General features: G+C 58.1%; 50 protein-coding genes, 1 tRNA gene and 2 pseudogenes (1 of these 53 running past the window's edge). 31 read left to right on the forward strand and 22 right to left on the reverse strand.

Annotation, left to right across the window (positions count from 1 at the left end; genetic code table 11):
* Positions 1–122: 122 nt before the first annotated feature.
* Positions 123–1,223 carry a sugar diacid recognition domain-containing protein gene (locus tag TX23_RS18005; RefSeq protein WP_057703355.1) on the reverse strand — a complete coding sequence of 367 codons (1,101 nt, stop codon included), beginning with the start codon at positions 1,221–1,223 and terminating at the stop codon, positions 123–125.
* Positions 1,224–1,384: 161 nt separating this feature from the next.
* Here TX23_RS18005 and TX23_RS18010 point away from each other — a divergent pair, with 161 nt between their 5' ends.
* The 4 genes from TX23_RS18010 to rarD all read left to right on the forward strand — a co-directional run bounded on the left by TX23_RS18010 (position 1,385) and on the right by rarD (position 6,588).
* A complete protein-coding gene (locus TX23_RS18010) occupies positions 1,385–2,695 on the forward strand; it encodes an MFS transporter (protein ID WP_057703356.1) in 1,311 nt (436 codons plus the stop codon).
* Positions 2,696–2,873: 178 nt separating this feature from the next.
* A complete protein-coding gene (locus tag TX23_RS18015; RefSeq protein WP_057703357.1) occupies positions 2,874–3,734 on the forward strand; it encodes a hypothetical protein in 861 nt (286 codons plus the stop codon).
* Positions 3,735–4,513: 779 nt separating this feature from the next.
* Complete coding sequence (locus TX23_RS18020; RefSeq protein ID WP_057703358.1) at positions 4,514–5,530, forward strand: aldo/keto reductase; 1,017 nt, start codon at positions 4,514–4,516, stop codon at positions 5,528–5,530.
* Between the two features lie 176 nt (positions 5,531–5,706).
* Positions 5,707–6,588 (forward strand): EamA family transporter RarD, encoded by an 882-nt coding sequence (gene rarD / locus TX23_RS18025; protein ID WP_057703359.1) that lies wholly within the window; start codon positions 5,707–5,709, stop codon positions 6,586–6,588.
* Positions 6,589–6,639: 51 nt separating this feature from the next.
* Here the strand turns inward: rarD and TX23_RS18030 are convergent, their stop codons facing one another.
* From TX23_RS18030 to TX23_RS27370, 3 genes and pseudogenes are all read right to left on the reverse strand, one after another.
* Positions 6,640–7,842, reverse strand: coding sequence for a dermonecrotic toxin domain-containing protein (locus tag TX23_RS18030; protein WP_198843992.1), 1,203 nt, complete (start codon positions 7,840–7,842; stop codon positions 6,640–6,642).
* A gap of 166 nt (positions 7,843–8,008) precedes the next feature.
* Positions 8,009–9,085 (reverse strand): 4-hydroxyphenylpyruvate dioxygenase, encoded by a 1,077-nt coding sequence (hppD, locus tag TX23_RS18035; protein ID WP_057703361.1) that lies wholly within the window; start codon positions 9,083–9,085, stop codon positions 8,009–8,011.
* 245 nt (positions 9,086–9,330) lie between these two features.
* Positions 9,331–9,507 (reverse strand): annotated as a pseudogene (locus tag TX23_RS27370) (EamA family transporter); the annotation flags it as partial.
* A 71-nt stretch (positions 9,508–9,578) separates the two neighbouring features.
* On the opposite strand from TX23_RS27370, the gene TX23_RS18040 reads away from it, so the two are divergent.
* Both TX23_RS18040 and TX23_RS18045 read left to right on the forward strand, forming a co-directional pair.
* On the forward strand, positions 9,579–11,120 hold the full coding sequence (locus TX23_RS18040) for an EAL domain-containing protein (RefSeq protein WP_057703362.1): 1,542 nt from the start codon (positions 9,579–9,581) through the stop codon (positions 11,118–11,120).
* Between the two features lie 174 nt (positions 11,121–11,294).
* Positions 11,295–11,660, forward strand: a complete 366-nt coding sequence (locus TX23_RS18045) for a histone-like nucleoid-structuring protein, MvaT/MvaU family (protein ID WP_032875443.1) — start codon at positions 11,295–11,297, stop codon at positions 11,658–11,660.
* A 113-nt stretch (positions 11,661–11,773) separates the two neighbouring features.
* On the opposite strand, the gene TX23_RS18050 is transcribed toward TX23_RS18045, so the two are convergent.
* Complete coding sequence (locus tag TX23_RS18050) at positions 11,774–12,310, reverse strand: DUF4946 domain-containing protein (RefSeq protein ID WP_057703621.1); 537 nt, start codon at positions 12,308–12,310, stop codon at positions 11,774–11,776.
* 178 nt (positions 12,311–12,488) lie between these two features.
* On the opposite strand from TX23_RS18050, the gene gloA reads away from it, so the two are divergent.
* A complete protein-coding gene (gloA, locus tag TX23_RS18055; protein ID WP_057703363.1) occupies positions 12,489–13,010 on the forward strand; it encodes a lactoylglutathione lyase in 522 nt (173 codons plus the stop codon).
* Positions 13,011–13,092: 82 nt separating this feature from the next.
* On the opposite strand, the gene ahpF is transcribed toward gloA, so the two are convergent.
* The 3 genes from ahpF to TX23_RS18070 all read right to left on the reverse strand — a co-directional run bounded on the left by ahpF (position 13,093) and on the right by TX23_RS18070 (position 16,418).
* Entirely contained in the window at positions 13,093–14,658 is a 1,566-nt protein-coding gene (gene ahpF, locus TX23_RS18060; protein WP_057703364.1) for an alkyl hydroperoxide reductase subunit F, read from the reverse strand.
* A gap of 130 nt (positions 14,659–14,788) precedes the next feature.
* Positions 14,789–15,352 carry an alkyl hydroperoxide reductase subunit C gene (gene ahpC, locus TX23_RS18065; protein WP_003191303.1) on the reverse strand — a complete coding sequence of 188 codons (564 nt, stop codon included), beginning with the start codon at positions 15,350–15,352 and terminating at the stop codon, positions 14,789–14,791.
* Between the two features lie 133 nt (positions 15,353–15,485).
* Positions 15,486–16,418, reverse strand: coding sequence for a site-specific integrase (locus TX23_RS18070; protein WP_057703365.1), 933 nt, complete (start codon positions 16,416–16,418; stop codon positions 15,486–15,488).
* Between the two features lie 169 nt (positions 16,419–16,587).
* Here TX23_RS18070 and TX23_RS18075 point away from each other — a divergent pair, with 169 nt between their 5' ends.
* The gene (locus TX23_RS18075; RefSeq protein ID WP_057703366.1) at positions 16,588–17,595 is read left to right on the forward strand and encodes a DNA-binding protein; all 1,008 of its coding nucleotides are present in this window, start codon (positions 16,588–16,590) and stop codon (positions 17,593–17,595) included.
* Here TX23_RS18075 and gorA read toward each other — a convergent pair whose 3' ends face one another.
* Positions 17,596–18,954, reverse strand: coding sequence for a glutathione-disulfide reductase (gene gorA, locus TX23_RS18080; protein ID WP_057703367.1), 1,359 nt, complete (start codon positions 18,952–18,954; stop codon positions 17,596–17,598). It abuts the gene before it with no gap.
* Between the two features lie 105 nt (positions 18,955–19,059).
* Positions 19,060–19,899 carry a UTP--glucose-1-phosphate uridylyltransferase GalU gene (gene galU / locus TX23_RS18085; protein ID WP_003173830.1) on the reverse strand — a complete coding sequence of 280 codons (840 nt, stop codon included), beginning with the start codon at positions 19,897–19,899 and terminating at the stop codon, positions 19,060–19,062.
* A 309-nt stretch (positions 19,900–20,208) separates the two neighbouring features.
* Between galU and TX23_RS18090 the strand changes: the two genes are divergently transcribed.
* The 3 genes and pseudogenes from TX23_RS18090 (at position 20,209) to TX23_RS18095 (ending at position 21,094) form a co-directional block, all read left to right on the forward strand.
* The gene (locus tag TX23_RS18090) at positions 20,209–20,394 is read left to right on the forward strand and encodes a hypothetical protein (RefSeq protein WP_057703368.1); all 186 of its coding nucleotides are present in this window, start codon (positions 20,209–20,211) and stop codon (positions 20,392–20,394) included.
* 161 nt (positions 20,395–20,555) lie between these two features.
* Positions 20,556–20,660 (forward strand): annotated as a pseudogene (locus tag TX23_RS28925) (fimbrial protein); the annotation flags it as partial.
* A 152-nt stretch (positions 20,661–20,812) separates the two neighbouring features.
* Positions 20,813–21,094 carry a hypothetical protein gene (locus TX23_RS18095; RefSeq protein WP_057703369.1) on the forward strand — a complete coding sequence of 94 codons (282 nt, stop codon included), beginning with the start codon at positions 20,813–20,815 and terminating at the stop codon, positions 21,092–21,094.
* Between the two features lie 8 nt (positions 21,095–21,102).
* Here the strand turns inward: TX23_RS18095 and TX23_RS18100 are convergent, their stop codons facing one another.
* Positions 21,103–21,333: a hypothetical protein gene (locus TX23_RS18100; RefSeq protein WP_057703370.1), complete on the reverse strand. Its 231-nt coding sequence runs from the start codon at positions 21,331–21,333 to the stop codon at positions 21,103–21,105.
* Between the two features lie 200 nt (positions 21,334–21,533).
* Positions 21,534–21,884 (reverse strand): hypothetical protein, encoded by a 351-nt coding sequence (locus tag TX23_RS18105; RefSeq protein WP_005788197.1) that lies wholly within the window; start codon positions 21,882–21,884, stop codon positions 21,534–21,536.
* 212 nt (positions 21,885–22,096) lie between these two features.
* On the opposite strand from TX23_RS18105, the gene TX23_RS18110 reads away from it, so the two are divergent.
* From TX23_RS18110 to TX23_RS18155, 11 genes are all read left to right on the forward strand, one after another.
* Positions 22,097–22,399 (forward strand): DUF1883 domain-containing protein, encoded by a 303-nt coding sequence (locus TX23_RS18110; protein WP_003173824.1) that lies wholly within the window; start codon positions 22,097–22,099, stop codon positions 22,397–22,399.
* Positions 22,400–22,424: 25 nt separating this feature from the next.
* Positions 22,425–22,592 carry a hypothetical protein gene (locus TX23_RS28195; protein WP_087149506.1) on the forward strand — a complete coding sequence of 56 codons (168 nt, stop codon included), beginning with the start codon at positions 22,425–22,427 and terminating at the stop codon, positions 22,590–22,592.
* A gap of 3 nt (positions 22,593–22,595) precedes the next feature.
* Positions 22,596–23,261: a DNA oxidative demethylase AlkB gene (gene alkB, locus TX23_RS18115; protein ID WP_057703371.1), complete on the forward strand. Its 666-nt coding sequence runs from the start codon at positions 22,596–22,598 to the stop codon at positions 23,259–23,261.
* Positions 23,262–23,336: 75 nt separating this feature from the next.
* Positions 23,337–24,386: a bifunctional DNA-binding transcriptional regulator/O6-methylguanine-DNA methyltransferase Ada gene (gene ada, locus TX23_RS18120; RefSeq protein ID WP_057703372.1), complete on the forward strand. Its 1,050-nt coding sequence runs from the start codon at positions 23,337–23,339 to the stop codon at positions 24,384–24,386.
* A gap of 96 nt (positions 24,387–24,482) precedes the next feature.
* Positions 24,483–25,547, forward strand: coding sequence for an NAD(P)H-dependent flavin oxidoreductase (locus TX23_RS18125; protein WP_057703373.1), 1,065 nt, complete (start codon positions 24,483–24,485; stop codon positions 25,545–25,547).
* Between the two features lie 113 nt (positions 25,548–25,660).
* Complete coding sequence (modA, locus tag TX23_RS18130; protein WP_057703374.1) at positions 25,661–26,410, forward strand: molybdate ABC transporter substrate-binding protein; 750 nt, start codon at positions 25,661–25,663, stop codon at positions 26,408–26,410.
* Positions 26,411–27,091 carry a molybdate ABC transporter permease subunit gene (gene modB / locus TX23_RS18135; RefSeq protein ID WP_057703375.1) on the forward strand — a complete coding sequence of 227 codons (681 nt, stop codon included), beginning with the start codon at positions 26,411–26,413 and terminating at the stop codon, positions 27,089–27,091.
* A 5-nt stretch (positions 27,092–27,096) separates the two neighbouring features.
* Positions 27,097–28,176, forward strand: coding sequence for a molybdenum ABC transporter ATP-binding protein (gene modC, locus TX23_RS18140; RefSeq protein ID WP_057703376.1), 1,080 nt, complete (start codon positions 27,097–27,099; stop codon positions 28,174–28,176).
* A gap of 74 nt (positions 28,177–28,250) precedes the next feature.
* A complete protein-coding gene (locus TX23_RS18145; protein WP_057703377.1) occupies positions 28,251–29,300 on the forward strand; it encodes a DNA topoisomerase IB in 1,050 nt (349 codons plus the stop codon).
* Positions 29,301–29,424: 124 nt separating this feature from the next.
* On the forward strand, positions 29,425–31,059 hold the full coding sequence (locus TX23_RS18150; RefSeq protein ID WP_057703378.1) for an ABC-F family ATP-binding cassette domain-containing protein: 1,635 nt from the start codon (positions 29,425–29,427) through the stop codon (positions 31,057–31,059).
* Positions 31,060–31,128: 69 nt separating this feature from the next.
* Positions 31,129–31,833: a YoaK family protein gene (locus TX23_RS18155; RefSeq protein ID WP_057703379.1), complete on the forward strand. Its 705-nt coding sequence runs from the start codon at positions 31,129–31,131 to the stop codon at positions 31,831–31,833.
* A gap of 148 nt (positions 31,834–31,981) precedes the next feature.
* On the opposite strand, the gene TX23_RS18160 is transcribed toward TX23_RS18155, so the two are convergent.
* The 4 genes from TX23_RS18160 to TX23_RS18175 form a co-directional block, all read right to left on the reverse strand.
* Complete coding sequence (locus TX23_RS18160; protein WP_057703380.1) at positions 31,982–32,335, reverse strand: hypothetical protein; 354 nt, start codon at positions 32,333–32,335, stop codon at positions 31,982–31,984.
* A 172-nt stretch (positions 32,336–32,507) separates the two neighbouring features.
* On the reverse strand, positions 32,508–32,819 hold the full coding sequence (locus tag TX23_RS18165) for an AzlD domain-containing protein (RefSeq protein WP_057703381.1): 312 nt from the start codon (positions 32,817–32,819) through the stop codon (positions 32,508–32,510).
* Entirely contained in the window at positions 32,816–33,511 is a 696-nt protein-coding gene (locus TX23_RS18170) for an AzlC family ABC transporter permease (protein WP_057703382.1), read from the reverse strand. The genes TX23_RS18165 and TX23_RS18170 overlap by 4 nt, the downstream gene beginning before the upstream one ends.
* 71 nt (positions 33,512–33,582) lie before the next feature.
* Positions 33,583–33,798 (reverse strand): hypothetical protein, encoded by a 216-nt coding sequence (locus TX23_RS18175; protein WP_057703383.1) that lies wholly within the window; start codon positions 33,796–33,798, stop codon positions 33,583–33,585.
* 222 nt (positions 33,799–34,020) lie between these two features.
* On the opposite strand from TX23_RS18175, the gene TX23_RS18180 reads away from it, so the two are divergent.
* From TX23_RS18180 to TX23_RS18200, 6 genes are all read left to right on the forward strand, one after another.
* Positions 34,021–35,304 carry an arsenic transporter gene (locus TX23_RS18180; RefSeq protein ID WP_057703384.1) on the forward strand — a complete coding sequence of 428 codons (1,284 nt, stop codon included), beginning with the start codon at positions 34,021–34,023 and terminating at the stop codon, positions 35,302–35,304.
* Positions 35,305–35,508: 204 nt separating this feature from the next.
* Positions 35,509–36,120 carry a LysE family transporter gene (locus TX23_RS18185; RefSeq protein WP_057703385.1) on the forward strand — a complete coding sequence of 204 codons (612 nt, stop codon included), beginning with the start codon at positions 35,509–35,511 and terminating at the stop codon, positions 36,118–36,120.
* Positions 36,121–36,439: 319 nt separating this feature from the next.
* Positions 36,440–36,733: a hypothetical protein gene (locus tag TX23_RS27375; RefSeq protein WP_082629651.1), complete on the forward strand. Its 294-nt coding sequence runs from the start codon at positions 36,440–36,442 to the stop codon at positions 36,731–36,733.
* Positions 36,734–36,967: 234 nt separating this feature from the next.
* Positions 36,968–39,682 carry a magnesium-translocating P-type ATPase gene (gene mgtA, locus TX23_RS18190; protein ID WP_057703386.1) on the forward strand — a complete coding sequence of 905 codons (2,715 nt, stop codon included), beginning with the start codon at positions 36,968–36,970 and terminating at the stop codon, positions 39,680–39,682.
* A gap of 64 nt (positions 39,683–39,746) precedes the next feature.
* Complete coding sequence (locus TX23_RS18195; protein WP_005788155.1) at positions 39,747–40,094, forward strand: DUF2493 domain-containing protein; 348 nt, start codon at positions 39,747–39,749, stop codon at positions 40,092–40,094.
* 18 nt (positions 40,095–40,112) lie between these two features.
* Complete coding sequence (locus tag TX23_RS18200) at positions 40,113–40,934, forward strand: hypothetical protein (protein ID WP_057703387.1); 822 nt, start codon at positions 40,113–40,115, stop codon at positions 40,932–40,934.
* On the opposite strand, the gene TX23_RS18205 is transcribed toward TX23_RS18200, so the two are convergent.
* Positions 40,931–41,623 (reverse strand): tellurite resistance TerB family protein, encoded by a 693-nt coding sequence (locus TX23_RS18205; RefSeq protein ID WP_057703622.1) that lies wholly within the window; start codon positions 41,621–41,623, stop codon positions 40,931–40,933. The genes TX23_RS18200 and TX23_RS18205 overlap by 4 nt on opposite strands.
* 125 nt (positions 41,624–41,748) lie before the next feature.
* On the opposite strand from TX23_RS18205, the gene TX23_RS18210 reads away from it, so the two are divergent.
* Both TX23_RS18210 and TX23_RS18220 read left to right on the forward strand, forming a co-directional pair.
* The gene (locus tag TX23_RS18210; protein ID WP_057703388.1) at positions 41,749–42,276 is read left to right on the forward strand and encodes a DinB family protein; all 528 of its coding nucleotides are present in this window, start codon (positions 41,749–41,751) and stop codon (positions 42,274–42,276) included.
* Between the two features lie 532 nt (positions 42,277–42,808).
* A tRNA-Leu gene (locus tag TX23_RS18220) sits at positions 42,809–42,895 on the forward strand.
* A gap of 131 nt (positions 42,896–43,026) precedes the next feature.
* On the opposite strand, the gene TX23_RS18225 is transcribed toward TX23_RS18220, so the two are convergent.
* Together TX23_RS18225 and TX23_RS18230 are read right to left on the reverse strand one after the other, a co-directional pair.
* The gene (locus TX23_RS18225) at positions 43,027–43,542 is read right to left on the reverse strand and encodes a DUF6622 family protein (protein WP_057703389.1); all 516 of its coding nucleotides are present in this window, start codon (positions 43,540–43,542) and stop codon (positions 43,027–43,029) included.
* 181 nt (positions 43,543–43,723) lie between these two features.
* On the reverse strand, positions 43,724–45,583 hold the full coding sequence (locus TX23_RS18230) for a calcium-binding protein (protein WP_057703390.1): 1,860 nt from the start codon (positions 45,581–45,583) through the stop codon (positions 43,724–43,726).
* Between the two features lie 653 nt (positions 45,584–46,236).
* Here TX23_RS18230 and TX23_RS18235 point away from each other — a divergent pair.
* Positions 46,237–47,622: an IS4 family transposase gene (locus TX23_RS18235; RefSeq protein WP_057703391.1), complete on the forward strand. Its 1,386-nt coding sequence runs from the start codon at positions 46,237–46,239 to the stop codon at positions 47,620–47,622.
* A 940-nt stretch (positions 47,623–48,562) separates the two neighbouring features.
* Here the strand turns inward: TX23_RS18235 and TX23_RS28040 are convergent.
* The 3 genes from TX23_RS28040 to TX23_RS18255 all read right to left on the reverse strand — a co-directional run.
* Positions 48,563–49,024 carry a hypothetical protein gene (locus TX23_RS28040; protein ID WP_157243927.1) on the reverse strand — a complete coding sequence of 154 codons (462 nt, stop codon included), beginning with the start codon at positions 49,022–49,024 and terminating at the stop codon, positions 48,563–48,565.
* A gap of 98 nt (positions 49,025–49,122) precedes the next feature.
* On the reverse strand, positions 49,123–49,506 hold the full coding sequence (locus TX23_RS18250) for a hypothetical protein (RefSeq protein WP_057703394.1): 384 nt from the start codon (positions 49,504–49,506) through the stop codon (positions 49,123–49,125).
* 8 nt (positions 49,507–49,514) lie between these two features.
* Positions 49,515–57,671 carry the end of a hemagglutinin repeat-containing protein gene (locus TX23_RS18255; protein ID WP_244885966.1) on the reverse strand. The gene runs 8,709 nt beyond the window's last position, so only the last 8,157 of its 16,866 coding nucleotides appear in the window; its start codon lies beyond the right edge, outside the window; its stop codon occupies positions 49,515–49,517.

A 57,671-nucleotide genomic window follows, 5' to 3' on the forward strand; every position in this document is an offset into this window, starting at 1 on the left:
TCGGCTGACAAAGACTGATTGATCGTCGTATGCTTTTTCATGGGCTCGCCCTCGCTGTCGTTGGCTTCTATAAGAATGCCACCGTGGCGCATAGACGCCTCGGCTTGGGCGAGTCCATCTAATTACAGGGGTTCAGGCAACAACTGCACTCCCAGGTACAAGGCAAGCATACCGTCGAGGGTCAGCGGATCGATGCCGCTGAGTTCGGCTATGCGCTCCATGCGGTAACGCAGGCTGTTACGGTGGATGCCCAAGGCATCGGCACACGCCTGGCTTTGCCCGTCGTGCTCGCACCAACTGCGCAGGGTGGCCAGCAGTTGCCCGTTGCCGTCCTTGGCCAGCACTTTGCGCAAAGGATTGAGCAGTTCGTCCAGGGCGTCGTCGTTACGATGGCGCCAGAGCATGACCGGCAGACGATAACGATTGAGGGTTAACAGGCGGGTGTGCGGCAGCAGATCGCGGCCATAGGCAAGCAGATCCCCCACCCGCCGGTAACAGCGGCGCAGCCCAGCCAGGCCATCCGCTTGCCCGCCGACGGCAACGCGCAGGATATTCCAGCCCAGGCCGTCGAGTTTTTCCAGCAAGCGCGGATTATCGACCTGCACAGCGGCAGGCCGGCACCACAGCAGGGAGAACTGCGCAGGGCTGACGCACCAACTGTCGGGATAGCGGCTGGTGAGCCAGGCGCTCAAAGCTTCTGCCGATTGGCCCGGGCCCATTTCGAACAGGTATGGCGTGCGCGCAAGGTTTGGCTTGAGGCCCAGCTGCCGGGCTTCATCCACCAGGCGGGGTGAGTCGCCATTGTCGGCCAGCAGCAAGGCCAGCAGATCATCGCAACGCTGGCGGCGCCATTGTTGTTCGGTTTGCTGGTGGCGATGGCTGACCAACATTTCAGCCGTCATGCGCACCAGTTCGGCATAGGTGCGCAGCCCATCCGGTTCGCCGGTAATGCCCAGCACGCCGATCAAACGCTGATCATGCATGAGCGGCAGGTTGATGCCAGGTTGCACACCCTTGAGATGCTTGGCGGTCTGCCCGTCGATTTCTACCACCCTGCCATTGGCCAGGACCAGTTGCGCGCCTTCGTGACGAGTATTGATACGTTCCGGCTCGCCGCTGCCGAGGATCAGGCCCTGGCTGTCCATGACGTTGACGTTATACGGCAGGATGGCCATGGTGCGATCGACAATCTCCTGCGCCAAGTCATGATCCAGCTCGAACATGGGGCTAATTTCCTAAAAAGACAGGTTGTTCACCGGCACAGCGCAAACGCGGCTTAGCTGTGCGTCGGCACAAAGACAGTCGCCCATGACGTCGCCGAGACTGTGGGGGCGGTCAACGTTACCCTCGCGCCGCGAAAAATCATAATAAAGAGAGAATCCCCATGCCACAGAGCGCCACTGCCGCACTGGCCAGCGATGACGATAAAAACGCCATCTACAAGCGCATCACCCTGCGCCTGATCCCCTTCATCTTCATCTGCTATCTGTTCAACTACCTCGACCGGGTCAACGTTGGCTTTGCCAAGTTGCAGATGCTCGATGCATTGAAGTTCAGCGAAACCGTGTACGGCCTGGGCGCCGGGATTTTCTTTATCGGCTATGTGCTGTGCGGCGTGCCGAGCAACCTGGCACTGACCCGGTTTGGACCACGGCGCTGGATTGCGCTGATGATGATCGTGTGGGGCACGCTGTCTACGTGTCTGCTGTTCGTGACCACCCCTACGCACTTTTACACCTTGCGCCTGTTTACCGGCGCCGCTGAGGCTGGTTTCTTCCCCGGTGTGGTGCTGTACCTCTCCCAGTGGTTCCCGACCTTCCGCCGTGGGCGGATCATGGCGCTGTTCATGTCGGCGATCCCGGTATCGGGCTTGCTCGGCAGCCCGTTTTCCGGCTGGATTCTCAACCACTTCGCCGCCGGCCAAGGGGGCTTGGCCGGCTGGCAGTGGATGTTCCTGCTGCAAGGCATCCCCACCGTAATCCTCGGCGCCCTCGCCTACTTCCTGCTCAGTGACAGTTTCGCCAACGCCAAGTGGCTCAAACCCCATGAGCGCGCCGTGTTGGAAGCCGACCAGGCCACGGACCTGGCGAACAAGCCCGTAACCACCAGCGACTCGCTGGCCGAAGTGTTCAAGAACCCGGCGATCTGGGCGTTCGGCCTGATCTACTTCTGCATCCAGAGCGGCGTGTACGCCATCAACTTCTGGTTGCCGTCAATTATCAAGAGCCTGGGTTTCAGCGATAACCTGGTGATTGGCTGGCTCAGTGCGATCCCCTATCTGCTCGCGGCGGTGTTCATGTTGCTGGTGGGCCGCTCCGCTGATTTGCGCAAGGAACGCCGCTGGCATTTGGTGGTGCCCATGCTGATGGGCGCAATCGGCCTGGTGATTGCGGTGAACTTCGCCACTACGCCTGCCATCGCCATTCTTGGCCTGACCATCGCCACCATGGGTGCTCTCACCGGACTGCCAATGTTCTGGCCGGTGCCCACCGCCATGCTCAGCGCGGGCGCGGCGGCGGGTGGTCTGGCGCTGATAAACTCCATGGGGCAGATGGCGGGCTTTCTCAGCCCCTATATCGTGGGGTTTGTGAAAGACGCTACCGGATCCACTGATGTGGCGCTGTACTTGCTGGCGGCGGTGATTGTGGGGGGGAGCGTGTTGGCGTTGCGCATGACCCGTACGCTCAAGGCATAACAGTAAGCGGCGTCAGGCTTCAAGGGCGCTTGCGCCTGCTTGGCGCGTTAACCTAAAGCACGACCTGGAATTAAAAAGCCGTCACTTAAACCTGTCATACCTGACAGTATCCAGCACTTTCGAGGTTTCTTACGCTGTCGGTGTGGCGATTGCCCACCGACCGCAGAGGAGCGTTGACATGACTGGCAAAACAGCAAAAAACACTGAAGGGACGTTTGAAGTCACCGTCCGGGGTGACCTGCACATCGATTTCACCGGCGACGCCGGCGAGATGCGGCTGCACCGAGATCCCAGCGAAGAATGGCATTTGGCAGGGCTCCACCGTTTATCCGAGGCGCCCGAAGACTACCTGGCCTGTGATGTGTACCTGCCCGCCGATCTACCGCTGGACGCAACTCCACATACTTACAATTTTGCAGATGGCAAAGCCAGGCTTCACTTTTGGACCCGCGAACACCAGGGCAACCAAACTTATGTCGCATTTGAAGGAACGGTGGTAGTGGCTTTCGACGGCACGCATATAACCGCGTCGTTCAAATGTACCGCAGCCTTTGGAAGCAGCCGGTTAACGCTCGACGGTAAGGCGGAACTGACCGGCCTTTCAACTGGCCTTACCGCACAGTACCCCGCAAAGGGCCACCTGAGCGCTACCTTCGTGGGGGGACCGCATCCAGGGCCCCATTTCGTCGCCAATGAACTGAGAATTGACAGCTCAAACTTTGATGGACATAGACCGGACCGTTGGATCTTTATAGGCGAGCACAAGGATGACGGGCTGCCGCAGGTTCGTAATATTATCGGGATCGTCATCGACAAAGCCGCGAGCGGTCTGAAGCACGACTTGGCGGGAAACAATCAGGTTCGGATTCAGTATCAACGGGTGCCCGGCTTGGCCTTTACTGCATACGCGGGCGAGCTGTTGCTGGATGAACTGGCTTCCGATGATAAAGCCTCAGGCACTTTTACCTGCTCGTTCCGGACATACGACGGGCAAGAGTTCACGCTGGTCGATGGTAACTTTGCGCTGAACAGGGCTTGAGTTGGCTTTGCTTCCTGTCAAGGTTGGCTTGTCACCCACTGCACGGGTATCTACACAACTTTGGTGCGAAGCCGGACCTGTGGGAGGGGGCCTGCCCCCGATGGCGGCCTCAGGGCCGACCAGGGTGCTGGGCTTTGATCGAGTACATATCCGTTATTTGGGTAATGGCTGCTATGGGTTCCGCTTTTACAGCGGGTCACTTTCGAAAAGCGCGAAAGTAACCAAAGCGCTCTTGCCCCACCACTCGGCACCTCGCTTAGGCTCGGTGTGCCCGTAATCCGCCAGGGATTTGGGGGGCCGCCGCCACGCGCCATCCATGGCGCGGGGCGGCTAAACCGGCATCCCTGCCGGTTTACCCCCCAAATCCCTGTCGAATTCCGGCCAGCGTGGTTTGACGGGGCGCCTGAGATCAAGATCAAAAGCAGATCAAGAGCAAGAGCAAGAGCAAGAGCGGCTCGCTTCGCATCGTGGTTACTGTTGGCGACTGCAAAGTTGTGTAGATACTTATGCACCCCACCGGCAAGCCAAGGCCTGTTTTACAACCGCCCACTGCCACTTCTTCCGTCCGCCCCCTGCGCCCAACAGACAATGCCCCGTTACATCAACTGATGTGCCCTCACCGCCTGCACGTGTCGGAGCGGGTGTAAGTGCTGCGTCGCTTTTTACAGGCACGCTGCCAGACATTGCTGCGCACATGAAGAAATACGCCCAGGGCTTGTTCCAGAGCCGTCGGGTCTGGTATTGCATGACTCACATTTGCCTGCCACAAGGAGCTTTGCATGATTTACCGCACATTGGGCCAGTCCGGGTTGAAGGTCAGCGCACTGACGCTCGGCACCATGATGTTTGGCGAACAGACCAGCACCGAAGACTCTCTGCGTATCATCGACAAGGCCTGGGACCAGGGCATCAATTTTATCGACACCGCCGATGTCTACACCGGCGGGCGCTCCGAAGAGATCGTCGGCGAAGCCATTGCGCGCAATCGCCAGGATTGGGTGCTGGCCACCAAAGTCGGTTTCGGCCCCGCCGATGGTTTGCCCAATCGCAGCGGGTTGAACCGCAAGCGCATCTTCAATGCGTTGGAAGCCAGCCTGACGCGCCTGGATACCGATTATCTGGACATTTACTACCTGCACCGTGAAGACCACGGCACGCCTCTGGAGGTGACTGTGTCGGCCATCGGAGACCTGATCCGCCAAGGCAAGATCCGCTACTGGGGCCTGTCCAATTACCGCGGGTGGCGCATCGCTGAAGTGATTCGCGTGGCCGAACGTCTGGGGGTGGATAAACCCATCATCAGTCAGCCGCTGTATAACATCGTCAACCGCCAGGCCGAGGTCGAGCAAATCACCGCGGCGGCAGCCTATGGTTTGGGTGTGGTGCCTTACAGCCCGCTGGCACGAGGAGTGCTCAGTGGCAAGTACGCGCCTGACGTTACACCCGAGCCAGGCAGCCGTGCCGCGCGCCAGGACAAGCGCATCCTGGAAACCGAATGGCGGGTTGAGTCGCTGCGCATCGCCCAGCTGATCCAGCAATACACCCAGGGACGTGGCGTGGGGATTGTAGAGTTCGCCATTGCCTGGGTGCTGAACAACGCGGCAGTGAGTTCGGCAATTGTCGGGCCGCGTACCGAGGCGCAGTGGGATGCCTACACTCGCGCGCTGGAGGTCAACATCACAGCTGAGGATGAGGCATTCATTGATTCGCTGGTCACGCCAGGGCATTCCTCCACACCGGGGTTCAATGATGTGGGCCATTTCGTTTCCGGCCGAGTGGCGTTGCCAGCGGGCTGACATCTGCCTGATGCCTTGAGAAGAACCGGTAAAACTGAGGCGAGGGAGCAAGCTCGCTCGCCTCAGGTGATTGGATGTCTGCTCTAGTGCTTAACCGGCAGGCACATTCTATTTCTCGCAAAAACCGCCATACTCCGCCCTTGAACTGGATATGAATCGGCTTTCGCGAGGACAGCGTGTCTAAAGGTGTAGTGTTATCGGTCTTGGCCTCGGTGTTGTTTGCCGTGATGTATTACTTCACGTCACTGCTCACACCGTTGAGTGGCCTGGAGATTTTTGGCTGGCGCATGTTGCTCACCGTCCCATGCATGACGGTGTTCATGATCGTCAGCGGCGAATGGCGTCGGGTGTGGGAATTGCTGCGCATGCTGGCGGCCAGGCCGCGTCTGATCGGCGGCGTACTGGTGTCCTCTGCCTTGCTCGGTGTGCAATTGTGGCTGTTTATGTGGGCGCCGCTGAATGGGCGCAGCCTGGATGTGTCGGTGGGGTACTTTCTGCTGCCGCTGACCATGGTGCTCACCGGGCGCCTGGTCTACGGCGAGCGGTTGTCACGGTTGCAGCAGATCGCCGTGGTGTTTGCGGTGCTGGGCGTACTGAACGAGTTGTATCAGGCCGGTGGTTTTTCCTGGGCAACCCTGGTGGTGATCATCGGCTACCCGGTGTATTTCGTGGTGCGCAAATACCTGACCACCGACCATTTGGGTGGGCTGTGGCTGGATATGGCGCTCATGCTGCCGGTAGCCTGGTGGTTTGTGCAGAGCGGCGAACAGGGCTTTGCGGTGCTCGATGCACATCCCAAACTCTACGCGCTGATTCCGATGCTGGGTTTGATCAGCGCTTCGGCACTGGTGAGCTACATCATTGCCAGTCGCTTGCTGGCGTTCAGCCTGTTCGGGCTACTCAGCTATGTGGAGCCAGTGCTGCTGCTGGCTGTGGCGTTGCTGTTGGGCGAAGGGATCGAGGGCGGACAGTGGCTGACCTATATTCCGATCTGGCTGGCGGTGATGGTGCTGGTGTATGAAGGGTTCAAGCATTTGGTGCGTCAGCGCCGGGCCTGAATAGAGGGTGTGGGGGTATCCGTACCCCTCGTTATTACGGCGAGGATGGAATCAGGTCCTCACCTCTGGGGACGGTTCTTCGTACGTGCCGGCCTTTTCTTCGATGGTATCGGCCAGCTCATTTAACCTTTTTCTCCAGGTGCCATAACGGGGAATATTGCTCTGTATGGTGTGACCCACACTTTCCAAGCGGGCATCCATCGTTTCTTTATCGACACCAAACACCTTGCCGATCCGATTGTCATGGTTCAATTCAAGCAGCGTTCCCGCCACAGGGTTTTTCAGTATTTCCTCAATAGAGGTGGCAACGTCGTCAGGAACGCCTAGCTCTTTGAGTGCCGTCCCAATACTGTGCCCTGGGTTTCTGAGCTGCTTCACAAGTTCATCCAAAAGCCCGCGCAAGTCATTAGCCCCAGAGTTGTCCAGCGCGCTGCTGACGACTTTGTGCAGGAACTTTTTTTGCGTCATCGGTATGAGCGCTTTGTGTTCGTTCAGCCCGTTTTGAACAAAGAAATATTCGTTCTTCCCTCTGGCCCCTTGTAGGTTTCCGTAAGCGTCGAAAGAATAAAGCACCACCTGTCCATCCGGCTGACGCCCTTGATAAATGGGCGTGCCCTTGGGCCCGACACCCACGTATTTCCATTCGCAGAGCCCTTCAAACGGAACGACGTCCATGTTCAGGCGCTCAAAGACGTCGCCCTTCACGATCGCAAAACGCCCCACCACTACGTTGGTGTCGCCGGCTTCGAACTGAACCAGGCTCTGCTCCACCCGTCCCTGCTGCCCTGGTGATCTCGAATTGGCAAAGTGCCGTACAAATTGGGCCCGCGCAATCGGGTCTGTGGCTACAGCCTTAACCCAGTCAGTCATCTGTTCGACGGTATCGAACTCGTGAAACGACATGAATTCATCTTCCGGCATATACACAACAAAATTGGGGCCTTCGGTCGAGGGGGGGACCCGCTGGATCATTACCATATCCTGGGATTGAAACCCGTTGACGGCAAATGTCGAGACCTGCACACCAGGGGCTCCGGCTTTATCTGGGTACACAACCGCCTTCACCAACGCGTGCCCTCTGGCAGTTAAGTCACCACTGCGAAACTGTTCTTCACCCTCATCGCAAAAGCGCTTGCGCGCCATGTTGATGGGATCGACGTTATGGGTCGAGCGCACATTGCGGACGGGGTCTGCGTGCTGCGGTGAGATCGGAGCACCTGACGGCGGTTTTAGAGTAGGAGAATTCACATTCATAAGCGCACCTCTTCGGAATTGAAGCGCAGGTTTTTCTGCGCTCCTCGCCTCTATGTGATTTTTTAAGAAACATCTGTTCCTGTTTCACCGCCCACCAATTGCAACTCGGTATAACAGACACAAAAAAGCCCGGTAAAAACCGGGCCGTTTTGCTTTAACGAAGTACTCAGTCGGTAGTCAGCACACCACGCCGCACCTGGTCGCGCTCAATCGACTCGAACAGCGCCTTGAAATTGCCTTCGCCAAATCCATCGTCGCCCTTGCGCTGGATGAATTCGAAGAACACCGGCCCCATCAGGGTTTCCGAGAAGATCTGCAACAGCAGACGCTTATCGCCAGCAACCGACGAACCGTCCAGCAGGATGCCACGCGATTGCAACTGGTCCACCGGCTCACCATGGTTCGGCAGGCGGCCTTCAAGCATTTCGTAGTAGGTGTCTGGCGGTGCGGTCATAAAGCGCATGCCGATCTTCTTCAGCGCGTCCCAGGTTTTGACCAGGTCGTCGGTGAGGAATGCCACGTGTTGAATGCCTTCGCCATTGAACTGCATCAGGAACTCTTCGATCTGGCCGGCGCCCTTGGACGATTCTTCGTTCAGCGGGATGCGGATCTTGCCGTCCGGCGCGCTCATGGCCTTGGAGGTCAGGCCGGTGTACTCGCCCTTGATGTCGAAATAGCGCGCTTCGCGGAAGTTGAACAGTTTTTCGTAGAAGTTGGCCCAATAGATCATGCGCCCGCGATAGACGTTGTGGGTCAGGTGGTCGATAACCTTGAGGCCAGCGCCTACCGGGTTGCGGTCAACGCCTTCGAGATAGACGAAATCAATGTCATAGATCGAGTTGCCTTCGCCGAAGCGGTCGATCAGGTACAACGGTGAACCGCCGATGCCTTTGATCGCCGGCAGGTTCAGCTCCATCGGCCCGGTTTCAATATGGATCGGCTGAGCGCCCAGTTCCAGGGCCCGGTTGTAGGCTTTTTGCGAGTCCTTGACGCGGAACGCCATGCCGCACACCGAGGGGCCGTGTTCGGCCGCGAAATAAGCGGCAAGACTGCCCGGCTCGTTGTTGAGGATCAGGTTGATCTCGCCCTGGCGATACAGGTGAACATCTTTGGAACGGTGGGTCGCCACCTTGGTGAAGCCCATGATCTCGAAGATCGGCTCCAGCGTGCCGGGCGTCGGCGATGCGAATTCGATAAATTCAAAGCCCGTCAGGCCCATTGGGTTTTCATATTGGTCGGTCATTTCGATGCCTCATCATTCTTGTAGGTAGCAATTGTTCAGTTGCGAGCAAGGATGAGGTTCGAGGGTGGCGCACAGGAAAGACCCCGCACGCTGCGGGCGAGGAAGTCACCAAAGATGAGGGGGGAGCCGAGTAGCTTCATGGTGTCATCAGTCTCTGACGGCCGAGGCTTGCGTGAGCGCAAGTCCATATTCTTGTATGCGTAAACCGATTCTACACAGCGTAACCAGGTTTGTCCGTACTCTTATCAAATCCCCATTGCCCTGCTTCGTGCAAGGGGTTTGTTGCACAGATAGATACCCAGCAGAATCACCATGCCGCCCACCAGCATGGGCACGCTCAAGGCTTCGTCCAACAACAGTGCGCCGCAGATCACCGCCGTTAATGGGTTAAGGGCAATAAACACCCCCGAGCGCGTTGCGCTAGCAAGCGCACCTTCGTAATGCCATCTATCATCGGCACATCCCTTTCTTTTTGCGTAGATTGACTGCCCCTATGCCCCTGACCGCCAAAGGCCCGCGAGGGCGAGCCACACGTTATGTGATCAGCGCAACCTGTGGCCTGCTCCCGATTTTGCTGGGGGTGGTGATTCTTTATTGGCAAGCGGAACGCACGCTTGAACAAAGCACCACGCAAACGGCTCAGGAAGCGGTACGCCAATTCGACTTGATGCTCGACAATACTGCCCTCGCCGCTCGAGATTTGCTGCCATTGGCGGGTAAGCCCTGCGATAACGCGGCGAAACTGGCGCTGCGCGAACAGGTCACCCGCAGGCCGTTCGTACGCGCCACGACGTTGTCCTGGCAGGAAAACATTTACTGCACGTCACTGTTTGGCGGCGACAAACAATCGCAGGTCAACCCGGATGACTATGTGGGCGGCCGGTTGTGGCTAATGAATGGCAACCCTGTCACGCCGGATACGGCGTTGCTGGTTTATCGCCTGGTGGAGGGTGATCAAGGCGCGTTTGCCTCGATTGACAGCTACCACCTTACCAATGCCTTGCGCCTGATCAGCCGTTACGCCCACCTGGTGCTGCAAGTGGGGCCCAACTGGCTGGATGCCGATGGCAAAGTGCACAACGATGCCGTGCCGGTATTTGCCGTGGCCCATCAGCATCTGGCGTCCGCGCGCTATCACTACAGCGTCGAGGCCGGTATGCCGGAAGGAGAAACCTGGCGTTATATGCAAGCCCGTTATCCCGCGTTATTCAGCCTGATGGTGTTCTTCGGTGTGCTGGCCGGCGTCCTCGCCCATTGGCTGCAAAAACGCTCGTCGGCACCCACCCAGGAACTGCAACGGGCATTAAGCGCCAACGAATTTATCCCGTATTTCCAACCCGTGGTGCGCGGTGATACACGTCAGTGGGCCGGTTGCGAAGTGCTGATGCGCTGGAAACATCCAAAAGAGGGTCTGGTGCGACCAGACCTGTTTATTCCCCTGGCCGAAGACTCCGGCCTCATCGTGCCGATGACTCGCGCCCTGCTGCGCCAGACCGCCGCGCAACTGGCGCCCCATGCCGAACGCTTCCACCCCGGCTTCCATATTGGCGTGAACATTACCGCGCGGCATTGCCAGGACCTTGAGCTGGTGACCGATTGCCAGGAATTTCTCGCCGCCTTCCCACCTGGCCGGGTCACCCTGGTACTGGAACTGACTGAACGCGAGCTGATCGAGCCCACCGAGACCACCCGCAGTCTGTTTGACGCCTTGCATCAGTTGGGGGTGATGATTGCGATCGATGACTTCGGCACCGGCCATTCCAGCCTCGGTTACTTGCGCAACTTCAATGTCGACTACTTGAAGATTGACCAGAGCTTCGTTGCCATGATCGGTGCGGATGCGCTGTCGCGGCATATACTGGACAGCATCATAGAACTGTCGGTCAAGCTTGACCTTGGCATTGTTGCCGAAGGTGTGGAAACAGCAGAACAGTGTGAATACCTCGTCGCCCAGGGTGTGGATTTCTTACAAGGCTACCTGTTCGGCAAGCCGTTACCCTGCGATGACTTCATTAAATCGTTAGGCCACCGATGAAAGAGTGTTATTTGGACAGAAGACATGATTTACTCCAGAGAGATTAACTACTACAATTTTTCTGCCTGTGCAGAACTCGCAGAAGGGTCTTTTTCGTTGACGTCGTGTTAACGTTCCTGGCTTATAGCTTTGTCTGCAGTTGATATCAGCCACTACACTATTGGAGTACAGATTTTGTCCAGACTCGCCGAATTTCGCGCAGCAGAAAAAGCCCTTCAAGAGCAGCTGGCACAGCTGGAATCCTTGAAGAACGACGCAGGCTTGAAGAAAGAAATCGAATTCGAGGAAAAGCTCAAAAAGCTGATGGACAGCTACGGCAAAAGTCTGCGCGATGTCATCGCCATTCTTGATCCAGCCCCGCGCAAAGCGGGTGCAACCATCGCCGCAGCGCCCAAGCAGCGCCGTGCACGGGTCGTCAAGGTCTACCACAACCCGCATACCGGCGAGCTGATCGAGACCAAGGGCGGCAACCACCGCGGCCTGAAAGCGTGGAAAGAAGAGTACGGCGCCGCCACGGTAGATTCCTGGCTGCGCGGCTAATCACCCCGCACTAAAAAGAGCCCCGCACATGCGGGGCTTTTTTTGCGGTTGACTGTTCGAAAACGAACTTAACCAGCCGTTGATTTTGTTCAAAATCACTAAAATCGTTCGACTCAAAGTTTCAGGCTGTTACGTACCGAACTGACTTCGTCCTTGCTCGCCTCGTAGGCTTGCGCCTGGCCCGCGTAAGAAAATACATAGGCCTTATCTGTATCCACTGCGCCGACTAATGTTTGTGACAACACATGCCGCCCGTTTTCGGTTATCACGCAAGTAGTTTCCAACGCTTCAAGGCGACTCAATGTCGTAGGGTGCATCTTGCTGCACACGCTTTGATAGCCGCCCTGGGCGAAATCCTTCTGAATCGATTTGCGCATTTCCAGTAACACGCCTGGAAGATTAACTTTATGTCCGGTTTCAATTGGCGTGCCGGTCAACTCCATGACCATCAGGGTTGCGCCGTTTTCATCATTCTTGATCGCGCGCTGGCGAGACACCTTCTGAGCCGTCACGGGGGCTTCGCCGTCGGGCAGGATTTCTTCGACCTGCCAGCCGCCGGGCCAATGAATTTCCGGGTCGGCCGCCAATACGAGCGGGCTCCCCAGCATCAGGCACAACGTACTCAACAGCGATTTACGAAACTCGATCATTGTGAAAAGCACCCAGGGTTCAAGCCGCAAAGTTTGCGGCCCCAGACCTGCCGCTCGCAAGGGCCGCGTGCGTTTTTTCATTTGGCGCGGCAGGCGGGCCTTGCGTATCATGAGCCGGCAGCACGGACGCTTGCCGCATGCCAAGGGACCGCTTTGCCCCATTTTTTCTGGAGGGCCCATGAGCCTGCACGAACTGAACACCTTCCCGGGCGTCACTGCCCAACCTGACACCGCCACTGCAAACTTCGTGTTCAACCACACCATGTTGCGGGTCAAAGACATCACCCAATCGCTGGACTTCTACACGCGCGTGCTGGGTTTCTCCCTGGTGGAAAAACGCGACTTCCCGGAAGCCGAATTCAGCCTGTATTTCCTGGCCCTGGTGGACAAGGCCCAGATCCCGGCCGACGCCGCCGAGCGCACCCAGTGGATGAAATCGATTCCGGGCATCCTTGAGCTGACCCATAACCACGGCACCGAAAACGACGCCGACTTTGCCTATCACAACGGCAATACCGACCCACGCGGCTTCGGCCACATCTGCATTTCGGTGCCGGATATCGTCGCTGCGTGCGAGCGCTTCGAAGCGCTGGGTTGCGATTTCCAGAAGCGTCTGACGGATGGCCGCATGAAGAGCCTGGCCTTCATCAAGGACCCGGATGGTTACTGGGTCGAGATCATCCAGCCGGCGCCGATGTAACCCACGGCGCATCTGGCGCAGCACGCAGGAACCAAAAAGCCCCATGATCGCTCATGGGGCTTTTTGGTTTTACGCATGTCGCTTATGCCGGCGCTGATGTTCGAATCAGGTGGTCGAATGCACTCAGCGAAGCCTTGGCGCCCTCGCCTACCGCAATCACGATCTGCTTGTAGGGCACGGTAGTGACGTCACCGGCCGCAAACACACCAGGTAGCGAGGTCTCGCCACGGGCATCAACGATGATCTCGCCGCGAGGCGTCAGCTCCACAGTGCCTTTGAGCCAGTCGGTGTTGGGCAGCAAACCGATCTGTACGAAGATGCCTTCCAGGTCGATTGTCTTGAACTCACCACTGTCGCGGTCCTTGTAGGCAAGGCCGGTGACTTTCTGACCATCGCCTTTGACTTCGCTGGTGAGCGCACTGGTAATCACATCCACATTCGGCAAGCTGTAAAGCTTGCGTTGCAGCACGGCATCGGCGCGCAACTTGCTGTCAAACTCAAGCAGCGTGACGTGGCTGACGATCCCGGCCAGGTCAATAGCCGCTTCCACACCGGAGTTACCGCCGCCGATCACCGCAACACGCTTGCCCTTGAACAGCGGGCCATCGCAGTGCGGGCAAAAGCACACGCCCTTGGCTTTATATTCCTGCTCACCTGGCACACCCATCTCTCTCCAGCGGGCGCCAGTGGCCAGGATAACGGTCTTGGACTTGAGGGTCGCACCGCTTTCGAAGCGAATTTCGTGCAGCTCACCGGCGTTTTTCGCCGGCACCAGGCTGCTGGCGCGCTGCAGGTTCATGATGTCCACGTCGTACTGACGCACATGCGCTTCCAACGCACTGGCCAGTTTCGGCCCTTCGGTTTCCTGTACCGAGATAAAGTTCTCGATGGACATGGTGTCCAGCACCTGGCCACCAAAACGTTCAGCCGCCACGCCGGTACGGATACCTTTGCGAGCTGCGTAGATGGCCGCCGAGGAACCGGCAGGGCCGCCGCCGACCACCAATACATCGAACGCCTCTTTGGCACTGATTTTCTCGGCGGCTTTTTCGAGGCCGCTGGTATCGAGCTTGGCGAGAATTTCTTCCAGGCCCATGCGACCCTGGCCGAAGTTCACCCCGTTCAAGTAGACACTGGGCACCGCCATGATCTGGCGCTCGTCGACTTCGGCCTGGAACAGCGCGCCGTCGATCGCTACGTGACGGATATTCGGATTCAGCACCGCCATCAGGTTCAGCGCCTGGACCACGTCCGGGCAGTTCTGGCACGACAGCGAAAAGTAAGTCTCGAAGCTGAACTCGCCTTTAAGCGCGCGGATCTGTTCAATCACTTCGACACTGGCCTTCGACGGGTGGCCACCGACTTGCAGCAGGGCCAGCACCAGCGAAGTAAATTCATGGCCCATGGGGATGCCGGCGAAACGCAGGCTGATATCGGCACCTGGGCGGTTGATGGAGAACGATGGCCTGCGCGCATCATCACCATCGGTTTTCAAGGTAATCAGTGTCGTCAGGCTGACGACGTCCTGCAAAAGAGCAAGCATTTCCTGGGATTTCGCGCCGTCGTCGAGGGAGGCGACGATCTCGATCGGCTGGGTGACCCGTTCCAGGTATGACTTCAACTGAGCTTTAAGATTGGCGTCCAACATACGGGCGATTTCCTGTTCATTCGGTTTATTGCAGACAAAAAAACGCCCGAGCGAATCTCGCCCGGGCGTTTTGAGGGCGGATGCAGCTTACTTAGGTGCGGATTCCCGCCCTTGATACGTCTTCACAGACTTAGATCTTGCCGACCAGGTCCAGGGACGGAGCCAAAGTGGCTTCGCCTTCTTTCCACTTGGCTGGGCACACTTCGCCTGGGTGAGCAGCAACGTATTGAGCAGCTTTGATTTTGCGCAGCAGCTCGGAAGCGTCACGGCCAACACCACCGTCATTCAGCTCAACGATCTTGATCTGACCTTCCGGGTTGATCACGAAAGTACCGCGGTCTGCCAGGCCAGCTTCTTCGATCAGCACGTCGAAGTTGCGGGAGATAGTCAGGGTCGGGTCGCCGATCATGGTGTACTGAATTTTGCCGATGGCTGGCGAAGTGTTGTGCCAGGCAGCGTGGGCAAAGTGGGTGTCGGTGGAAACGCTGTAGATTTCGACGCCCAGCTTCTGGAATTCGGCGTAGTTGTCAGCCAGGTCTTCCAGTTCGGTTGGGCAAACGAAGGTGAAGTCGGCTGGGTAGAAGAACACTACCGACCACTTGCCTTTCAGGTCAGCGTCGGTCACATCCACGAAGCTGCCGTTTTTGAAAGCGGTGGCTTTAAACGGTTTTACTTGGCTGTTGATGATAGGCATCGTTGACTCTCCGTCAGGGGTTAAGAAGTTGATGAGATGAATCCTACCGGCTCTGTCGGTCGATGGCTCATTGGCAAACCTGATGCTGACGATTGGCTTTCTCTATCGGATGACCGTATTAATAGAAGAAATTCTAAATCAGCGCTGGGTTCGCCAGGGTCATGCCCAGAAACGGCGTCGCTTCAACATAGCGCATGGCGGATTTCATGTCGTTCCACCCGACGTAATTCATCAGCGACTTCAAGTCCCAGCCACTGCGATGGGCCCAGGTAGCAAAGCCACGTCGCAAGGAGTGGCTGGTGTACTGCTCGGCGGGAATGCCTGCGCGCTCAAGCGCCTGACGCAATAACGGGATGACGCTATTGGGGTGCAGCCCCTCCTCGCCCAGGTTGCCCCAACGGTCGATGCCGCGAAACACCGGCCCGCGCACCAGTGCCGAGGCGCTGAGCCAGTCGCTGTAAGCCTGCACTGGGCACAAGCGCAGCAGCGCCGGTGTCTGGTAAGTCTTGCCGAGGTTGTCTCGATCACTTTTGCTGCGCGGCAGGTACAGGCTGATCCCGGCGCCGGGCACAGCCTGGACATGTTCAATACTCAATCGGCACAGCTCATCACTGCGAAACCCTCGCCAGAAGCCCAGCAAAATCAGCGCAGTGTCACGCTTGGCACGCAACAACCGAGGCTGATCCTGATTTTCGCCGGCCTGGGTTGCCTCAAGCGCCAGCGAAGTCACCACCTGCTCCAGGTGCTGTAACTGCAAAGGCTCAGCCTGCCGCTCGCGCGCCGGGTGCACGGCACGAATCCCCTTGAGCACCTTGCGCACCACCGGCGCTTTCGTCGGATCAGCAAAGCCCTGGCTGGTATGCCACTGCGCCAGTGCCGAGAGCCGCAGTTTCAAAGTGTTCACTGCCAGCACTCCGGCGTGCGCCACCAGATAACGCGCCACGCTGTCGCTGGTGGCAGGCAGGAACCCGCCCCAACTCACTTCAAAGTGCTCGATCGCCGCACGGTAGCTGCGGCGCGTGTTGTCGCGGGTCGCAGCGTTGAGATATCGATCCAGGTCGCTCATGAGTGTCGTTTCGTACTGCCGTCAGCGGGAATGGCGGTTAAAACCGTTATGACACGGGATAATACGCCAATATCCCATCTGTTAAATCATGAATTTCAACAAGTTTTTATTCGTGTTACAGTACGTATATACATACCATGTACCACAGTACTAAATCGACGGAGACCCCATGGCTCGCGGCGGCATAAACAAAGCAGTAGTTCAGACGGCACGCCTGGCAATCCTTGCCCGCGGTGAAAACCCCAGCATCGACGCAGTACGGATCGAGATGGGCAATACCGGCTCGAAAACCACCATTCATCGCTATTTAAAGGAGCTGGACGAAAGCGAAACCCGGCAGACCATCACCGAGGCGCCGATTGACGAGGAGCTTGGTGAGCTGGTTGCGCGCCTGGCCCAGCGCTTGAAAGACAAGGCTCAGGAGCCGATTGACCTGGCGCTGGCGCAGTTCGAACAGCAGAAAACCGCCCTGCTCGCCCAGGCTGAAGCGCTTGAAGAGGCGCACACTCAGCTCAAGCAGCAATTTGATATCCAGGCTGCTGCCCTGGCGGAAGAAAGCGCTGCACTGCAAACCGCCACCACCAGCCTGCAAACCGAGCAAACCCGTAACGCCGGGTTGAGCCAGGCGTGCAGCGATTACGAGTTAAGGCTCAATGACAAGGACGAGCAGATTCGCTCACTGGAAGAAAAACACCTGCACGCGCGCGATGCGCTTGAGCATTACCGCACTGCCATCAAGGAGCAGCGTGAGCAGGAACAGCGTCGCCATGAGGGCCAGTTGCAACAGGTACAGGCCGAACTGCGTCAGGCACAGCAAAGCGCACTGGTGCGCCAGGATGAAATCACCCAACTGCATCGCGATAACGAGCGCCTGCTGAGTGAGCAGCGAGTGACCGCCAAGGAATTGAATGCGCTGCAGGAGCAAGCACGCCAGGACCAGGCGCTGCAGCTGAAACTCAAGGAGCAGCTCAGCCAGATCGACAGCGAACGCACCCTGCTCCAGGAACGCCTACGGGTTGCCGTGCTGGACAGTCAATCGCGCCAAGCGGCCCTGCTTGAACACCAGCAGCACAACAAGGCGCTTGAGCTGGACCTGATCAAGGCCCAGGCAAGCATCGAAGCCCTGCGCCTGGCGACCGTCGTTGCAACGGCGCCAGAGACAGCAGAGCCAACCTGATCAGTCCGCCACAGGCGTGCGCATGGTGACGAACTCTTCCGCCGCCGTAGGATGCACGCCGATGGTTTCATCGAAATGCTGCTTGGTCGCGCCCGCCTTGAGCGCGATCGCCAGGCCTTGCACGATTTCACCCGCATCCGGGCCGACCATGTGGCAACCCAACACTTTGTCGGTGTCGGCGTCGACCACCAGCTTCATCAAGGTCTTTTCCTGGCAATCGGTCAGGGTCAGCTTCATCGGCCGGAACCGGCTTTCAAAGATCTGCACGTTGTGGCCATTTTTGCGCGCATCTTCTTCTGTCAGGCCGACTGTGCCGATATTCGGCAGGCTGAACACCGCCGTCGCGATGTTGGCGTAATCCACCGCGCGGTATTGCTCGGGCTTGAACAACCGCCGCGCCACGGCCATGCCTTCAGCCAGGGCCACCGGCGTCAGCTGCACACGACCAATCACATCGCCAATCGCCAGGATCGACGGCTCGGCGGTCTGGTAGAGATCATCCACCGCGACGAAACCGCGTTCGTCCAGTTTGACCCCGGTATTTTCCAGGCCCAGGTTATCCAGCATCGGACGGCGGCCAGTGGCATAGAACACGCAATCAGCTTCCAGCACGCGGCCATCCTTCAAAGTGGCTTTGAGGCTGCCGTCGGCCTGCTTGTCGATACGCTCGATATCGGCATTGAACTGCAAGTCCAGGCCGCGCCTGGTCAGTTCTTCTTGCAGGTGTTTGCGCACCGAACCATCAAAGCCGCGCAAGAACAAGTCACCGCGATACAGCAATGAGGTTTGCGCGCCCAAGCCGTGGAAGATGCCGGCGAACTCAACGGCGATATAACCACCGCCCACCACCAGCACGCGCTTGGGCAGCTCTTTAAGGAAGAATGCCTCATTGGAGCCAATGGCGTGCTCGCGCCCTGGAATCTCAGGGATCTGCGGCCAGCCGCCGGTAGCAATCAGGATGTGCTTGGCAGTGAAGCGCTCACCGTTGATCTCTACCTGATGAGCATCGACCAGGCGTGCATGCCCTTCATGCAGGGTCACGCCACTGTTGACCAACAGGTTGCGATAGATACCGTTGAGGCGGTTGATCTCGCGATCCTTGTTGGCGATCAGGGTCGCCCAATCAAAGTTCGCCTCGCCCAGGGACCAGCCAAAGCCGCTGGCCTGTTCAAAATCTTCGGCAAAATGCGCGCCGTATACCAACAGCTTCTTTGGCACGCAGCCGACGTTCACACAGGTGCCGCCCAGATAGCGGCTTTCCGCCACGGCCACCTTGGCACCGAAGCCTGCGGCAAAGCGCGCCGCACGAACACCGCCGGAACCGGCGCCAATTACATACAAGTCAAAATCGTAGGCCATTTCACTCTCCTCGGCAGTACACCAGCATACCGACTTACATGGGGCTGAAAAACGAAAAAGCCACCCGAAGGTGGCTTTCTCTTAAAACAGTGCGGCAAGCGCGAATCAGTAAGCCTTGCCCGTCTTGTAGAAGTGCTCGTAGCAGAAGTTGGTTGCTTCGATGTAGCCTTCGGCGCCACCGCAGTCAAAACGCTGCCCTTTGAACTTGTAGGCGATCACGCAACCGTCTTTGGCTTGCTTCAACAGCGCATCGGTGATCTGGATTTCGCCGCCCTTGCCCGGCTCGGTTTCTTCGATCAGCTTGAAGATGTCCGGGGTAAGGATGTAACGACCGATGATCGCCAGGTTCGACGGAGCATCTTCCGGCGCCGGCTTTTCGACCATGTCACGCACACGGATCAAACCATCGCCAATATCGTCGCCGGCGATAACGCCGTACTTGTTGGTTTCGGTCGGGTTGACTTCCATGACCGCAACGATGGTGCAGCGGTATTTCTGGTAGAGCTTGACCATCTGGGTCAGCACACCATCACCTTCCAGGTTCACACACAGGTCATCCGCCAGCACCACGGCGAACGGTTCGTCGCCGATCAGCGGACGGCCGGTAAGGATGGCGTGGCCGAGGCCTTTCATCTGAGTCTGACGGGTGTAAGAGAACGAACACTCGTCGAGCAGTTTACGGATACCGACCAGGTATTTTTCCTTGTCGGTGCCTTTGATCTGGTTTTCCAGCTCATAGCTGATGTCGAAGTGGTCTTCCAGGGCGCGCTTACCGCGGCCGGTAACGATGGAGATTTCGTTCAGGCCGGCATCCAGGGCTTCTTCCACGCCGTACTGAATCAGTGGCTTGTTCACCACCGGCAGCATCTCTTTGGGCATGGCTTTGGTCGCTGGCAAGAAGCGAGTGCCGTAACCGGCTGCTGGGAACAAGCATTTCTTGATCATATGAGTCCTTACAAAGGGCTGTGCGTACGGAATTCGGCGCAGTCTAATCAGGCCGCAGTCACCTTACAATGGGTCCTGCTGGCGTTGCGATGTCATCATAGAGAAAAAATGTCGGCGTAAGTTCCGCTGATCCTGCAAAGGGCCTCACCAACGGTCAGTCAAAATACGCCCTGCCCCCCTTATTTAAAGGGCTGTAATGGTTTTAGCACGCTTTTGGCCGCCTGGCACTGACCTGCAACAACTTGCGCCCTCCTTCGGCATTTGGCGGTATCATGCAGGCCTTGAACCAGACCACGAGATTGCCAATAGATGTCAGAACCCAAAGGTGTAAACGGCTACCTGATCACCCAGCGCACAGACGGCTGGCACTTGATCAATTTTCACGGCGACAGCGTTGCCGGGACATTCTCGACCGAGAGCCAGGCGGTCACTGTAGCTGAAGTGTTTGTAGATGAAGCAGGCCACGCATCGAGCAAGCGCCCGAAAACAAAGTAAGCCGCTCACGCCCACAAAGAAGCCCCGTTAATTGGGGCTTTTTTGTGGGCGCCTGTTTCTGCTCACCTGCATACAATCGGCGCCGAACGCTTACTTAGTTGTTTCGCCTCATTAAACGCTAAGCGCGGACCGCACGAGGGTCATGATGGAAGGAGCAAGGCGTGGGCGGCGATGACGTGACCTTCACGCTGGTGCGGCGTGCCGGGTCACTGCCTACCGCAGGGGCCATCAGCGGAAGCGGTGTGCTGGTGATGGGGGTGCCATAAGTCAGTAAGGCTAAGCGCCAAGTCAGCCCGGGAGGTGTGCCGTTGCAGATCTTGTTTTCTGAGACTGCACGCCAGGTGGCAGTTCGCTATAATCCGCGCCAACGCCCCACGACAGTGTCAGCGCCCCCCACCTCTTCTCGACGATGACTTCTATGAAAAAAATCCTGGCACTGACCGCAGTACTGGCACTCGCCGGTTGCACCACCACGTCCGACACGCTGCTGAAAAATGGCGAGCAAGGCTTGACCATCGACTGCTCGGGCGAGGCCAACTCATGGGCCAGTTGCTACGAGAAAGCCGACGCCTCCTGTGCCGGCACCGGTTACCGCATTGTCGGCACCGACGGCACTCCAGCCCTCAAGGAAAGTGAAAAGACCCTGGGCCAGGACGTGGGCAACTTCAAGGGCCGCAGTGTGGTGGTGGTGTGCAAGTAAGCCGCCGGCTACAGATGCACCTCGGCGAACTTGATGCCCAGGCCGCGCAGGATTTCGATCAGGTCATCCAGGCGCGCAAATGATTCGACCTCGTCCTGATCGTCCACCAGGAAGTAACTGCGGCCGCCGCTTTTCTTGAAAAATACGATCCACTCGCCCAGGTCGGCGGGGTTCTGGATGACATGGGTCGCCGAAATCTGACCTTCGGCATGACGGGCTTTGACGTGTTCTCGTTTCATAACGGGCTTTCCAGAAAGAACAAATGCCGCTCGAACCCAGGGTTTGAGCGGCATCTTTGAAGTGAATGCGCCACAGTTTAACGGATGCCCTGCCCAATCAGCACGAACACACAGGCAAAAAAAAGCCCCAATCCTGCAGGATCGGGGCTTTTTATCGGGTTCAGTGCGTAGGGTGAGACGCCTTGACAATCAAACCAGACTCAGCCGGAAATGCACTCTTCCCCGGCTTTCTTCACGTCGCCTGGCCGGATCGGCACATTGGACATGCTTTCATAAAGCTTGATGCTGCTACCGCTGGAGCGGTCTTCGATTTCGAAGATCGCGGAAGGGTCCGCCGAAAACTTCTGAGGCACGATGACCTGAATACCGTCTTTATGGGGTTCGATCTGTGGCGGGCGACGAGTCGCCTCCAGTTTGCGCACAACACACGCCGCATATTCCTGCGGTTTCTTCCCTGAGATGACCACCAACGTTGGCGGGGTCTGCTTGATATCTGCAACCGAAGCACACCCAGCAATTGCCAAGGCCAGCACCAACACACTCCACTTCATACTAAAACCTCCGATAAAGATCCTACGACAGCGGGGATGGTAAATTTCTCCCATCAACGTAGGATTTATCTCTCATTACACGGTAAATAACTGTTTTAAATTGTCGAAGTCGTCGACGACGGCCCGATAATAAACGCGCTGGGGCTGATAAACTCCATCTTAACCTACGTATCGTTCTGATTTTTCAGAAAAAGCCCTTCTGGAGACACCCCATGAAATTCATCCACCAGCGTGAGCATCTCAACGAGGGAGACATTGTCGTTATCGAATGCTCGCAGACCTGCAACATCCGCCTGATGAGCGACGCGAACTTTCGCAGCTTTAAAAATGGCGGCCGCCATACCTACCACGGCGGTGCATTTGATAAATTCCCGGCCAAGATCACCGCGCCCAGCACCGGGTTCTGGAACATCACCCTTGATGTGGTGACCCGTCGCGCCATTAGCGTGACCCGCAAGCCGGCGCTGTCCCACAAGATCCGCATCGTTCGTCGCACCAGCACCAAGCTGAGCTGAACCAGCAACCGACAGGAAACAAGCTGTGACCCCTACGACCAAATACGTCATCAAGTACAAGCTCAACGGCGAGCGCCGCTTCGAATTTGCCCAGCTGACCACCAACAGCCTCGAAGAAGCCAAGCAAGCCCTCGCAGACATTCACGATGCCAGTGACGAAATTACTGACATTACTGTGAGCAAGGCGCTGTAAGTCATGTCAGGCCCTACTGCCGATTTGTTCGCCGATGATGCCCTGCAGCAACCAGCCGGGCGCGAGCAGATTGGCGAAGAGTCTTACGTTCTGAGGGGCTATGCCCTGCCCTGGATTGAGCGGTTGCTACCTGAGTTGCGGCGCGTGCTGGCTCAGTCTCCCTTTCGGCAAATGGTCACGCCCGGTGGCTTCACCATGTCGGCGGCGCTGAGCAGTTGCGGCGAACTGGGCTGGACCACAGATCCCCGTGGCTATCGCTACAGCCCACTCGACCCGCGCAGCCAGCAACCCTGGCCCGTCATGCCCGACGCGTTGCGCCAACTGGCCGAGGCGGCGGCAACCGAGGCCGGCTTCAGTGATTTTTTGCCCGACGCCTGCCTGATCAACCGTTACGTGCCGGGGGCGAAGATGTCCCTGCACCAGGACAAGAACGAGCGCAGCTACAGCGCGCCGGTGGTCTCGGTGTCCCTGGGCCTGCCGGCGATTTTTCTGTTCGGTGGCCATGAGCGCAGTGACAAAACGCAAAAAGTCTCGCTGTTTCATGGCGATGTGGTGGTGTGGGGCGGGGTCGATCGCCTGCGCTTTCATGGGGTGATGCCGATCAAGGCCGGCGAGCATCCGGTCATGGGCGCGCAACGCATCAACCTGACCTTTCGCACCGCCGGCTGATTTGACCGCAAGCTTCGGAGTGCCGTGGGCGGACGGCACGCTTAATCTGCCCCTGAACCGTCAAGAGTGCAGGCCATGAACAACGAACTGGATCCGCGCTGGGCCGCCATCATTGCCCGCGATGCCAAGGCAGACGCCCTGTTTGTCTACGGCGTGAAAACCACGGGCGTGTATTGCCGCGCCAGCAGCGCTTCGCGCTTGCCGCGCCCCGAGAATATCGAGTTCTTCGACACCCCGGCTCAGGCTGAAGCCGCGGGGTATCGTGCCAGCAAGCGCGCTGCGGGCGATCAGACTCAACTGGCGGCTTACCATGCGCAGTTAGTCGCCGACGCCTGCCGGCTGATCGAACAGGCGCAAACGCCCCCGAGCCTGGAAGTACTGGCACGCCAGGCCGGGTTGAGCCCGTTCCACTTCCACCGTGTGTTCAAAACCGGCACCGGCTTGACCCCCAAGCGCTACGCCAGCGCCCTGCGCTCACACAAGGTCCGCGATGGCCTCAAAGGGCAGCAGTCAGTGACGGACGCCCTCTATGACGCGGGCTTTAACGCCAACAGCCGTTTTTATGAAGCGGCTGACCAGTTGCTGGGCATGAAACCCAAGGACTACAAAGCCGGCGGTGCCAATAACACCATTCGCTTTGCCGTCGGCCAATGCGCGCTGGGGGCGATTCTGGTGGCGCAGAGTCAGCGTGGCGTGTGCGCGATTTTGCTCGGCGACGACCCGGACAAACTGGTGCGCGACCTGCAAGATCAGTTTCCCAAGGCCGAGCTGGTGGGCGCGGATCAGGATTTTGAGCAGTTGGTCGCCCAAGTGGTGGGATTTGTCGAAGCCCCTGCCCTGGGCCTGGATTTGCCCTTGGACCTGCGCGGTACGGCCTTTCAGGAACGGGTATGGCAGGCATTGCGCGAAATCCCGGTAGGCAGTACCGCCAGCTATGCGCAGATAGCCGAGCGTATCGGCGCGCCCACGGCCTTTCGCGCCGTGGCCCAGGCCTGTGGTGCCAACCACCTGGCGGTGGCGATTCCCTGCCATCGCGTGGTGCGCAGCAATGGCGAGCTGTCTGGGTATCGTTGGGGGGTGGAGCGCAAACGTGAGCTGCTGGAGCGCGAAACACCCTCTTCATAAAACGCCGTTCTCGTCCAGTGAATAAAACAGAGTGGCCCGGCGCCGACGGCCCTGCTAAAACAGCGAAATGCCCTATTAACGCTGGAGACGCCCCCCATGAGCACCTGGCCAGACACCCGTATTCTCGACCTGCTGGGCATTGACGTGCCGATCATCCAGGCGCCCATGGCCGGCGCGACGACCACCGCCATGGTCATCGCGGCTCAACGGGCCGGTGCGCTGGGCTCCATGCCTGCTGCCGCGCTGAGTATCGAGCAACTGCGCGAAGCGGTGACGGTCATCCGCCTGGCCAGTACACGGCCGTTGAATCTGAACTTCTTCTGCCATCAGCCGCCCCCAGCCGACGAAGCGCGTGACCGCCGTTGGAAGGACACGCTGCAACCTTACTACCACGAACTCGGCGCCGATTTTGAAGCGCCCACCCCAGTGTCCAATCGCGCCCCGTTCAACGACGCGGCTTGCCAGCTGGTAGAAGATTTGCGCCCGCAAGTGGTGAGTTTTCACTTCGGCCTGCCGGAAAAGTCTTTGCTTGCGCGAGTAAAAGCCACGGGCGCCAAGGTGCTGTCATCGGCCACCACCGTTGAGGAAGCCGTGTGGCTCGAAGAACACGGCTGTGACGCGATTATCGCCATGGGCATTGAAGCCGGCGGGCACCGCGGCCTATTCCTCAGTGAAGATCTGAACAGCCAGATTGGTTTGATGGCACTGGTGCCGCAAGTGGTCGACGCGGTCAGCGTGCCAGTGATTGCCGCAGGCGGCATCGGTGATGCGCGTGGCATCGTCGCCGCGCTGGCCCTGGGCGCCTCGGCGGTGCAGATTGGCACGGCGTACCTGTTCACGCCCGAAGCCAGCATCACCGCCTCTCACCACCACGCGCTGCGCCATGCCCAGGCCAGCGAGACGGCACTGACCAACCTCTTTACCGGCCGACCGGCGCGGGGCATCGTCAACCGCGTGATGCGTGAACTCGGCCCGATCAACCCGAGCGCCCCGGCATTCCCCCAAGCCGGTGGCGCGTTGATGCCGCTCAAGGCCAAGGATGAAGCGGGTTTCAGTAACCTGTGGGCGGGCCAGGCACTGCGCCTTGGCAAAGACCTGTCCACTTATGACCTGACTCGCCAATTGTCCGAGCAGGCGTTGGCCAGGCTCTCGCGCCACTGACATCAGCGGCAACTTTGCACTGTACCGGCAATGACCAACCGCTATATATTCCCATACATAGCGGTAGAGCTTTCTACCTGAACGCCCTGTACAGCCCAAGGAGTCGCTTCACGATGATCCGCATCTCGCGCCTGGCCCCCCTGCTTGCCGTATTTGCCCTGGGTTCGGCCCATGCCGACGAAGTGCAGGTGGCCGTGGCCGCCAACTTCACCGCGCCGATCCAGGCAATCGCCGCCGACTTCGAAAAAGACACCGGTCACACACTCATCGCAGCCTACGGTGCTACCGGGCAGTTCTATACGCAGATCAAGAATGGCGCACCGTTCGAGGTGTTCCTCAGCGCCGACGACACCACCCCGCAAAAACTCGAAAACGAAGGCGACACTCTCAAGGGGTCGCGCTTCACCTACGCGGTCGGCACCCTGGCATTGTGGTCGGCAAAAGAAGGCTATGTGGATGCCAGGGGCGAAGTGCTCAAGCACAATCAGTTCAAGCACCTGGCCATTGCCAACCCGAAAGCCGCGCCCTACGGCCTGGCCGCCACCCAGGTACTGGCCCGGCAAGGGCTGACCGACACCGTCAAGGACAAGCTCGTCGAAGGCCAGAACATCACCCAGGCCTATCAGTTCGTGTCTACCGGCAACGCCGAGCTGGGCTTTGTTGCCTTGTCGCAGATCTTTAAAGACGGCAAAGTCACAAGCGGTTCAGCGTGGATCGTTCCGGCATCGATGCATGACCCGATCAAACAGGACGCGGTGATCCTCAACAAGGGCAAAGACAGCGCCGCTGCCCAGGCACTGGTTGAGTACCTCAAAGGCCCGAAAGCCGCTGCCATCATCAAATCCTACGGTTACGAGCTGTAAATGCCACTGTCGAGTGCTGATTTTTCCGCGATCTGGTTGACCATCAAACTGGCATCGTTGACCACCGTGATCCTGCTGGTCATCGGCACTCCGATTGCACTGTGGCTGTCGCGGACCACCTCCTGGTGGCGCGGCCCCATCGGCGCAGTTGTCGCCTTGCCGCTGGTACTGCCGCCAACGGTCATCGGTTTCTATTTGCTGCTGACCATGGGGCCCAACGGTTACTTCGGCCAGTTCACTCAATGGCTGGGCCTGGGCACGCTGACATTCAGTTTTGCCGGGCTGGTGATCGGCTCGGTGATCTACTCCATGCCATTCGTGGTGCAGCCGTTGCAGAACGCTTTCTCTGCGATAGGCACACGCCCGCTGGAGGTGGCCGCAACCTTGCGCGCCAATCCGTGGGACACGTTTTTCACGGTGATCCTGCCTCTGGCACGCCCGGGGTTTATCACCGCATCGATCCTTGGCTTTGCCCATACCGTCGGCGAGTTCGGCGTGGTGTTGATGATCGGCGGCAACATTCCGGACAAGACCCGAGTGGTCTCGGTACAAATATACGATCACGTCGAAGCCATGGAATATGCCCAGGCCCATTGGCTGGCCGGCGCCATGGTGGTGTTCGCGTTCCTCGTATTGCTGGCGCTGTACTCCAGCCGCAGAACCCGGATGAGCTGGAGCTGATCGCGATGATTAATATACGTCTGAACCTGAAGTACTCCGCCTTTGCGCTGGACGTGGACTTGCAATTACCCGGGCGCGGGGTAACTGCGTTATACGGGCAGTCCGGCTCCGGCAAAACCACCTGCTTGCGTTGTATCGCCGGTTTGGAGCGTGCCGAGGAAGGTTTTGTGCAGATCAATGATCAGGTCTGGCAAGACAGCCGCAAAGGGTTGTTCGTACCGCCGCATAAACGCGCCCTGGGTTATGTGTTCCAGGAAGCAAGCCTGTTTTCCCACCTGTCGGTGCGGGCCAATCTGGAGTTCGGCCTCAAGCGCATCCCACGCCAGCAACGGCATGTGGATATGGCCCAGGCCACCGAGCTGCTGGGCATCGGTCAGTTGCTTGAGCGTCACCCACAACACCTGTCCGGCGGCGAGCGCCAGCGTGTCGGCATTGCCAGAGCCTTGCTCACCAGCCCCAGGCTGTTGTTGATGGATGAACCGCTGGCCGCCCTGGACAGCAAGCGCAAGAACGAGATCCTGCCGTACCTGGAGCGCCTGCACGACGAACTCGACATCCCGGTGCTGTACGTCAGCCACGCCCAGGACGAAGTCGCGCGGCTGGCTGATCATATCGTCCTGCTCCGCAACGGCAAGGCGCTGGCCAGCGGCCCCATCGGCGAAACCCTGGCGCGCCTCGATTTGCCCCTGGCCCTGGGCGACGATGCCGGCGTGGTGATCGCCGGCAGCGTCATTGCCTACGACGCGCACTATCAGTTGCTGACTCTGCAACTGCCTGACTGCCCATTGCAGATTCGCGTGGCCCATGCGCCGGTGGCGGTGGGCAAGCCGTTGCGGGTCAAGATCCAGGCACGGGATGTGAGCCTCAACCTGCACGCGGAGGAACACAGCAGCATCCTCAATCGTTTGCCCGTGACCGTCATCCAGGACATGGAGGCCGATAACAGCGCCCATGTGCTGGTGCGCCTGGATGCAGGCGGTACACCACTGTTGGCACGTATCACGCGTTTCTCCCGCGACCAGTTGCAACTGCACCCGGGCCAGGTGCTGTGGGCGCAAATCAAGGCGGTGGCGGTGCTGGCTTAAGCAATTGGCACGACCGCAAAGCGCTGCGGTCAATCAGTCATACCGGCCTGATTTGTTGCCAAGGAACCCGCCCCATGCCCGACTCTTCGCTGCCCACCGACCTGCCACGCGACCTGCATTATGTAGATGACACCCAACCTGGAATCCGCCGTAAAAAGCTGCGGGGCAAATTCCAGTACCTGGACGCAAACGGCCAGCGCATTACCGATGCCGATGAAATCAAACGCCTGAACGCGCTGGCCGTGCCGCCCGCCTACACCGATGTGTGGATCTGCGCCGACCCGCGCGGCCATCTGCAAGCTACCGGCCGCGATGCCCGTGGCCGCAAGCAATACCGTTACCACCCACGCTGGCGCGAAGTGCGTGACAGCGACAAGTATTCGCGGTTGCAGGCATTCGGCAGCGCCTTGCCCAAGTTGCGCAAACAGCTGGAAGCCCAAATCGCTGAACCCGGTTTTACCCGTGAAAAAGTGCTGGCCACGGTGGTGATGTTGCTGGATGCCACGCTGATCCGCGTCGGCAACACCCAGTATGCCCGCGAGAATAAATCCTACGGCCTGACTACGTTGCGCAATCGGCATGTGGACATCAAGGGCAGCGAAATCCAGTTTCAGTTTCGCGGCAAAAGCGGTGTCGAGCATCAAGTGAGCGTCAAGGACCGACGCCTGGCTCGCGTGGTCAAGCGGTGCATGGAGTTGCCCGGGCAGAACCTGTTCCAGTACCTGGACGAAGACGGGGAACGCCACACGGTCAGCTCCCATGACGTCAACGCTTACCTGCACGAACTCACCGGCGAAGACTTCACCGCCAAGGACTACCGCACCTGGGCGGGCACCGCGATGGCATTGGCCGTGTTGCGCGAGTTGGCGTGGCAGCCAGAGTCAGACGCCAAGCGGCATGTGGTGGGCATGGTCAAGGACGTCGCCAGGCAGTTGGGCAACACGCCCGCCGTGTGCCGCAAGTGCTATATCCACCCGGCGGTGCTTGAACATTTCAGCCTTGGTGAATTGTCGAAACTGCCCAAACCACGAGTGCGCAAGGGTCTTAAAGCCGAAGAAGTCGCCCTGGCGATGTTCCTGGAGAAGTTGGCCGAAGACTTGCCGCACAAAGCCAAGGTGGGTTAGCCTTTGCGCCCCTTCTGATTAACGGGACGACCGCCGACGTGAACAACTAAGCCTTCCAAAATGTATCCGCAACGAGCCGCCTGGCGCGCTTGTTGGCCTGTTCGACATTTTTTTGGAGGTGCTGATGACTGACGTCAACCGGCTGCCCGTTCTTGTTTCCCTGCAACACGTGTCTTTCCAGTTCGCCAATGGCGAAACCTTGCTGAAGGACGTGAGCCTGTCCATTGATCGCACCCGCACCGGCATCGTCGGGCGCAATGGACGTGGCAAAAGTATTCTGGCCAAGTTGATGGCTGGCGTCCTGCAACCCTCCTCAGGCGCCTTGAAAAGACCAGCGAGCCTGATCTACGTGCCCCAGGCGTTAACGATTCAAGCGGGAGAAACTGTCGCCCACATCACCGGCACCGCCCCTGCCCTGGCCGCCCTTGAGCGTATGGCACGCGGCGACGGTCGCCTGGGGGATCTGGAACTGATTGATGATCGCTGGGACCTGGCAGAGCGCCTGCGCCTGGCATTGGATACCGCAGGCTTGCCCACACTCACCGCCGCCACCCAGGCCGACCAACTCAGCGGCGGCCAACTGGCCAGGGTCGCGCTGATCGGGGCGCTGTTGGCGACGCCGCAGTTGTTGATTCTCGACGAACCCAGCAACCACCTCGACAGCGCCGGGCGTGAGTGGCTGTTGCAGGAACTGGCCGATTGGCGCGGCGGCCTGGTGGTGGTCAGCCATGACCGCCAACTGCTCAACACCATGGGGCGTATCATCGAACTATCACCCCTTGGCGCTCAGGTGTATGGCGGCAACTACGCGGCCTATCAACAGCAACGCGATGCCCAACAGCACGCCGCCATCGCAGCCTGGGAACACGCGCGCCAGGAACGTAGCCGTGAGCGTCGGCGCTTGCAAAAAGACCATGACAACCTCCAGCGCCATGCCGCGCGCTCACGCAAACAGGCCGAGACCGCCAACGTCAACCGTTTTACCAAGGCACGCTGGAAAAGCGCAGCCAAGGAGATCGTCAGTACGGTGCGCAGTGCCCACCACGAGCACAAACATCAACTCGACGCCCAGGTGCGCCAAGCCTACGAGCGCGTGGTGGATGAAACGCCGACCCTGCTCGCACTGCCAGGCTCGGCAGTACCCAACGGCCGGCAGGTCCTGATGCTGGAACGTGCGCAATTGCCCTGGCTCGCCCCCCAGGCCCTGGCCACCTACCTGACGATCAGCCTGGCGGGGGCGGCACGCGTGGCCGTGCGCGGGCCGAACGGTTGCGGTAAATCCACCCTGCTCAAATTGCTTGCCGGCCAGTGGCAGGCGGTCAGTGGCGAGTGTGCGGTTGCGGTGCCCAGCGCTTATATCGATCAACATCTGGCGTTGCTGGATGACCAGTGCAGCATTGTCGAGCAGCTCAATCTGCTCGACACACCATTGGCCGAAGCCGAACTGCGCACGCGCCTGGCGCTGCTGCAACTGGACGCTTCACGGGTCACACGAGCGACCGGGCAACTCAGCGGCGGCGAGCGCTTGAAAGCCGCCATGGCCGTTGCTTTGTGGCGTGATACACCAGCGCAACTGTTGCTTCTGGATGAACCCACCAACCACTTGGACCTGGAGTCGGTGCTCGCCTTTGAACAGGCCTTGAAGGGTTTTACCGGCGCAATGCTGGCTGTGTCACACGATGATGCATTCTTACAGGCGATCGAGCCCACTCACCACCTGACTTGGCACCCCACAGGCTGGCAACTGGAGCGTGCCTGAGGCCATTGCGCGTAGAGGAAAAGCGGCCTACGGTAGTGGCCGAATAATCTCATCGAGGAACCCAGCCCCATGCTGCCTTCGTCCCGCAAGCCTTCCACCAACGCCACGCTTGCCCATCGCCAGCGCTGGCGTGGCCGGGTCGGCTTGATGCTGGTGGCCTGCCTGTCGGTGCTGGCGGGCATGACCGATGCCATCGGTTTTATGGCCAGCGGCGATTTCGTCTCGTTCATGAGCGGCAACACCACGCGCCTGGCGGTGGCCATCAGCGCCGGTGACTTGGGGCTCACCGGGCGTCTGGTGTTGCTGGTTGCCACCTTTGTGGTCGGTAATGCCTTGGGCGTGGTGGTCAGCCGCTTCAGCAAGCGCCACGCACTGCCGTTGTTACTGTGCATCGGTGCCTTGCTTTGCGGCGCGGCGCTGTGGCCGGCGACCGACACCCTGCCCGCGTTGCTCGCGGCGATTATCGCCATGGGTATGCTTAACGCGGCGGTCGAAGAAGTGAACGGGTTACCCGTGGGGCTCACTTACGTCACCGGGGCGCTTTCGCGTTTTGGTCGCGGGCTGGGGCGCTGGCTACTGGGCGAGCGCCGCAATGGTTGGCGCGTGCAATTGATTCCGTGGGCCGGGATGTTTGTCGGTGCCGTGATCGGCGCGCTGCTGGAGCAACAGATGGGGCTGCGCGCACTGTGGGTCAGTGGTGCATTGGCGGGGTTATTGGGGCTGGTGACACTGATGATTCCGCGACGCTGGCACTTGGGTTTTATGCCGCGTTGAGGCTAAACAAAGAGGTGCTCGCTCGACGTTTAAGCCTCGACATCCGTGTACCGGTAAAGAGCCATCACGTCGAGCGAGCGAGTGAATCATAAGGCAATGCCTGGCGGCTGTCCCGCCAGGCGTTTCGGAAATGGGCTAAGGCAAGGTATTACAGACAAGTGGCAAGCGCTGCCAGGCGTCGTTTGGCCGGCATGTTGTCTTCCACGGCATAGTATTTGACGGTAGAACCCGCTCCCGTGCTTTGTATGTCAACAAAGTAGTCGCCGGCCGTGGTGTAGACGGTGTAACCACCGGCCTCGGTGGCTTCCTTGAAACCGCCGGCATCAACGCCAAACACGCGCTCATCCTGCCAGCCGAACTGAATGCACTGGGCAACCACCAGGGTGGCCTTGTCCGATGCCAGGGTTTTGTAGGGGCTGCCTGCACGCGCCTCTTTCATCTTCGAGCCCGCGCAACCGGCCAGTGCGGCCAGTACCAATGCGCCGATTACCATCTTGAACATGCCTGTGCTTCCTTGGAAAAACCGTGACTCTACCACTGTGCCGCGGCCAACTGACGCGCCCATGAACTTTGTTTCACTGTGACGGGCCAACCTGCCGTCTATAGTGGGCAGGCTCATTTTTTGGAAGTCTCCCTTCTGCCCGCCCTCCCGCGGGCTTTTTTTTGCCTGGACGTCAGAACCACCAGCGAAACAGATAGAACAGCGCCATGCTCAACAGCACCGTGATCAACACACTGCGCGTCCAGAACATCAACGCCACGGCGCAGATACCGGCCAGCAGGTACGGGTTGCTCGGGCTCAGGTTGAGCTGATGATCGGCCAGGAAAATAATCGGCCCGCAGATCGCCGTGAGCATACCCGGCACGGCAAAACCGAGGAACTCACGGGCGCCGCGATTGAGCCGCACCGGCAAACGCGGCTCAAGAAACACGTAGCGGTTGAAAAACACCACCAGGCCCATGGCCACAATCATCAGGTAAATCATCGTTGCCCGACTCCCAATCGCTTGCAGGCAAAACCTGCGCTCATCCCCAGAACACCCGAGACCACCACCGCCGATTCCCAGTGCAAATAACTCAACCACACTGAACACAGCAGCGAAACCGCGACGCACACCACAGTCGGCACATCGCGTACCACCGGGGTGATCAGGGCGATGAAAGTCGCGGCAATAGAGAACTCCAGCCCCAACTGGTCAAGGCCCGGTATGCTTTTGCCCAGCACAATGCCGGCCAGGGTGAAGAGGTTCCAGATGATGTAGAACGTCAGGCCGACACCCAGGGCGTACCAGCGATTGAACGTCTGGCGGTCATAGTGGTTGACCAGGGCAAAGAACTCATCGGTCAGCAGAAAACCCAGGCTCATGCGCCACCGGGTGTTGAGCGACGACAACGTGGGCCGCATGTGCATGCCATACAGCAAGTGCTGAGAGGTCAGCAACAAGGTTGTCAGCACAATGGAAATCAGGCTGGCACCGCTCTTGACCATGCCAATGGCTACCAGTTGCGCCGCACCGGCAAACACGATGGCAGACAAACCTTGGGCTTGCAGCGGGGTAAATTGCGCATCGATGGCCATGGAGCCGGCGAGCAATCCCCACGGGGCACAGGCCAGGGACAAGGGAATAACGGCAATGGCGCCGCGGGTGAAGGCGTAATGAGGTAATGCAGTGGGCATGGAAACGGCTCATCGACGGACAGTCGACAAGCATGCCAGTGCAATCAGGGGCTTGTCTTGAACGATCTTGCTCAGGCGAGCCTTACCGAAACCTGCTCTACCGAATCCCGCGCTTCACGCAGTTCGTACGCGTCCTGGTTCAGCCGGTGGATGGTGTTGAGCAACCGCTGGCGCAGCACCTCATCGCCGAGTTTTTCCACGGCGCGCATCAGGTCGAACGCCGCGGTTTCGTTATTTTCCGCGACGGAATCCAGGATCTTGCGCAGGTTGCGAGTGGCACGGGTCACACAGTTCTTCCTTTCTCAGCAATGGGCAGGCACTTTAGGACCTTTGTGTTTCAGTTTAATTTCAAACAGTTGTGGCTGTTTTGCGGGTTTTTGATCCAGGTCAAATGAAACAAGGTTTGACCGGAAATATGAAAATACGTATAGACGCACTGCGTCTGACAGCAATGGGCGGCAGACCACAACAGGCCAGCATTGGGTGCTGAGCCATCGGAGCGTTTATTCATGCTTGTCGCAATTGCGATTTTCCTCGTCACCATCGTACTGGTCATCTGGCAACCCAAGGGACTTGGCGTGGGTTGGAGTGCCAGCCTGGGCGCGATTCTGGCACTGGGTTGCGGGGTAATCAGCCTGGCGGACATCCCGGTGGTGTGGCACATCATCTGGAACGCCACGGGCACCTTCGTCGCGCTGATCATCATCAGCCTGTTGCTCGACGAGGCCGGCTTCTTTGCCTGGACAGCCCTGCATGTGGCGCGTTGGGGCCGTGGCCGCGGCAGGCGGTTGTTTGCCTATATGGTGCTGCTGGGCGCACTGGTGTCGGCACTGTTTGCCAATGACGGCGCAGCGTTGATTCTCACGCCCATCGTGATGTCGATGCTGCTGGCCTTGCGCTTTTCACCGGCGGCGACCCTGGCATTCGTCATGGGTGCCGGCTTTATTGCCGATACGGCGAGCCTGCCATTGGTGGTGTCGAACCTGGTCAATATCGTCTCGGCTGACTATTTCAAGATCGGCTTTAACGAATATGCTGCCGTGATGGTGCCGGTGAACCTGGTCAGCGTCGCCGCGACCCTCGCAGTGCTGCTGTGGTTTTTCCGCCGGGACATCCCCCAAACCTATGACCCGGCCGACCTGGAAGACCCCACCAGTGCCATCCATGACCCAGCGACGTTCCGCGCCGGTTGGTGGGTACTGGGTATTCTGTTGATCGGCTGTTTCGCCCTTGAACCGCTGGGCATTCCCATCAGCGCGATTTCCGCAGTCTGCGCCGTGCTGCTGCTGGTGATTGCCGCCAAGGGCCACAAGATTTCCACGCGCAAAGTCCTCAAGGAAGCACCGTGGCAGATCGTGATTTTTTCCTTGGGGATGTACCTGGTGGTGTACGGCCTGCGTAACGCCGGGCTGACCGACTACCTGGCGACCTGGCTGGACACCTTCGCGACCTACGGAGTATGGGGCGCGGCGATGGGCACCGGCGTGCTGACGGCGCTGCTCTCATCGGCGATGAATAACCTGCCGACGGTGCTCATTGGTGCGCTGTCCATCGAGTCCAGCCATGCCGTGGGCGTGGTCAAGGACGCGATGATCTATGCCAACGTGATCGGCAGCGACCTGGGCCCCAAGATCACGCCCATTGGCAGCCTGGCCACGTTGCTGTGGCTGCATATTCTGGCACGCAAAGGCATCACCATTACCTGGGGTTACTACTTCAAGGTCGGCATCGTGCTGACGTTGCCGGTGCTGTTGATCACCCTCGCCGCCCTCGCCTTGCGCCTGAGCGTTTAAAGGAGCCTGCAACGAAAGTACTGCCTCAACGCCGCAGCTTTTGAAGGAGCGAGCTTGCTCGCGAAAAACTCACCGGCGCCGCATTCATTCAGGAAACTCGCGTTATCGTTGACGTTTTCGCGAGCAAGCTCGCTCCTACAGAGGACGTGGTATCGGCCTTCCAGACTGACGTATGCTCTGGCACTTTCTCGAAAGGAACTTGGCATGCTGTCGATCTTTGTCTATGCGCTGGTATTCGGTTTTGTATTTTGCCTCTCTCCCGGCGCCGTGCTGGCGGAGACCCTGCGCCGCGGCTTGCTCCATGGTTTCACACCGGCGCTGATGGTGCAGTTTGGTTCCCTGGTCGGTGATGCAGTCTGGGCGGTGATCGGACTTACCGGTATCGCGCTGCTGATCCAGCATGATGCGGTGCGCGTGCCACTGACGGTGATCTGTGCGCTGTACCTGGCCTGGCTGGGCATCCGTAGCTTGATTGACGCCTGGCAGCTACCAGCCGCCGACGACACCCCCGCCACCTCAGGCAAAAATGCGTTGGCCGTCGGCGCCGCGATCTCGCTGGCCAACCCGAAGAATATTGTCTATTGGGGCGCGCTGGGCAGCGCGCTTTCCGGCATCGTCGGCGCCACTCCGAGCCACGGGCAAACTCTGATGTTCTTTGCAGGCTTCATGCTGGCGTCAGTGCTTTCGTGCTTTCTGGTCGCCGCGCTGGTGAATCTGCTGCGCAAGAACGCCTCACCCACTTGGCAGCGCGTCAGTTATGCGGCCTGCGGTGTGGTATTGATCTATCTGGCGATACTCGCCGCTCAGGGCATATGAAGTTATATATCCAGTAACTTACGCATGTCTGTTGTCTGAATGAACTCTGAACACAGGCTAATTTAATTAAACATGCGTTGACATTCTGTTAGCGCCTGAGTAGATTGCCCCTGCCCGCAATTGGGGGCCTTTTTTAAACCTCACAAAAGAAGCCAATGGACACAGTATCTAGTCGCTGTCCGAGCACCGCATCAGCGGGCATCGGGCGCCAAATCCAGAATATGACAGGACTCGCCTTCCAGGTCCGGTAAGCTGCGCTAGAGCTTGATGCTCCACCGTAACTGCCTCACCGGTCGCCCGTCCGGTCCCGAGGTGTGTTATGACCTTCCAACTCATTGCTTTGCCTGATGTACGCACGCTTGCTGTCGCCCTGCGAGCCAAGCTGTGCCGTGCGCCCGCAGGCGTTTGCGCGTCCCGCTCGACCTTTGTTGCACCCTCCCCTCAAGCACGCCCGGCACCACCGCTGGCGCACTGGCGCATCTGCCCTGAAAGCGGCCAACTGGCGCAGCACTGGGATCACGCCGACCCTCAAGACCCACAGAGACCCAAGGTTTCCAGCCCGGCGAAAGCCAGCTTGATGCTCGGTCTGCATGTGAGCGCTCGCGCCGCCTGACCCGGCTGGAAACACCCAATTTTTTATTAATACCCTGGAGTTCTTTATGAACATGTCCAGTAGTAGCCCGCTGCACGTTCGTTAACTAACGCGCTGTTAGCGGGCACTGTAAAAGTTATCTGAATACTTATTTAAACCGATCGCGAAGTCCGCGGCTCGGCATGCTTTCGCTCGCCTGTATGCAGGTAAGTAACGGGTATGTTTTGTCGAGAATTGGCGACAGGAGTACACACAATGAGCGCCGTAAAAAACACGCCTCTGCACAAGAAAAATGGCACCGCTGCCGACACCAAACTGTCGATGCGCGCCGCCCGCGAAGCCCAGAACGGCCTGGCGGCCACCCTCGCCAATGTGCGTGCCAGCCAGGACGGCCTGACCGAACTGGACGCCTCGGCGCGTCTGCACCGCGAAGGCTACAACGAAGTTGCCCACGACAAGCCGCCCCACGCCCTCGTCCAGTTCCTGCAGGCGCTGAACAACCCGTTCATCTACGTGCTGTTGATCCTGGGCGGCATCAGCTTCATCACTGACTGCTGGCTGCCCATGCAGGAAGGCGAAGACGCCGACCCGACCAAGGTCATCATCATCATGACCATGGTGCTGCTCAGCAGCCTGCTGCGCTTCTGGCAGGAACACCGCTCGGCCAAATCCGCCGAGGCCCTCAAAGCCATGGTGCGCACCACCGCTACCGTGCTGCGTCGCGAACAGGTCGGCGCCCAGCCCATCCTGCGCGAGGTGCCGATGCGCGAACTGGTGGCGGGCGATATCGTGCAGCTGTCGGCCGGCGACATGATCCCCGCCGACATCCGCCTGATCGAGTCCCGCGACCTGTTTATCAGCCAGGCCGTGCTGACCGGCGAAGCCTTGCCGGTGGAGAAGTACGACACCCTGGGCGACGTCACGCAAAAATCCGCGTCCAGCCTGGCCGCCGACCAGGGCAACCTGCTGGACCTGCCGAACATCTGCTTCATGGGCACCAACGTAGTCAGTGGCCGCGCCAAAGCGGTAGTGGTGGCAACAGGGCCACGCACCTACTTTGGCTCCCTGGCCAAGGCGATTGTCGGCTCGCGGGTGCAGACCGCCTTCGACCGTGGGGTGAACAGTGTCAGCTGGCTGCTGATCCGTTTCATGCTGGTGATGGTGCCGATCGTGTTCTTCCTCAATGGCTTCTCCAAGGGCGATTGGGGCGATGCCTTTCTGTTTGCCCTGGCGGTGGCTGTCGGCCTGACCCCGGAAATGCTGCCGATGATCGTCAGCGCCAACCTGGCCAAGGGCGCCACGGCCATGGCCAAGCGCAAAGTGGTGGTCAAGCGCCTCAATGCGATCCAGAACTTCGGTTCGATGGATGTGCTGTGCACCGACAAGACCGGCACCCTGACCCAGGACAAGATCATCCTTGAGCATCACGTCAACGCCTTTGGCCGGCGCGATGACGCCGTACTGTCCCTGGCCTGGCTCAACAGCTTCCACCAGAGCGGCATGAAGAACCTGATGGACCAGGCCGTGGTGCAGTTCGCGGAGCAAAATCCCAAGTTCCAGGTGCCATTTGCCTACAGCAAGGTCGATGAATTGCCCTTCGACTTTGTACGCCGTCGCCTGTCTATCGTGGTCAAGGATGCCGCCGGTGATCAGTTGCTGGTGTGCAAAGGCGCCGTGGAAGAGATGCTGAGCATTTCAACCCACACCCTGGAAGACGGCGCCGCCGTGCCGCTGGACGATCGCCGCCGCGAGGCTCTGCTGGCGATTGCCAACGACTACAACGAAGACGGTTTCCGGGTGCTGGTGGTTGCGACCCGCCATATTCCCAAGGCAATGGCGCGTCAGCAATACACCACGGCCGATGAGCGTAACCTGGTGATCCAGGGGTTCCTGACCTTTCTCGACCCGCCAAAGGAAACCGCCGGCCCTGCGATTGCCGCGCTGCAGCAAATTGGTGTCGCGGTCAAAGTCCTCACCGGCGACAACGCGGTGGTTACCAGCAAGATCTGCCGTCAGGTCGGTCTTGAGCCAGGCGAGCCTCTGCTGGGCGTGGAAATCGAAGCGATGGACGACGCCACCCTGCTGCGCCGCGTCGAAGAACGCACGGTGTTCGCCAAGCTGACACCCCTGCAAAAATCCCGCGTGCTCAAGGCGCTGCAAGCCAACGGCCATACGGTGGGTTTTCTCGGCGATGGCATCAACGATGCGCCGGCGCTGCGGGATGCCGATGTGGGTATTTCGGTGGACAGCGGTACCGACATCGCCAAGGAGTCGGCCGACATCATCCTGCTGGAAAAGAGCCTGATGGTGCTGGAAGAAGGCGTGCTCAAAGGGCGCGAAACCTTCGGCAATATCATGAAGTACCTGAACATGACCGCCAGCTCCAACTTCGGCAACGTGTTCTCGGTGCTGGTGGCCAGTGCGTTCATTCCGTTCATGCCGATGCTGGCGATCCACCTGCTGCTGCAGAACCTGATGTACGACATCTCCCAACTGGCCCTGCCTTGGGACAAGATGGACAAGGAATACCTGGCTAAACCGCGCAAGTGGGATGCAAAAAACATCGGCCGCTTCATGATCTGGATCGGGCCGACCTCGTCGATCTTCGACATCACCACCTTTGCGCTGATGTGGTACGTGTTCTCGGCCAACAGTGTGGAAATGCAGACGCTGTTCCAGTCCGGCTGGTTCATCGAGGGCCTGCTCTCGCAAACCCTGGTGGTGCATATGCTGCGCACCCGCAAGATCCCGTTCTTCCAGAGCACCGCCGCCTGGCCGGTGTTGATGATGACCTGCATCGTGATCGCCCTGGGCATCTATGTGCCGTTCTCACCGCTGGGCACCCTGGTGGGCCTGCAACCGCTGCCGATGGCGTACTTCCCATGGCTGGTAGGCACCCTGCTGGCTTACTGCTGCGTGGCCCAACTGATGAAGACCATCTACATCCGCCGCTTCAAGCAGTGGTACTGACCCTCCCCGCCGTTCCAACGCTGGTGGCCGCCCGGGCGCCAGCGTGCAATACAAGGATTTGCTCATGCGCGTGTTGATCTGTGCAGGTCGTCATTACGCCGACACCAAAAAGTCCCGCCACGTGCTGGACGCTTACCACCGCCTGCACCCGGTGCAGGTACTGATCCACGGCGGCAACCAGTTTCTCGGCAGCGAGATCGAGGAATGGGCGCGTGAAATCGGGATCGACGTCGTGCGCTACCCACCCAATTGGCAGCGCCACGGCAAACAGGCAGAACGCCAGCGCAACCACTTCATGCTGGCCGACAGCCGCCCCGACCTGATCATCGCCCTGCCCGGCGGTGACGATACCTCGGAGCTGGTCTGCCAGGCCAAAGCCAGCGGCATTTCGGTGCTGACCGTAGAAAGCTGAATTCAAACGAGGTGCATCATGCACAACCCACACAACCCGAAGCACACGGACGGGTTCGCCAAATATCGCGCGCGCCACTTGCGCAGGGCGCGTCCCACCCTGCTGCTCCTGCCACCGGCCAAGCGCCGCGCATTGCAGCGCAACCTGATCTTTATCGGCGTGACGCTGGGCACGCTGTTACTCCTCGCCCTGGTTTCCAGGGCAAATGCCGCCGGCGGCGCCTACGTGGTGGATGATGGCGCGATCAATGCGCCTGGCGAATGCAACGTCGATGCCTGGCACACCGCCAACCGGCACGCTGGCAGTACGCATAACGAAACCTTGTCCCCGGCCTGCACATTCAGTGGCCTGCCATGGGTGCAGTGGGGCGCGGCGTTATCGCGGGCCACTGACGCAGGAAAGGGCGAAACGCAAGTCAGCCCACAGGTGAAGGCTCAGCTGTTGTCACGAGAAGACCTCGGGCTGGAGCTGGCAATCGCCGCCGGTGCGCACATTGCCCTCGACCGCCGGCACGCATTCGACGGCGCTGACTTCAACCTGCCGTTAACGTGGCAGGCCATGGATGCCTTGCGCCTGAACCTGAACGCCGGCTGGAACCATGCCTATAACGATGGCGCACAACAGCACCGCCTGACCTGGGGCGCGGGTTTCGAATACCAGCTTGCGCAGATGTTGACGTTGGTTGGCGAACGCTATGGCCAGGAAGGCGGTGAGCAGGCGTGGCAAGCGGGCCCGAGATTCCACGTCGGCAAATTTGTCGACGTGGACCTGGTGGTCGGGCGCAGCTTGACTGGAGACCGTGCCCAGTGGCTGACCACTGGGGCGACTTTGAGGTTCTAGGCCTTGGCCTGTTGCTCCAGGTGTACTTGCAACTGCGGATCAATTTGCAGCTGCCCGGCCAGATCGTCCAGGTAGTTGCGCTCGGCGTCCTGCTGATCATTGACCAGCATGACGCTGGCCAGGTAAATCTCCGAAGCGAGTGCCGGGTCATGGGCATATTCAGCGAAATCTGCGGCATCCAGTGGCTTGGCGACTTCGGCATCGAGCCACTGCTGCAATTGTGGGTCGTCGGTGTGACGGCCTATCTCGGCAGAGATCATCTGTTGCTCTTGTTCATCAATCTTGCCGTCTGCCTTGGCCGCTGCGATCAACGCACGCAATACCCCGTGGCTATGCGCTTCGGCCTCGGCGCCGTCAAGCTGGTCGACGGTCTGGATAGCTTGCTGCGGCGCAGTCGCCTGCTGACGTTGCCACGCTTGATACGCCTGGAATGCGGCCATCCCCAGGGACGCCAGGGCTGCATAATTCATCCCGCCGCTGCGCGTCTGGGTGGTACCGCCGGCCGGTGCGCCGCCCAACAAGCCACCCAGGCCACCCAGTAAACCACCCAAGCCGCCACCGGCCGATGCATTGCCGGTACCGGCGCCTTTCAACAAGCCTCCAAGCAATCCGCCCAGGCCGCCGCCCGAAGCGCCGCCGCCTTGCTGCCCTGCTCGCAACAGTTGTTCCAGTAGATCGCTGGTATTCATGGTGTCGCCCTCCCGGGGCGCAATAGTGGCGTTCATCAAACATAGTTCGCCTGCGATGGAACACCATGACCGTCGGGCGGGCAAGCTTTATGATGGTGCCATCACGCCGACAAGGGAGAACCGCGGTGAATCGCATCGAGCATATTGCGTTGATGGCCCGCTACAATCAATGGATGAATCGCAAGGTTTATGACGCCGCCGGCACCTTGACCGATGCGGAGCTGAGGGTGGATCGCCAGGCGTTTTTCGGCTCGATCCTCGGCACCCTGAACCACCTGAAGCTGGGCGACACAGTCTGGCTCAAGCGCTTTGCCGAACACCCGGCGGACTTTCGCGCATTGGCACCGTTGAGTGACATCCCTACGCCAATGGATCTCAAACAGTTGGCCTTTGCCAACCTGCGTGAACTGTCAGCCCATCGCGCCTGGCTGGATCAATTGATCATCGATTGGGCCAATACGCTGCAGGAGTCTGATCTGGACCAGCGCCTGCGCTATCACAACATGCGCGGCGTGGCCGCCGAGAAACCCTTCTTCGGTCTGCTGGTGCACTTTTTCAACCACCAGACTCACCACCGCGGCCAGGTGACGACACTGCTGAGCCAGGCGGGCGTGGATGTGGGGATTACCGACTTGCTGGCACTGATTGACTGAAGGCCGACACGGTCAATGTGGGAGCTGGCTTGCCTGCGATTGCATCGCCGAGGTGTGACAGACAAACCGAGGTGCCTGCATCGCAGGCAAGCCAGCTCCCACAGTTGCCCTATATTGCCCACAGCATCAGTGCCGTCACTTCACCTTGCTGCTCAACGTCTCCACACTTCGCTTCAAATCATCCAGGCTGCGCTTGAGCCCGTCGATCTCGCTTTTCTGCCGCTCTATCGTGCTCTTCTGTTCATCCATCGTACGCTTGAGACTCGACAGCTGACTGTCACTGCTACTGGCACTCGAACCGTCCTTGCACTTGAACTCATCAAACGCATGCCGAAATGGCATATCGCAATGACTGTCATTTATGGGGCTTGTTCCTGCGTAGCGTGCGTTCATCAGGACTTGACACAAAGGCCCTGTAGATCACTGATCTGCCAAGCTTTTTCCTGCGCATCTTTATTCGGGAAAACCGGCTTTGAGGTTGCGCTGAAGCGACTGGATCTATATATTCCCAACCCTGCTACACCGCGCTACCGCCCGAATGGCGAAACTGGTAGACGCATGGGACTTAAAATCCCCCGCTCGTAAGGGCGTCCCGGTTCGATTCCGGGTTCGGGCACCATAGATATCAAGGGCTTGCCGGGGAAACCTGGGCAGGCCCTTATCTTTTCTGTTCCGCAATTTCCCTTCATCGGCGTCCTGCCGAACGATTATTTAAAAAAATTTGCAATAGCCATCTACGGCGGGGCGAGATCAAATCGTTCGTTCGCTTTGGTTGTTATCTCGAAGCGAGAGCAATGCCCGGCAGAAGACAGCTGCGCGGCCACAGAACAACCCAATCGTGAACCCTGATGCAACACCCGCAAGCACTATCATGTTTGCGTCGGCCGACGTAGCTGGATGCACGGCGGCTTGATAACCAATGAAATATTTCACAGCAAAAAAGAGCAGAGAGATACCGAGTACTTTCCAGGTGCCGGGAACGATCAATTGCCGGCGTCCCTCGTCAAAGGCGAGGCCGCGTCGGGGAAATAACACCAGAGAGATCAAGCTGCCCAACATTATTCCGACAAGCCAGCTACCCACAGCCAACTCAACGCGATCTAAATAACTGATGGAAAAAAGTGACCAAACCGCCAGGACAGCCGGTGTGATGATCAGAGACCGTAGACTTTCACGATTGGTTTTCCGAGCACTTAAACCGTAATACCAGACCAAGAGAAATGCGCCGTAAACCCAGAGTGGCGTGCCTTCCAGAGCATCGAGCATTGTTCAGCGTCCTTGCCAAAAGATGTGACCGGATGCTGGCACAGCCTCAGGACTGTTGCCACTTATTTAAGATAAGGCGAGTGCTGACACCCGGATTGGCCCTGACTAAAAAAGCAAGAAAAAAACCCCACAGCATCAATGACCCTGTGAGGTTTTTACCGTCACGCTTGAGGGTGACGCTTCAGACCACGCTGATCATCTCGGCACTCAGTTGTGCCGCATTGAACCCCACCAGGGTGACACTGCTGTCCCCCGCCAGAATCACGCTGTTACTCCCATTCTGGGTAGTGGAGCCGAGGACCGCATCGGCGCTCGCAAACAGCGTTTTTGAGAACACCAGCACATCATGCCCGTTCTGATGGATGTTGAAGTCGCTGATCACGTCGTGGCCGAATCCGCGTTGATCGAACACGAACAAGTCGCTGCCCACACCACCACTGAGTTGGTCATTGCCCTGCCCGCCGATCAAGACGTCATTACCACTGGCGCCATACAGCGAGTCGTTACCCGTGCCGCCCAACAGCGTGTCGTTGCCGTCACCGCCGTGCAACAGGTCATTGCCGGCACCACCGTCAAGCCGATCATTGCCATTCTGGCCGAATATCAGATCGCGCGCCGCGGTGCCTTTCAAGGTGTCGGCCAGTTGGCTACCTTCAATGGATCTGGCGTAAGCCTTGTCGGCGCCGAACAGGCCATCGAAATCCAGCTTGCCACTGGTGACCGTATAAGACGGCGTCAGCGCCTGCCCAATCCCGCTGAAGATGCTACCGATAACAGGCAACTGACCGAGCGTATTGGCAAGGCCTGTCTCGAACTCCACATGCTCTACGCCATGCAGTTCCTTAAGACCATAGTGCCCGCTGCTATCGTTCAAAAACAACGTACCGTCGCTCAGTTTTACCGCTTCGTAGGAAGACGCCGCACCTTTAAGGAAGACTTTGTCATCGCCTGCGCCGCCGGCGACGATATCGGTACCGGTGCTGACCCGGAAACTGTCGTCACCACTGAACCCGTCGAGAAAGTCATCACTGCGACCGTCCTGCAGCTTGTCTGCGCTGTCGGTACCGAGCAGGAAGGCCGGTGTGCCGTAATGGTTGGAGGTGGCGGTCTGTTTATCGCTGACCCAGGTGAAGCTGCGGCTGATCGCGTCCAGGTTGCTGATGATGACGGTGCTATCGCGCTCGGTGTAATCGTAGAACGTCGACTGGGCAATGCGCTGGATTGGGTTGATAAAAATGCCCTCGATGTGGGCGACCCATCCTGACAAGTTGGCAATGGAAAACGGACCATTGGGCCAAGTCGGCAGGGCGTAGACCGTGTCGAACAGCACGATATTGTCGGTCGTCGAGGTGTAACTGGCGTCACTGCCTTGAAGCGCGCCGATAATGGCGTCGCCCACGCTGGTTTCCTGCCCGGTGAGGCGGTGCACCACATCGTTTTCAAAACCGAAGTTGTAGATTCCGTCACTGTTGCTGGACTTGGGTGACTCCATGCCAAAGTAGTCTGAGTCCTTGAAGAACCCGTCCGCCAGCGTGTCCTTGCCGATGTACATGCTGTTAGTCACCGAGCCGCCCTGGCTGTAGCCGGTTACCAGCACATCCTTGCCACTCAGGTTGTGGTCTATCGCGTAATCCTTGATTGAATTGAGCAGGTACTCATAACCGTTGATATAGGAGTTGTCGATCATGGCCGGCCAGCCCAGCAGATCAGTCAGGGAGTTGGTGCCGGCAATGGAAAAACCCATTTTCAGCAACTGACCACTGTCATCGTATTGACCAAACACCCTGGCCTGAGAGCCGAACACGCCATCGCCGGTGAAACTTCCGGTGACATCGGTGTGACTGCGATCAACGTTCAATTCATTGGCACCGATCTCACGCCAGCCTTTGGGCAATGCAAACGTGTTGCCCTCCCCCAGTACCGCCCCTGGAAGGTTGTAGAGCGCGCCTACGGTCGCGACACCGCTGGTGTAAGTGGCGAGGTTCCAGGCATCTGAAATCAGGACACGGGCATCTTGCCCCTTGTAATCGAATATAGCCATGTCAGTACTCCTTGAGCCCAGCGATCAACACCGAAGTCGACGGCAATAACTGATACGTCGGGCTAAACATATGCGTTGAAGTTGTTATTGTGCATTCTGTTCAGGCTGCTTCTTTTCTTAATGTCGAGTTTGACTATTAAGGAAGTTTTTCAACATTAGCGTAGAAGTACGGTGGGGAAGTGACCGGTTATCGGATCACAGGAGCATGTTGTTAGGAATACATACGACATAACTGCCATGAGCAGTGTTTACCGAGCGTTACGGAAATATCTGTATGCTTCGTGACCGACCGGTCAAGCGGTATTGGATGTAATGTCCAGTTTTGAATGGATGCAAATCTATTTCGGAGCCAGATAAACCTCAGATCAATTACAGCCATGGCCTAGCGCTCGGAAAATGTCCTTAGCGTTTCCTCAACAGCACGACTCAGACTATCCAGGCTCTTATCATCAACCTGGATAAAGGAAGCGGTTTTATTTACGGAGACTCATCCGTTATGCCTAAAAGGGCTCGCCAAACTTAAAATAAATCTGTCTCGAATGGCGCTTACTTAACAGCTAACCAGCTGATATGACTACAAAAAATGAAAAAATGGCGTCCTTGGTCTACGGTGATAGTTGCGAACACACACCACTCGAACAAGGACAGCCCGCGTGAATCGTAGACGTCAAATCGTTAGGCATCAACAGCAGCGTATTCAGCAGCACGCCAAAAACAGCAATGCCCATGCGTTCTTCAAGCTACTCGCTGATCCGCAGCTGCTAGAGTGTGTCGAGTCAGTGATGCCCAAGCATCGTCAACGGTTGTTCCCCCCAACCGAAACACTGTCGATGTTTCTAGCTCAGGCCATGAACGCCGACCGTTCATGTCAGAAGGTCGTGAATGATTTTTCGATCAGACGTTGCTGCGATGGGCTAAGCCCTAGCAGCGTATACACCGGCGCTTATTGCAAAGCACGGACGCGGTTACCGGTAGAAATGGTTTCAACATTGTTACGCTCTACGGGATCTTCAATGAGTAACAACGCGCCACCATCCTGGCGCTGGATGGGGCGCCCGGTGCGCCTCGTAGATGGGACGACGGTGACTCTGCCAGATACTGCGGCCAATCAAGCTGCCTATCCGCAATCGCGTGGTCAGAAAGCAGGGTTGGGCTTCCCTATCTGCCGTTTGGTAGGAATTATTTGCCTGGCCAGCGGTGCCGTTTTAGATTCCTCGCTGGGACGTTTTCGAGGCAAAGGTGGCGATGAACAGACGCTACTCAGAACGATGCTCGATACCCTGAATCGAGGCGATATTGTGTTGGGCGATGCCTACTACGTAACCTATTTTTTGTTGTGCGAACTGCAACGTCGCGGGATTGATGGTGTGTTTGAACAATACGGCGCCAGACGGCGTAGTACTGATTTTCAGCTCGGGAAATCGCTGGGGCCGGACGATCATTTGGTTGAGCTAACAAAGCCCAAGAAGCGGCCTTCCTGGATGACCCAGACTGCTTACGAAGAGGCGCCCAACACACTGACAGTACGTGAACTGAAAGCCGGTGGGAAAATCCTGGTAACCACCTTGAACTGCCCGCAGCAAGTGCCTAAAGCTGGGCTCAAATCACTGTACAAAGACCGTTGGCATGTTGAATTGGATCTGCGCAATATCAAGACAACGCTGGGGCTTGAAACGCTGAGCTGCAAAACGCCAGGCATGGCTGTAAAAGAATTATGGGTATACCTGCTGGCACATAATTTGATTCGGATGATCATGGCGCACTCTGCGCGGTTGGCAGACTGTTTGCCGCGCGTATTGAGCTTCAAGCATAGCCTTCAGTTATGCCTTGCGATGCGGCAGTACGGTGCCGATGAACAAAGCGGTGGGGTACCGAATTTACTCAGGTTGATCGCGAGGAAACGCGTCGGAAACCTGCCGGGACGGATTGAGCCTCGCGCCATAAAACGAAGACCCAAGCCTTACCCGATGCTGATGCAGACGCGCTCGGCGGCAAGGGCCGAGGTCAGGAGAAATGGACACCCGAAGAAGGTTAAGTAAGTGCCATTCAAATCTGCCCCCTTTTTCACCTTGAAGGCACTCATCATAAAGTCATTTGTGACATCTACTTTGGGAATGGGTGGCCCAATTTTCCCCAGTTCTTTTGCACCTACTCAGGCATGATTTGCAACTCACTCCACAATGGTTTCAGCCCGAGACCTTCCATATAAGTCCCATAATCAACAAAGGCCTTAACCCCAATGTCTTCGTATAAAAACCATGAGGCCTCGCACTCTTGACATACGAACAAGCAAGTGTCGTTAGCTATAACTCTAACCTTGACAACTTCTCCCTGCACACACCTTGGACACAGCATATAAAATTTCTCTAATTAACAGGATAGGCGGTAATAACCTTATTGGTCCCAGGACGAACAATAATTTTCGACAAAAGGGGACAGATTTATTTTCCGGAGACTCACTCGCCATATCTAAAAGGACTCGTCAAATCAAATAAATCTGTCACCTTTTTTCTCCAACTTCCCAGTCGCAGGGTTATACCTTTCTTGTGCTGTACTCCCTGTTCCAGGCGTGGTCTGATGCGGTTTTTTCCCCGTAAACACTTCGTCTGGAAAAGTTCCTTTCTTTTCAACGAGTTCCGGCTGTCCTGTCTTAGCAGTACCTGCTACCTCTTTTGCACCGACTAATTATCGACTATGGGCAATACTCAACCATATAACTGCTCCCTAGTTCTTGCTGCATCGATTTGGCCAGTTCCTCTCCCTCTGCTTTATGCCGAAGCTCTGCCTCAGGCGTGGCAAAACAAGAATCGGGCGGGTAGTCGTTGTTGAACGTCGATTGATACTCACCGTCCCACTCACTGATTTTGACCCTCAGCTCTGGACAAAGGGGTAAATCTTCAATATCAACGTGCCCCATTCTATCCGGATCTGGGCAGAATATCGGCCCAGCCAAATACTCACTCGTTAGTCTTAACCTGATCATGGCAATGGTTTCCAAGAACTTACCGGATTAGCTCGAACCACGAAGCCGTTTGAGCCAACCCCAACTGCGATGTTTTGCTCAACACCATTGTGCGTGATGCGATAAACATTAGCCGAACCATTGGTCCCGACAACTTTGCCACGCTCAAGAGCACTCATTACAACATTTGGAATGTCATCACGTGAGATGCCCTTGTTGACAAAGTCGGCTTCGTGTCGTTTGTAGATATGTTGCAATCCGGCAGCATCAGTACCCTTTTCCAGCCAGACTGTTCGGCCATCTGGCAACCTACGGATATCAACCACACTTCCTGGGGTGATTTTAGTGCCTACAGGCAATCCCGAAATCAATTCGTCCCTCGTCAGAGCGGACCCCGACACTCCTTTTGCACCGTTAGCAAAAATTTTACTTCCAGTTTTTACGCCTAAGGACTTGACCTCCCCGAGCACAGCATCCATCAAAAACTCGACCCGCACAGGGACAGATTTATTTTTAAGGATTTTTGAAACCCCGGATTCTAATCATATAAATCTGTCACCTTTTTTCGTCCGCGGCTTCAGTCACGAGGCTTGCAGCTTAAAACTGAAAACCCACGAGACAGCACTTCAAATCCAGAACCTCCATGATCTTTAAACCTAAAATTGATGCCTTCAAGCTGATCTGCCGAAACATTTTCCAGCTCTATCTCGCTCAAGTAAAAAGCACCGTTCACTTCGGGAACTTTAAACCGACTCACCCCCATAAACCTTAAGCAAACTTCAAACTCAGAACGCTCAAACTCATAAAGCATGACAAGCCCAATCTCATACGTTGAGACATCCTCTCCCGAGTGTTCTTGCCGAACGTTAAAGCTTAATACGAGATTCAAATTGTATAAATTAAATCCTGGAATGATCGAAAGTTTTTCAACCCCATCTACATTACTTCCTATCGTTTGCATATCCGCTCCTAATAATCCGGATGCACACCAGGCCTAGCGCCTCTCACATTCTGATTTTTTTCGAGATCTCGCACATGATGGTGCGGATTCGGATGCACGTCCGGCTGCCCGTGGTCAGTCATGTGAGTCTGGCCTTTGCTACGTCCGTATTCATCATAATGCGTCGTCCGCTCGTAGACTTCATCTTTTTTCCGGCTACTGGGTTTCAGATCCACCACACGTTTGGTTCCAGGAGTAACCTGCACAGGTGCTTCTTTATCCTTCCAATAATTATCAGGGAGCATCGTATCTTTGGAGTCGTTGACTGAAACCTTACTCCCTGCTTTTACGCCTAATGACTTGACCTCCCCGAGCACAGCATCCATCAAAAACTCAGTCGCTACAACATACTTATCTCCATGCAAAAGGTTATCAGGGTCAGCTTTAGCCTCTGCATGAAATCCCCTCATGGTTTCAACGGTACGGTCAGTCAGGTTTGCAGCAAGCTCGATAGCTTTAGATTCTTTGAACTCTCTGTACTGATCCCCCGCTACCGCTTCAGCTGCTGCATGTGCGACAACACTCACTACCAGCTTCATAGGCCCCATCATGGCCTGCACGCTAAGCATCGCAGCCTGAAACTGCTCTGCGGGCAGCTTCTGGGAAAGCTTGACTATATCAACGATGCCATTGAGCGCTGCTTCACCCCCGTTACGCGGTAAGTCATCAATGAGCACGGCCGGTAGCTCGTACCCTGAGCCAGTCTTCGGCTGGGTGGAAGGTGTGGCACGGCAACTGCCATCATCCATGCAGCCCTTGATTTTCTTATCGTAAATTGCTGCCTTTTCCGAAAAATCATTCAATGCGCTTATAACATCCGCCGGGAGCGCATCCAGAGTCTCAGGGGCGATGCCCTTTCGCACCAGATTCTTCGAAATTGTCAGCGCCTGCTCATCGCCGAATTTTTTACGAATATTCGCTGAAACATCGTCAATGCTGACGCGCTGAGCCTGAATTGCCTGAATTTCGCCCTTGATCTGTTCGAGCGCGCCGGCAACTGCTTCGATCTTTTTCTTTTGGTTGTCTTTGAAATTGACAACGTCTGCAACCAGATCTTTGGCGGCTTTCTCAGGATCCATCACAGCATCAATGGACGAACTACTCGCATAAAGATCCGTTCGCTTTTCATCATCCTTGGTGATCTCATAGGCCTTACCCACATCCCGGTTCAACCCGGCCGTAGAGTCAGCGCCCGTCTCGGTATCCCCACGTACGACGATTTCACCTGCCCCCACCGTGGCGCGGACAATCTGCTCACGCTCTTTCTCGTAGTTCCAACCCTCAACGCTCCAGCCGGTCTGGCCTTCCTTGCCTTTGCCCGCCTGGCTGTTGTCTTGTACGGTGTTGCCTTTGCTTTCACTGCTCCCGGCTTTATAGGTGCCACCTACGTTCAGGTAGTACCCATGCTCTTTGTCTTGCCCGGCGATATCGCTGAAGCCGAGGGTGCCGGTGTCCAGTTTCAGGTTGCCGTTGTCAGCGGCGATGACGGCTCCGTCGATCTGGGTATGGTTCTCTGTTCTGATATCGACTGCATTTTTGCCGGTGATGCGGGTTTGCTCTTCGACCCAGTCGGTTTTGCCTGTGGTCTTGCCAAAGCCGACCGAACCGCTGACACCGGCGCCCGGGCCGATGGTGGCCGTAACGCTGATGTCGAACTCTTTGCCCTTGACCTTGCCCGTATCGGCTACCGACGAAACCTTGAGGTCGCCGCCCACGCGCCCCACCACTTCGTCGCCTCTGAGGTTCGCTCCGCCGATGGTGGTGTCTTTGCCACTGGCGAACCCCAGACGGTCGCCGGCATAGAGGTATGCCTCTTGTTGGCGTTGGCCTTCTCGCTCCAGGTTGCCCTTGCCCATGCTGACACTGACGTAGACGCCAATACCTTCGGAGCCAAACGTCAGGCCTGCTTCCCCGCCGCCACTGTGGCGGTTGTTTTCGCTGTTGCTGTCGTTATGCGCCGAACGAATATTCAAGTCGTTGCCGGCATTCAGCTCGATATCCCGTTGGGCTTTTGCCTGCGTTCCAATCAGGTTCAGGTCATTGCTGGCCTTGAGGTTGATATCGCGACCGGCCTCCAGCTGTGAAGCCGTAGACGAGCCTTGAGAGCTCTCGCCCGTAGCCGTGCCGAAGCTACCGCCGGCGCCCAACTTGATCCCGCCGCTGGTACCGCCATGGATGCCGCCCCAACTTTGGGTGTGGGTGGTTTCTTCACTGATGCTGCCCTTGGCTACGCCCAGCGTGACGTCACGCCCTTTGATATTGATGTCACGCCCGGCGTCAAGGTGGCTTCCCTTCACCAACACATCGTTGCCAGCGTTAAGGTGCAGATCGTTACCAGCACTCAGGGTTGAAGATCGGTTGGTCTGCTCGATAACCTGTTGGCTGTTGGTTTGCTTGCTGTTGCCGAACTTCCCGTCCAGCGTCGGCCCACTGACAAACTGACTGACCGAATCAACCGCTTTGAGTGTGCTTGAGCCTTTGCTGACATTGTCCTCGCCTTTCCCTGCTCCGCTGACGGCATCCTTGGTATTGGCATAGTTATGGTTGATCGAAACACCCAGGCCGTTGCTCTCTTTCTCGCGTATCTGCTCGGTGAGCACGCTTTCACGCGCAGCATCGATATTGATATTTCTGCCCGCCGTCAGCTCGATATCATTGGCAGCGCCCACATCAGAGCCGCGCTGGTTGATATCACGCTTGGCGTTGATCGCCACATCTTGTCCGGCGCTGATCTGGCTGCTGGAAGCGGTCTCGTGTTCGACACGATTCTTCTCCCCACTGCCTTCGGTACCGGCGAAGATGCTGATGCCATTACCGTTACTGGAGATGCTTGAACCCGTCTGCTTTTTCTTCTCCCAGCTACGTTCGCTACGGGTGTCTTGTGCGGCGACCACATTGACGTCGCGCCCTGCATCCAGATTGACATTGCGCCCGGCGGTGATTCCGCTGCCAACCAGGTTGATGTCGCGCTCAGCCTGCAAAGTTGCATCGCGCTCGGCGCTAACATGGCTGCCCACGCTGGTGCTGCTCTGGGCTTCACGACCGGCCTTCTTCGCAGACGAAATGGCGACCGATGTCGGCCTTTCCGTATAACCAAACTTCTTCTTGTGCTCTTCACTGCGGCTATAGGCCGTGTCGTTCGCAGAAATCAGGTTGATGTCACCCGTGCTATTGACCAGCCCGGAACGCAGTTCAGTGTCGTTATCGGCACTGATCTCACTGGCCCGTACCCGTACATCATTACCCGCCGCCACCACAACATCATTGCCCGCCTCCAACTCACTGCCCACTTGGCTCGCAGTGGTTTTCAACTGGCTCTTGCCGCTTTTGGACAGCCCCAGGAACCCGGACTTGGTCTTCTTACTGTAAGAGCCATGCTCCTCGACACCCGACAGCACCGCGATGTCACCGGTGGCACCCAGCAACATGTCGCCACCCGCCTTCAACTGGCTGCCGATCACGGTGACGTCACGCCCGCCGTCGATGCTCATGCCGCCATCGGCGTTCTTGCTGGCGTTAACGGTCAGGTCTTTACCGGCTTCGACGACAGAGGCCACGTTGGTGCTGTCGTAACTCTCCCGCTGTTGGCTTTTGCTGCGTCCGAACGAGCCCTTGCTCTTTTTCGAGTAGAACGAAGCGTCTTCGTCCAGTGCCGACAGGATGCTCACATCGCGCTGTGCATCGAGGGCCACGTTGCCGCCCCCGGCAATCCGGCTGGCGGTGAGCTCCAGGTCTTTACCGGCATTGAGCGACACATCGCCGCCGGCCGTCAGCACGCTGGAAACCTGGCTGATGTGGTCCTTGGACTGGGTGACTTTCTTGGACTTGCTCGATGAATGCTGCTCGTCGGCGGCCGAAGAAATACTCAGGTTCTCAGTCGTCGTGATGCCCAAGTCACGCTTGGCGTCGATGCGGCTGGCAATGGCGGTGAAGTCACGCCCTGCCGAGACCTTGAGGTCACGACCGGTCTCCACACTGGCGCCGTTTTGCGTCACGGTTTCGGTGCGCAGACGGTTGCCCAGATCCAAGCCATTGCGTTGCTCAACGGCTTCGATGCGCACATCGCGGCCAGCGACCAGTGTGGTGTCACGCCCGCTTTTCAGCACGCCACCGGTATTGGCAATGTCCCGACCTGCATTCATCGTCAGGTCATTGGCCGCCTCGATGCGGGACGCACTGTCCAGATAGTCGCGGCGTTCAGCAGTGCCGTTGCCGGTACGGGTTACTGCGCGGTCGTTGATCACATCACCCTTGATCGCGGTGAGCGTCACGTCGCGTCCAGCGATGATGCCACCGGACTTGTTGACGATGTTGTTACCCGCCAGCAGGTCCAGGCGGTTGCCGGCTTCGATCAAGCCGCTGTTGATCAGGTCGTTGCCCGCTTTGGCCGACAGGTTGTTGGTGGCGCGCAGGGTCCCGGCGTTCTCCAGGTTTTCACCGGCAATCAGGTTCAGATCGTTACCGGCGATCAAGGCACCGTTGGGCGCGAGACGATTGTCGGCCTGGGCCATGTACAGCACGGGCACCAGCACTTTCTCACCGTTCACTTCGTGCTGTTCGAGCCAGACGATGTCGTGGGTCAGCGCCGCGACCTGTTGAGAGGTCAGGGTCACACCCACTGCCAGGTTCAGTTGCTGCTTGCTCTGGATCGCATTGTCCATCAGGTACTTGAACAGCTTTTCGTCGGTGTTCTGACCGTCGATAAACCGCTGCCCTGTGCGTGCCTGCACAGCCTGCTGGATCAACCGTTGTTCATACAGCCCGTCACCCAGGCGCTTGGCACTTTCGTCCGGGTTGTAACCCAGGCCCGCGAGCAAATAGTCGGAGCTCATGAACTGCTTGAGGTCGGTGAGCACCGGGTTGGTTTCGATCAGGTATTTATGCGGCTGGGACTTGGGCGTGGTGGGCGTAAAGCCCTGTACACGGTTGATGGTCTGGCTGGCGACTGTCGTGGTTTGCGCCGCGGCATTCAGCGGCTGGGCAATCACCGCAGCGATCTGGGTTGGGCTGGCGCCTGGACCTTGTGCAGCCGGTGTGCTCACAACTGGCTGCACACCTGGCATTATCGGCGTCACGCCAGGAATGTTCAGCGTCGGTCGAGCAGGCTCGTTCGGCGTAATAACCTCAATGCTTGTATCCCGCTCGATCAGCGCCAGCTCAGGCTGATCGCCCTGCCCGGTGACCATCGGCACTGGTGCAGTTGAGCCGGTAGACGGATTTTGGGCGTTGATGCCATCGCCCCGCGCGATTTTACCTGTAGTGATCTGGCTGGGCGTCCAGCCACTACCGTTGGCCGCATCGTTGGCACCTGCAACGTTAAGCGTTCTGCTGGTGGCGGTGATGCCACTGACCTGACGTGCGGTCGGATCCAGCTGATGAGTAGACGCCTCCTGTTGAGCGACGCCCTTGAAGTCGAAGGTGCGTGTTTCAATCGCTGGCTGTGCGTCCTGGCGTTGAGCGAGGCCCAGGGTTGCACCGCCCATGGTCCAACTCTGCGGGCCGCTGGAGGCTTGGGTGGCTTGAGTGTCATCAACCGCTTGGCTACTGAGGCGGAACAGACCGTGGGTGCCGGAGGGCAAGGTGAAGCCGCGTAATGTCAGCGGGTTGACTTGTTGCTGGGCCAGGTCCGGTGGCAATTGCGGAGCGAGCTGCACCACCACCATTGTTGGACCGCTGGCGACCCCCGTGTCCTCATTGCGCGGCGCGTGCCCGGCCAAGGCTGTGTTGGACGCCTCAATGCTGTTGATCAAGGTCTTGCTGGCGGTGATGTTCACGGCACCAGCAGCCTGAATGATCGCTGGAGCCAGTGAAGCGCCAGCGGTCGATACCAGGGTATCGCCAATCAGCCTGAACGCTGACAACGCACCGACCGGCAGACTTTTGGGTCCTGACTGAGCGTTGTAGGGGTCCATGACACCCCGTTTGAAGCGCCAGTAAGTACCGTTAGTCGCTTCCAGCCGCCAGGTACGGGTACGCGTTCCGGAGCCAGATGCAGCGCCTTTGTTGGTCAGCGTATCCGCAGTAATGTTCATGTCGGCGCCAGAAGCGATAACACTATATTCATTGAGCAGCGAATTAGCGGCGATATCCATGCGCCCGCCCGACTGGATAGTCGAAGTAGCCGAAGCCTTGAGTAACTCAGTTTGATAGTTTTCCGTGCCGACAAAGTCGACAACAAAGTGATCGCCTCGGCAGTCCCAACAAATATTGGTGAGTGACCCGCCGCTACCGGCGGTGTCTTTGGTGGTGAACTCGTCCCGGCGGTTAGTCAGGCTGGAAATCTTAATGGACATGTTACGACTGGATTCGATGCTGCCGGATACGTTTTCGAGACTGGCTGCCTTGCTCACACCATCTCGACCGGTCACATCCAGTCGGCCCAGGCTATAGATGTCGCCGAACTGGTTGGTGATTGTGTCGCTACGCAAGGTGATGTCGTTGCCGCTGAACAACAAACCATGATCGTTCAACAAGGCTGCACTGGTTACGGTTACATTCTGTGCGCCACCCAATGTCCCGTAGTTGTTCAGCGTTCCTGCCGAGAGTTCGAGGTTGGTCGCAGAGGTCAAGCGTCCATAGTTGTTCAATTGCCCATCAATGTTGACCTGGGTATCGCCACCGCCAGTAATTTTGGCGCTAGTGCTCAGATCCAACCGACTCGCGTGCAGGTTGAGACTACTCTGACTGGTGATTCGCCCATTACCGCTATAGGCGCCCGCGAGGTCGATATTTAAACTCCCATCACTGGCAATCAACCCATTATTGACCCAACTGCCACCCCTGCCTTCCAGGTTCGTCGAAGCCAGCAGTTGCCCGGTTTCCGTCTGGGTGAAGTGATTGACGTTGACGTTCAAACGCCCTGCCTGAATGACGCTGGTATTGGTCCAGGTATCCGCGTTCAGGGTCAGGCCACCGCGAGTGACAACAGTGCCGCCCGCGCCGGTAACGTTGGGCAACGAGATGTCGAACGTGCCCTCTCCCATATGCAGCAACTGGCCGCCGTTGTTCTGGAAGCTGGCAGCCGCGAGGGTCAGGTCCTGGTTGGCGGTTTCCACGGCGCCGTTACGGTTGTCGAACACGCCGCCGATCTGGAACGCTGTCTTGCCCGAGCGTCCCAGGGCGCGCAATTTGCCGCCCTGGTTATCGATGGCGTTGGCGGCCACGGTCAGGTTGTTGGTGCTTTCGATCAGGCCGTTGTGGTTGGTCAACTGGCCGTTGAGGCCGAGCGCGATCTGGTCACCGGCAATCTGGCCGGCGCTGTTATCCAGAGCGCCACCATTGATGCGCATCAGGCCCTTGGCATACAACGCGCCCTGCTGGTTATTCAGGGTGGCCGCCGTCAGCAGCGCATCGCTGGTCTGTGCGCCCACATAGCCGCCCTGGTTATCGAGGTGACCGGCACTGAGTAACAGGCGCTGGCCCTGAATCAAGCCGCCCTTGGGGCTGGCGCTCAGGTCATGACCGTTGCGCAGCACACCCACCACACCGGCCTCGATGGCACCCTTGAGACTGGCGAGCACGCCGCTACGGTTGTCGAGGTTGCCGGCCTTGAGGTGCACGTCACCGGTCTGGCTGATGATATTGCCGCGCTGGTTGTCGAGATCGCCATTGACCTCGACCCGCAGGCCGTTCTGCCCCTGCAGTTTGCCCTGCACGTTGGTCAGGCCAAAGGCGTTGATTTGCAGGTCGCCGTCTTGACTGTAAATCAGGCCGTCGCCGTTGTTTTGAACGATAGCGCTGGCATCAATGGCTAGCCGACCTTTGGACGCAACGGTGCCGCCTTCGCTGTTGTTCAGACCACCCATGGCCAATGACAGAGCGCCCTGGCTAGCGAGTTGCCCACCACGGTTATCCACTTCAATAGCTTGCTTGAGCACCAGCGAACTGGTACCCGCGATCTTGCCGTTGACGTTGCCAAGGTGACCTTGCAGGTTCAGCACCAGATGGTCGTTACCCATCAGCGAGCCACCGGTGTTGAGCAAGTTGCCACCCAGGAAGTTCAGGTTGCGCAGGGCCGTGATAGTGCCGGCACTGTTGTCGAGGTTGGCCGCGCTCAGATCCAGCGTCGAGCCGCTGTCGATCAACCCACCTTGGGTGTTGTTCAATGCGCCAATCACGCTCAAGGT

Source organism: Pseudomonas paralactis (assembly GCF_001439735.1).
In the GTDB taxonomy this organism is placed as follows: domain Bacteria; phylum Pseudomonadota; class Gammaproteobacteria; order Pseudomonadales; family Pseudomonadaceae; genus Aquipseudomonas; species Aquipseudomonas paralactis.

What these genes read in the sequence shown, in the direction of transcription:
- TX23_RS18005 (WP_057703355.1), bottom strand. Translation starts at nt 1,223, where the DNA reads ATGTTCGAGCTGGATCATGACTTGGCGCAGGAGATTGTCGATCGCACC.
- TX23_RS18010 (WP_057703356.1), top strand. Translation starts at nt 1,385, where the DNA reads ATGCCACAGAGCGCCACTGCCGCACTGGCCAGCGATGACGATAAAAAC.
- TX23_RS18015 (WP_057703357.1), top strand. Translation starts at nt 2,874, where the DNA reads ATGACTGGCAAAACAGCAAAAAACACTGAAGGGACGTTTGAAGTCACC.
- TX23_RS18020 (WP_057703358.1), top strand. Translation starts at nt 4,514, where the DNA reads ATGATTTACCGCACATTGGGCCAGTCCGGGTTGAAGGTCAGCGCACTG.
- TX23_RS18030 (WP_198843992.1), bottom strand. Translation starts at nt 7,842, where the DNA reads ATGAATGTGAATTCTCCTACTCTAAAACCGCCGTCAGGTGCTCCGATC.
- hppD (WP_057703361.1), bottom strand. Translation starts at nt 9,085, where the DNA reads ATGACCGACCAATATGAAAACCCAATGGGCCTGACGGGCTTTGAATTT.
- TX23_RS18040 (WP_057703362.1), top strand. Translation starts at nt 9,579, where the DNA reads ATGCCCCTGACCGCCAAAGGCCCGCGAGGGCGAGCCACACGTTATGTG.
- TX23_RS18050 (WP_057703621.1), bottom strand. Translation starts at nt 12,310, where the DNA reads ATGATCGAGTTTCGTAAATCGCTGTTGAGTACGTTGTGCCTGATGCTG.
- gloA (WP_057703363.1), top strand. Translation starts at nt 12,489, where the DNA reads ATGAGCCTGCACGAACTGAACACCTTCCCGGGCGTCACTGCCCAACCT.
- ahpF (WP_057703364.1), bottom strand. Translation starts at nt 14,658, where the DNA reads ATGTTGGACGCCAATCTTAAAGCTCAGTTGAAGTCATACCTGGAACGG.
- ahpC (WP_003191303.1), bottom strand. Translation starts at nt 15,352, where the DNA reads ATGCCTATCATCAACAGCCAAGTAAAACCGTTTAAAGCCACCGCTTTC.
- TX23_RS18070 (WP_057703365.1), bottom strand. Translation starts at nt 16,418, where the DNA reads ATGAGCGACCTGGATCGATATCTCAACGCTGCGACCCGCGACAACACG.
- TX23_RS18075 (WP_057703366.1), top strand. Translation starts at nt 16,588, where the DNA reads ATGGCTCGCGGCGGCATAAACAAAGCAGTAGTTCAGACGGCACGCCTG.
- gorA (WP_057703367.1), bottom strand. Translation starts at nt 18,954, where the DNA reads ATGGCCTACGATTTTGACTTGTATGTAATTGGCGCCGGTTCCGGCGGT.
- galU (WP_003173830.1), bottom strand. Translation starts at nt 19,899, where the DNA reads ATGATCAAGAAATGCTTGTTCCCAGCAGCCGGTTACGGCACTCGCTTC.
- TX23_RS18090 (WP_057703368.1), top strand. Translation starts at nt 20,209, where the DNA reads ATGTCAGAACCCAAAGGTGTAAACGGCTACCTGATCACCCAGCGCACA.
- TX23_RS18095 (WP_057703369.1), top strand. Translation starts at nt 20,813, where the DNA reads ATGAAAAAAATCCTGGCACTGACCGCAGTACTGGCACTCGCCGGTTGC.
- TX23_RS18100 (WP_057703370.1), bottom strand. Translation starts at nt 21,333, where the DNA reads ATGAAACGAGAACACGTCAAAGCCCGTCATGCCGAAGGTCAGATTTCG.
- TX23_RS18105 (WP_005788197.1), bottom strand. Translation starts at nt 21,884, where the DNA reads ATGAAGTGGAGTGTGTTGGTGCTGGCCTTGGCAATTGCTGGGTGTGCT.
- TX23_RS18110 (WP_003173824.1), top strand. Translation starts at nt 22,097, where the DNA reads ATGAAATTCATCCACCAGCGTGAGCATCTCAACGAGGGAGACATTGTC.
- alkB (WP_057703371.1), top strand. Translation starts at nt 22,596, where the DNA reads ATGTCAGGCCCTACTGCCGATTTGTTCGCCGATGATGCCCTGCAGCAA.
- ada (WP_057703372.1), top strand. Translation starts at nt 23,337, where the DNA reads ATGAACAACGAACTGGATCCGCGCTGGGCCGCCATCATTGCCCGCGAT.
- TX23_RS18125 (WP_057703373.1), top strand. Translation starts at nt 24,483, where the DNA reads ATGAGCACCTGGCCAGACACCCGTATTCTCGACCTGCTGGGCATTGAC.
- modA (WP_057703374.1), top strand. Translation starts at nt 25,661, where the DNA reads ATGATCCGCATCTCGCGCCTGGCCCCCCTGCTTGCCGTATTTGCCCTG.
- modB (WP_057703375.1), top strand. Translation starts at nt 26,411, where the DNA reads ATGCCACTGTCGAGTGCTGATTTTTCCGCGATCTGGTTGACCATCAAA.
- modC (WP_057703376.1), top strand. Translation starts at nt 27,097, where the DNA reads ATGATTAATATACGTCTGAACCTGAAGTACTCCGCCTTTGCGCTGGAC.
- TX23_RS18145 (WP_057703377.1), top strand. Translation starts at nt 28,251, where the DNA reads ATGCCCGACTCTTCGCTGCCCACCGACCTGCCACGCGACCTGCATTAT.
- TX23_RS18150 (WP_057703378.1), top strand. Translation starts at nt 29,425, where the DNA reads ATGACTGACGTCAACCGGCTGCCCGTTCTTGTTTCCCTGCAACACGTG.
- TX23_RS18155 (WP_057703379.1), top strand. Translation starts at nt 31,129, where the DNA reads ATGCTGCCTTCGTCCCGCAAGCCTTCCACCAACGCCACGCTTGCCCAT.
- TX23_RS18160 (WP_057703380.1), bottom strand. Translation starts at nt 32,335, where the DNA reads ATGTTCAAGATGGTAATCGGCGCATTGGTACTGGCCGCACTGGCCGGT.
- TX23_RS18165 (WP_057703381.1), bottom strand. Translation starts at nt 32,819, where the DNA reads ATGATTTACCTGATGATTGTGGCCATGGGCCTGGTGGTGTTTTTCAAC.
- TX23_RS18170 (WP_057703382.1), bottom strand. Translation starts at nt 33,511, where the DNA reads ATGCCCACTGCATTACCTCATTACGCCTTCACCCGCGGCGCCATTGCC.
- TX23_RS18180 (WP_057703384.1), top strand. Translation starts at nt 34,021, where the DNA reads ATGCTTGTCGCAATTGCGATTTTCCTCGTCACCATCGTACTGGTCATC.
- TX23_RS18185 (WP_057703385.1), top strand. Translation starts at nt 35,509, where the DNA reads ATGCTGTCGATCTTTGTCTATGCGCTGGTATTCGGTTTTGTATTTTGC.
- TX23_RS27375 (WP_082629651.1), top strand. Translation starts at nt 36,440, where the DNA reads ATGACCTTCCAACTCATTGCTTTGCCTGATGTACGCACGCTTGCTGTC.
- mgtA (WP_057703386.1), top strand. Translation starts at nt 36,968, where the DNA reads ATGAGCGCCGTAAAAAACACGCCTCTGCACAAGAAAAATGGCACCGCT.
- TX23_RS18195 (WP_005788155.1), top strand. Translation starts at nt 39,747, where the DNA reads ATGCGCGTGTTGATCTGTGCAGGTCGTCATTACGCCGACACCAAAAAG.
- TX23_RS18200 (WP_057703387.1), top strand. Translation starts at nt 40,113, where the DNA reads ATGCACAACCCACACAACCCGAAGCACACGGACGGGTTCGCCAAATAT.
- TX23_RS18205 (WP_057703622.1), bottom strand. Translation starts at nt 41,623, where the DNA reads ATGAATACCAGCGATCTACTGGAACAACTGTTGCGAGCAGGGCAGCAA.
- TX23_RS18225 (WP_057703389.1), bottom strand. Translation starts at nt 43,542, where the DNA reads ATGCTCGATGCTCTGGAAGGCACGCCACTCTGGGTTTACGGCGCATTT.
- TX23_RS18230 (WP_057703390.1), bottom strand. Translation starts at nt 45,583, where the DNA reads ATGGCTATATTCGATTACAAGGGGCAAGATGCCCGTGTCCTGATTTCA.
- TX23_RS28040 (WP_157243927.1), bottom strand. Translation starts at nt 49,024, where the DNA reads ATGGATGCTGTGCTCGGGGAGGTCAAGTCCTTAGGCGTAAAAACTGGA.
- TX23_RS18250 (WP_057703394.1), bottom strand. Translation starts at nt 49,506, where the DNA reads ATGCAAACGATAGGAAGTAATGTAGATGGGGTTGAAAAACTTTCGATC.